Annotated in this window: 41 protein-coding genes and 2 pseudogenes (1 of these 43 running past the window's edge); 28 read left to right on the top strand and 15 right to left on the bottom strand. The window is 49.8% G+C overall.

What is annotated here, in order from left to right; all coding sequences use genetic code 11:
• From BITS_RS03520 to rsmG, 3 genes are all read right to left on the bottom strand, one after another.
• Window positions 1–937 carry the 5' portion of a ParB/RepB/Spo0J family partition protein gene (locus BITS_RS03520; protein WP_420795449.1) on the bottom strand. Its footprint begins 455 nt before the window's first position, so the window shows 937 of its 1,392 coding nt (coding positions 1–937); the start codon lies at window positions 935–937; its stop codon lies off the left edge, out of view.
• A 175-nt stretch (window positions 938–1,112) separates the two neighbouring features.
• Window positions 1,113–2,057, bottom strand: a complete 945-nt coding sequence (locus BITS_RS03515) for a ParA family protein (RefSeq protein ID WP_034534204.1) — start codon at window positions 2,055–2,057, stop codon at window positions 1,113–1,115.
• A 294-nt stretch (window positions 2,058–2,351) separates the two neighbouring features.
• Complete coding sequence (gene rsmG, locus BITS_RS03505) at window positions 2,352–3,014, bottom strand: 16S rRNA (guanine(527)-N(7))-methyltransferase RsmG (RefSeq protein ID WP_026642509.1); 663 nt, start codon at window positions 3,012–3,014, stop codon at window positions 2,352–2,354.
• A gap of 638 nt (window positions 3,015–3,652) precedes the next feature.
• Here rsmG and BITS_RS09215 point away from each other — a divergent pair.
• Window positions 3,653–3,913 carry a hypothetical protein gene (locus BITS_RS09215; protein WP_152571250.1) on the top strand — a complete coding sequence of 87 codons (261 nt, stop codon included), beginning with the start codon at window positions 3,653–3,655 and terminating at the stop codon, window positions 3,911–3,913.
• A gap of 833 nt (window positions 3,914–4,746) precedes the next feature.
• Here the strand turns inward: BITS_RS09215 and BITS_RS03500 are convergent.
• The 5 genes and pseudogenes from BITS_RS03500 to rpmH form a co-directional block, all read right to left on the bottom strand.
• Complete coding sequence (locus tag BITS_RS03500; RefSeq protein WP_026642508.1) at window positions 4,747–5,280, bottom strand: Jag family protein; 534 nt, start codon at window positions 5,278–5,280, stop codon at window positions 4,747–4,749.
• Window positions 5,281–5,460: 180 nt separating this feature from the next.
• The gene (yidC, locus tag BITS_RS03495; protein WP_026642507.1) at window positions 5,461–6,462 is read right to left on the bottom strand and encodes a membrane protein insertase YidC; all 1,002 of its coding nucleotides are present in this window, start codon (window positions 6,460–6,462) and stop codon (window positions 5,461–5,463) included.
• A complete protein-coding gene (gene yidD, locus BITS_RS08905; protein ID WP_081693574.1) occupies window positions 6,463–6,783 on the bottom strand; it encodes a membrane protein insertion efficiency factor YidD in 321 nt (106 codons plus the stop codon).
• A gap of 245 nt (window positions 6,784–7,028) precedes the next feature.
• Window positions 7,029–7,376, bottom strand: a pseudogene (gene rnpA, locus BITS_RS09480) (ribonuclease P protein component); the annotation flags it as partial.
• 17 nt (window positions 7,377–7,393) lie between these two features.
• Window positions 7,394–7,528, bottom strand: coding sequence for a 50S ribosomal protein L34 (rpmH, locus tag BITS_RS08895; RefSeq protein ID WP_081693572.1), 135 nt, complete (start codon window positions 7,526–7,528; stop codon window positions 7,394–7,396).
• Between the two features lie 344 nt (window positions 7,529–7,872).
• On the opposite strand from rpmH, the gene dnaA reads away from it, so the two are divergent.
• From dnaA to BITS_RS03445, 8 genes and pseudogenes are all read left to right on the top strand, one after another.
• Entirely contained in the window at window positions 7,873–9,678 is a 1,806-nt protein-coding gene (gene dnaA / locus BITS_RS03485; RefSeq protein ID WP_026642506.1) for a chromosomal replication initiator protein DnaA, read from the top strand.
• A 1,050-nt stretch (window positions 9,679–10,728) separates the two neighbouring features.
• Window positions 10,729–11,850 (top strand): DNA polymerase III subunit beta, encoded by a 1,122-nt coding sequence (gene dnaN / locus BITS_RS03475; RefSeq protein ID WP_026642504.1) that lies wholly within the window; start codon window positions 10,729–10,731, stop codon window positions 11,848–11,850.
• 183 nt (window positions 11,851–12,033) lie between these two features.
• Window positions 12,034–13,314, top strand: a pseudogene (gene recF, locus BITS_RS09325) (DNA replication/repair protein RecF); the annotation flags it as partial.
• Window positions 13,315–13,712: 398 nt separating this feature from the next.
• Window positions 13,713–14,192 carry a DciA family protein gene (locus BITS_RS03465; RefSeq protein ID WP_026642503.1) on the top strand — a complete coding sequence of 160 codons (480 nt, stop codon included), beginning with the start codon at window positions 13,713–13,715 and terminating at the stop codon, window positions 14,190–14,192.
• A gap of 137 nt (window positions 14,193–14,329) precedes the next feature.
• Window positions 14,330–16,420 (top strand): DNA topoisomerase (ATP-hydrolyzing) subunit B, encoded by a 2,091-nt coding sequence (gyrB, locus tag BITS_RS03460; protein ID WP_044259387.1) that lies wholly within the window; start codon window positions 14,330–14,332, stop codon window positions 16,418–16,420.
• Window positions 16,421–16,599: 179 nt separating this feature from the next.
• The gene (gene gyrA, locus BITS_RS03455; RefSeq protein ID WP_034534182.1) at window positions 16,600–19,311 is read left to right on the top strand and encodes a DNA gyrase subunit A; all 2,712 of its coding nucleotides are present in this window, start codon (window positions 16,600–16,602) and stop codon (window positions 19,309–19,311) included.
• 138 nt (window positions 19,312–19,449) lie between these two features.
• Complete coding sequence (locus tag BITS_RS03450) at window positions 19,450–19,968, top strand: DUF3566 domain-containing protein (RefSeq protein WP_152571257.1); 519 nt, start codon at window positions 19,450–19,452, stop codon at window positions 19,966–19,968.
• 195 nt (window positions 19,969–20,163) lie between these two features.
• The gene (locus tag BITS_RS03445; RefSeq protein ID WP_152571251.1) at window positions 20,164–21,429 is read left to right on the top strand and encodes a VanZ family protein; all 1,266 of its coding nucleotides are present in this window, start codon (window positions 20,164–20,166) and stop codon (window positions 21,427–21,429) included.
• A 107-nt stretch (window positions 21,430–21,536) separates the two neighbouring features.
• On the opposite strand, the gene BITS_RS09680 is transcribed toward BITS_RS03445, so the two are convergent.
• Window positions 21,537–21,794: an EamA family transporter gene (locus BITS_RS09680; protein WP_162177538.1), complete on the bottom strand. Its 258-nt coding sequence runs from the start codon at window positions 21,792–21,794 to the stop codon at window positions 21,537–21,539.
• Window positions 21,719–22,543 carry a DMT family transporter gene (locus BITS_RS03440; RefSeq protein WP_052366675.1) on the bottom strand — a complete coding sequence of 275 codons (825 nt, stop codon included), beginning with the start codon at window positions 22,541–22,543 and terminating at the stop codon, window positions 21,719–21,721. The genes BITS_RS09680 and BITS_RS03440 overlap by 76 nt, the downstream gene beginning before the upstream one ends.
• A gap of 334 nt (window positions 22,544–22,877) precedes the next feature.
• On the opposite strand from BITS_RS03440, the gene BITS_RS08695 reads away from it, so the two are divergent.
• From BITS_RS08695 to BITS_RS03420, 5 genes are all read left to right on the top strand, one after another.
• Window positions 22,878–23,297 carry a hypothetical protein gene (locus BITS_RS08695; RefSeq protein ID WP_051264376.1) on the top strand — a complete coding sequence of 140 codons (420 nt, stop codon included), beginning with the start codon at window positions 22,878–22,880 and terminating at the stop codon, window positions 23,295–23,297.
• Window positions 23,298–28,703: a MucBP domain-containing protein gene (locus BITS_RS03435; protein ID WP_051264375.1), complete on the top strand. Its 5,406-nt coding sequence runs from the start codon at window positions 23,298–23,300 to the stop codon at window positions 28,701–28,703.
• Window positions 28,704–29,314: 611 nt separating this feature from the next.
• Window positions 29,315–31,861, top strand: coding sequence for an MSCRAMM family protein (locus tag BITS_RS03430; protein WP_156097479.1), 2,547 nt, complete (start codon window positions 29,315–29,317; stop codon window positions 31,859–31,861).
• A gap of 86 nt (window positions 31,862–31,947) precedes the next feature.
• Window positions 31,948–33,522, top strand: coding sequence for a SpaH/EbpB family LPXTG-anchored major pilin (locus tag BITS_RS03425; protein WP_044259383.1), 1,575 nt, complete (start codon window positions 31,948–31,950; stop codon window positions 33,520–33,522).
• A 303-nt stretch (window positions 33,523–33,825) separates the two neighbouring features.
• Complete coding sequence (locus BITS_RS03420) at window positions 33,826–34,230, top strand: sortase (RefSeq protein WP_320851046.1); 405 nt, start codon at window positions 33,826–33,828, stop codon at window positions 34,228–34,230.
• A gap of 432 nt (window positions 34,231–34,662) precedes the next feature.
• Here BITS_RS03420 and gdhA read toward each other — a convergent pair whose 3' ends face one another.
• Window positions 34,663–36,009 carry an NADP-specific glutamate dehydrogenase gene (gdhA, locus tag BITS_RS03415; protein ID WP_026642493.1) on the bottom strand — a complete coding sequence of 449 codons (1,347 nt, stop codon included), beginning with the start codon at window positions 36,007–36,009 and terminating at the stop codon, window positions 34,663–34,665.
• A gap of 436 nt (window positions 36,010–36,445) precedes the next feature.
• On the opposite strand from gdhA, the gene BITS_RS03410 reads away from it, so the two are divergent.
• From BITS_RS03410 to BITS_RS03350, 13 genes are all read left to right on the top strand, one after another.
• Entirely contained in the window at window positions 36,446–37,900 is a 1,455-nt protein-coding gene (locus tag BITS_RS03410) for a GH1 family beta-glucosidase (protein WP_026642492.1), read from the top strand.
• Between the two features lie 285 nt (window positions 37,901–38,185).
• Window positions 38,186–39,190 (top strand): LacI family DNA-binding transcriptional regulator, encoded by a 1,005-nt coding sequence (locus BITS_RS03405; RefSeq protein WP_238556535.1) that lies wholly within the window; start codon window positions 38,186–38,188, stop codon window positions 39,188–39,190.
• A 381-nt stretch (window positions 39,191–39,571) separates the two neighbouring features.
• Entirely contained in the window at window positions 39,572–40,951 is a 1,380-nt protein-coding gene (locus BITS_RS03400) for a gluconate:proton symporter (RefSeq protein ID WP_238556534.1), read from the top strand.
• A gap of 282 nt (window positions 40,952–41,233) precedes the next feature.
• A complete protein-coding gene (locus BITS_RS03395; RefSeq protein ID WP_026642488.1) occupies window positions 41,234–41,980 on the top strand; it encodes a sugar phosphate isomerase/epimerase family protein in 747 nt (248 codons plus the stop codon).
• Between the two features lie 52 nt (window positions 41,981–42,032).
• A complete protein-coding gene (locus BITS_RS03390; protein ID WP_026642487.1) occupies window positions 42,033–43,004 on the top strand; it encodes a sugar kinase in 972 nt (323 codons plus the stop codon).
• A complete protein-coding gene (locus BITS_RS03385) occupies window positions 43,001–43,630 on the top strand; it encodes an orotidine 5'-phosphate decarboxylase / HUMPS family protein (protein ID WP_026642486.1) in 630 nt (209 codons plus the stop codon). Before BITS_RS03390 ends, BITS_RS03385 begins: the two co-directional genes overlap by 4 nt.
• 208 nt (window positions 43,631–43,838) lie before the next feature.
• On the top strand, window positions 43,839–44,393 hold the full coding sequence (gene hxlB, locus BITS_RS03380) for a 6-phospho-3-hexuloisomerase (protein ID WP_026642485.1): 555 nt from the start codon (window positions 43,839–43,841) through the stop codon (window positions 44,391–44,393).
• Window positions 44,394–44,730: 337 nt separating this feature from the next.
• A complete protein-coding gene (mscL, locus tag BITS_RS03375) occupies window positions 44,731–45,171 on the top strand; it encodes a large conductance mechanosensitive channel protein MscL (protein WP_026642484.1) in 441 nt (146 codons plus the stop codon).
• A 204-nt stretch (window positions 45,172–45,375) separates the two neighbouring features.
• Complete coding sequence (locus BITS_RS03370; protein ID WP_026642483.1) at window positions 45,376–46,095, top strand: LytR/AlgR family response regulator transcription factor; 720 nt, start codon at window positions 45,376–45,378, stop codon at window positions 46,093–46,095.
• A 30-nt stretch (window positions 46,096–46,125) separates the two neighbouring features.
• The gene (locus BITS_RS03365) at window positions 46,126–47,448 is read left to right on the top strand and encodes an ATP-binding protein (RefSeq protein ID WP_238556533.1); all 1,323 of its coding nucleotides are present in this window, start codon (window positions 46,126–46,128) and stop codon (window positions 47,446–47,448) included.
• Between the two features lie 246 nt (window positions 47,449–47,694).
• Window positions 47,695–50,940: a glycoside hydrolase family 3 protein gene (locus BITS_RS03360; protein ID WP_238556536.1), complete on the top strand. Its 3,246-nt coding sequence runs from the start codon at window positions 47,695–47,697 to the stop codon at window positions 50,938–50,940.
• A gap of 20 nt (window positions 50,941–50,960) precedes the next feature.
• Window positions 50,961–51,422: a hypothetical protein gene (locus BITS_RS03355; protein WP_026642480.1), complete on the top strand. Its 462-nt coding sequence runs from the start codon at window positions 50,961–50,963 to the stop codon at window positions 51,420–51,422.
• Between the two features lie 142 nt (window positions 51,423–51,564).
• A complete protein-coding gene (locus BITS_RS03350; RefSeq protein WP_026642479.1) occupies window positions 51,565–54,006 on the top strand; it encodes a glycoside hydrolase family 2 TIM barrel-domain containing protein in 2,442 nt (813 codons plus the stop codon).
• 248 nt (window positions 54,007–54,254) lie between these two features.
• Here BITS_RS03350 and BITS_RS03345 read toward each other — a convergent pair whose 3' ends face one another.
• The gene (locus BITS_RS03345) at window positions 54,255–54,833 is read right to left on the bottom strand and encodes an NADPH-dependent F420 reductase (RefSeq protein WP_026642478.1); all 579 of its coding nucleotides are present in this window, start codon (window positions 54,831–54,833) and stop codon (window positions 54,255–54,257) included.
• A gap of 133 nt (window positions 54,834–54,966) precedes the next feature.
• On the opposite strand from BITS_RS03345, the gene BITS_RS03340 reads away from it, so the two are divergent.
• Window positions 54,967–55,344 carry a winged helix-turn-helix transcriptional regulator gene (locus tag BITS_RS03340; RefSeq protein ID WP_044259390.1) on the top strand — a complete coding sequence of 126 codons (378 nt, stop codon included), beginning with the start codon at window positions 54,967–54,969 and terminating at the stop codon, window positions 55,342–55,344.
• A gap of 161 nt (window positions 55,345–55,505) precedes the next feature.
• Here BITS_RS03340 and BITS_RS03335 read toward each other — a convergent pair whose 3' ends face one another.
• From BITS_RS03335 to BITS_RS09475, 3 genes are all read right to left on the bottom strand, one after another.
• Window positions 55,506–55,727, bottom strand: coding sequence for a hypothetical protein (locus BITS_RS03335; protein WP_026642476.1), 222 nt, complete (start codon window positions 55,725–55,727; stop codon window positions 55,506–55,508).
• Window positions 55,728–56,143: 416 nt separating this feature from the next.
• On the bottom strand, window positions 56,144–57,151 hold the full coding sequence (locus BITS_RS03330) for a virulence RhuM family protein (RefSeq protein ID WP_026642475.1): 1,008 nt from the start codon (window positions 57,149–57,151) through the stop codon (window positions 56,144–56,146).
• Window positions 57,152–57,327: 176 nt separating this feature from the next.
• Window positions 57,328–57,671: hypothetical protein (locus tag BITS_RS09475; RefSeq protein ID WP_044259379.1), on the bottom strand; the 344-nt coding region annotated here is incomplete at its 5' end.

Below are 57,671 nucleotides of genomic sequence, written 5' to 3'. Positions count from 1 at the left end.
GCTGCGCTTGAGTGAGACCAAATTCATCGATCATTTGTTGATAAGCCGCGGCCTCTTCGAGAGGATTCAATGCAACTCGATGCAGATTTTCCAACAACGCATCGCGCAACATATCGTCATCAGCCGTTGTCTTGACAATTGCAGGAATGGTCTCCATACCCGCCAATTGCGCAGCACGCCAACGCCGCTCACCCATGATTAACTCATAGGGAGTATCCTCGTGAGCAGTCTTGGCTGAATCAGCTTTTTTATCGCTGGACTTAACTGAATCACCGCTCTTATCGGCAACTATATCGTCCGCAACACTGCCCTCATGGGTACCGCTCTCAATAACACTGGTATCTGCCAAAGAGGGAGCTGCCGGAGCAGAATAATTCGGTCTTTTCCTGACAACAATTGGCTGAAGTACGCCTACTTCTTGTATAGATGCAGATAGTTCTTTAAGCTCATCGGCATCAAATATCGTTCGAGGCTGATGCAGATTAGGCCCGATATCCTTAACGGATAGTTCAGCGAGATAACCACCTTGTACCGGCTTCAACTCAATTTCTTCGGATTGTTTGTCCTCAGAACTTGATCGAGAATCCTGCTGAGCCTTCGTCGCAGCCTTTTGTATATCTTTATCGGCTTGTTGCGTCTGAACCAGCTTCTTCGCGTTTGAAGCCTGCTCTCCCACATTTGAGGCTTGCTCCATCCGGCGCTGCGCTTCTCCCTGAGCATCCATACGGCCATCACCAAAGAAGAAGTCACTTGGATGTGCAATTGCTTCAAATCCTGGAACGGATACACGCTTCTTCTTATGAGACTTAGATGTTTCACGTGAAACTTTTATATCCAGTTCCTGCTGCGAAGACTCAATAGATGCCTTTTCGCTCTTTTCGTCGGCATTCTTGCTCTTTCGTGCGTTCCGAGAAGTATTCGAGGCAGCATTATTTATTGTTTGCTTTGCTTGATTACTTGCCGCATCTAAGCCAGAAGTCTTCTGTATTTTTGCAGGAGCTATTTTAGTCTCCTGTTCCTTGGCCTTGCCATCCGCTTCTGCTTGGGGATCACCTGGCAGCGCTGGGAATAGAGCTCCTAATCCCTTACCCAAACGAGATTTTGTTGCCATATCAGTGTTCTCCTTGCTTGGCCTCGAGTGCTGCAAGCACTGACGGCGATTTTTGAGCTATTTCTAACGCTGCTTCACGATACGCAATGGCTCCCATGCCACGTGGATCATATGCTATGACGCTTTTCCCGAAGCTAGGCGCTTCAGATATTTTCACTGTCCTAGGAACAGTCGTATCAAGCACAATATTAGGGTAATGTTTTTTCACTTCTTCAAACACTTCACGGCTCAAAATAGTTCGCTTATCAAACATCGTGACCAACATCGTGGAGACAATCAAACCAGGATTGTAATGCTCTTGGACCAAACCGATAGTATTAATCAGCTGTCCAAGTCCTTCCAATGCATAGTATTCCGCCTGAATCGGGATTAACATCTCTGTCACCGCACACATGGCATTGATAACAAGCAGTCCCAAACTTGGAGGACAATCAATAATGACATAGTCATAATGCACCGGGCTGCTCTCCAAGAAATCGTCAACTGCTTGCTTGAGCAATGTCGTACGATTCTCCATATTCGCAACCTCAAGTTCAGCACCACTGAGATCAATGGAAGCTGGTACTACGTCAAGATTCTCGAAATCGGGACATTGTTGTTTGATTTCAGCAATGCTATTTCTGCCTTCCAACACGTCATATACCGACACCTCGCCTGGCGAATGCGCAGCACCTAAGGCGGTCGAAGCATTGCCTTGAGGATCCATATCGATGACCAAAACCTGTGATCCACCCAATGCAAGCGCAGCTGCAATATTTACTGTTGTGGTTGTTTTTCCAACTCCGCCCTTTTGATTAGCCACTGCAATACGACGTGTCCGAGCTGGTTTCGGCATTACAACATTTTCAAGTGCTCGATAACGTGAAGAGGCTTCCGCCATCTCCGCGCCCAGAGAATTGCCACTCCCTCCGAAAATTCGCTTAATCGTTTCGGAAGCTGACTCCATAATCATTCGACCCCTTTGGACGATTGCGCCAGTCGCACACTACGATCTAGCTTCTCAATTTCGGCGGTGATTGTTCCAGTTTTATCATCGCACTGGACATGCAAATGAGTTATACACAAAAATGTGGATAACTGTGTATAACTCCTTTGCAAGTGGTGGATAATCCGTTTTGTTGTGATCTTGAAACGCTTATTTTTCAATGCTTCGAGAATATCCACTTTCAGAGGGAATAAGTTGTGGATAACTTTTCTGAACTTCCAAAATTGTGTATAACTCTCAAATTTATGCACCAGTCTAGCGACGTTCAACAGTGACCACAAAAGTGGATTGGAGACCTGGACCAACCTCCGCCTCTGACACCTTTGCACCATATCCGTGATACTGACGAATTTGCTTCGAGGCCTTTTCTATCTCATTGGGAGCAGACTTACCCTTCAATGCAACAAGCTTTCCTCTGGTTTTCAACAAAGGCAATGTCCATCCTGCAAGCTTTGTCATCGGCGCAACCGCTCTACAAGTCACAGCGGCAAATGGATGATGTCGGCGATGTTTGATCTGTTCTATCATTTCATCAGAGCGACCACGAAATATAGTGACGTTGTTAAGTCCCATCTCTTCTGAACACTCAGCTAACCATTCGGTTCGCCGTTCCATAGGTTCTATGAGAGTAAATTCGCAATTGGGAAGACATGCCGCAGCAACGATACCAGGAAAACCGCCACCACTACCCACGTCTGCAATGGTCTTGAACTGTTCTTTCTCAACTGCTTCTCGAATAAATGGGACAATAGCTGCTGAATTCAAAATATGGCGTTCCCAAATGATATCAACATCTCGAGGTCCTATTATTCCTCGAGGCTCACCTTCCTTAGCAAGTTTCACGTGAAACAATTCAAGCTGAGGAAGGGCATCACCTAGCACTTCTTCCAATACTGGCGATCCTTCAAGAGCGTCCATATCCTTAGTTCCTTTCTAGCCTTGTACAACCTTACACTGTGTTTGTACGACAGACGCGGGAAACAGTAAGAGCATTGAAATTTAGTTACATAGATGATTAAGTATGATCCGTTTTCTGAGTTGCAATTACAGATTTATGGAAAACGGAAATATAGGATCTCCAATTTACTCGATAAAGCGTCAGTTGATCAGCTCTTATATTTTACTAATCTCTTTCGCAAGCTTCTGGTTCACTGCCTATGAATGGATACCAATGTTATCTAGATGCATTCCGAATTAGTTGAAATCTTTAGGAAGAACCTCAACGCTACACCATGGTCAGGCAGGGTTCCATTGCATGAACTATATAACACTACCAATACTAAATCAGAAGTAATTCCATACTGCATTCTTTACATTCACCATCCAAATATGATGGTTCGTATTTACCTACAAATATTTGTTGATGATTCGTATGTAATTATGCTTAGTTTTTAAGGATTACTCATTAATTTTTCTTGAGCATCACTGTCAAATACGTTCTGCAGTCAATGCCAACATCTCCCCTGCTCGAGTCCATTCATCTTTGCATCTGAAAGATTATCCAAATCTCATAAATCAAGATGTCGAATAGAACCAATGTATTAAGATACAGATACATGAGCTACGCCGAAAAGGTGGACAAGCGCACCGTTGTTTCACGTGAAACAACGGTCGGCGAATCAATATCGATTTTATTAAACAGATATTCAGATATATATCGAGTTGGGTGTGTAGAAGGCAATTCTGAAAATGGAGAGGACATGCTCGCTCTAGCTCTGACACAAGCACAAGCACAAGCACGGGCACAAGAATTTATTCATTCTACCGTCGATACGTCAACCTTGTTTCACGTGAAACACTCTCTATTCATATACTGACTCAACTCTTTTGAACATATAAATCATTGACTTGACATGCCTATGGAAATTCTTAAAACGACGACATTCCAATTTGGAATATAGTCTCCACAATAATTGTGTCCAAACTTAGCCATATGAAATTATGTTGGTAAGCATTATTGCAAGGCATATTCGCGGTTTCATAACACATAGCCATCTCTGGTGCCGAAATACCTTGTCAACAAACTTCATGAAATTAAATCAATGAGATTGCACCATGTCATTTAGACTCGAAGAAAAGAAGTGGTACAAAATACAACTGAAAACAAAGACGTTCGATTATGACAGTCGAAAATCTTCACTATGACGTACTGAAATTCTGTCTACCAGTGACATATTACCTTGTTCCAAATCGCTGAATTTTGGAATCGGCAGGTTTGAGTAGATAACAATAAGACATGGTCAAAACACTCAAATCGAATCTGACTTTGACATCAACGTAGGTCACATAAATCAATCACAATTCATTAACTCGTTTTAACATCACATTGCATTTCAGGGCGACGGAAAATTGAGTTCAATTCCATGTTTCACGTGAAACAATCAGAAAACGTATTGGATCAAACCGCAGGGAATTCATGCACATATGTCTTCTCGTACACAAAACATGAAATGTCATATGTCAAAATCCATATGCCCTACCCTATTCACGGTCAAAGTTCCAAATATACAAAACTGGTGTGCTGCTCATTTGCAACACACCAGTCAAATCTGAGAACAAATAATCAGTTATTCACCAATTCCGATGAAACGAGAGAAAGAGGTCAAGGATACAAATCTCAAACGTCTCAACGTGTTGGCAAATCGCCACATTATTCTTCGACTTCATCCTCATCAACAACATCGTCATCAACATTGGCACGCATATAAACGCTCACGTAACGATTAGGCTCTTCTCCGTGAGAACGAGATTTCAATCCCTCTTCGCGTACCAGATCATGAACAACCTTACGTTCAAAGGAATTCATCGGCTCAAGATTAACGACTTCACCGGTTTCACGAGCCTCGTCAATTGCATCAAGTGCGAGGTTGCGTAAATGCATGCGCTTACGCTTAAGGAATCCGTCTACATCCACAATCAAATGGGAACGATCACCGGTCTTCTGCTGAACAGCGAGTCTTGTCAGCTGTTGTAAAGCATCAACAACTTCCCCATCGCGACCAATCAGATGCTTAATATCAGAATCATCATCTGCAACGATTTGTACCATTGGGCGATTATTTCGAACACCCATCTCAATATCGCCTTCATAATCCACGATATCGAGCAGACCTTCCAAATAATCGGCAGCGATATCAGCCTCCTCATTGAGCTGATCAATCGTCTTTTCGTCGACCTGGGACATGTCACACTCCTTGATATAAACACCGTCTTCTCGACGGCATTTATGTATTCAATGCATAAATAATTTCACTGCGTTCATTCTATGGCTGAATCCATACGATGAACAAGTTCGGTATTCATTTATAGTTGCAAGTGTGGCGAATGTTCCACGTGAAACATTCGCCACATTGAAAACAACGCACTATTTCTTACGACGTTTTCTTACAGGTTGCTTACGCTGATATCCCTGAGTCGAACGCTCTTCGGCTTCTTTCTTTGCCTGAATAAGCTGCTCTTCTTCAAGAGAGATCTGGCCTTCACGAGCACGACGCTTATTTTCATTTTCATGATCACGAACGGCTTTTTCCTCAGCAGCAGGGGAACCTGGCGTTGGGAAAGTACGAATCTGCCAAATAGAACGCGCCAAATTGGCAACGTTATTGGTCAACCAATACACCAGCACTGCAAATGGGAAGCTCACACCGGAGAAGATGTACATCACAGGAAAGATCCAAGTCATCGCCTGCTGCATCTTGTACTGAGAACCTTCCATAGATTCGCGAGGAAGGTTCTTGCGCATGTTGTTGAACTGCATGTACCACATAGCGGCACACATCAAAAGCACGAAAATGCCTATAACGATCTTTCCTGCAGTATCAGCAGAAACGAAGTTAGTGGTTACTCCGACTCCGAATACTTCAGTCTTGGCGAATTCCTGTGCCGTCGCTTGATCGAAAGCTCCCAAAGGATCTCGCTTACCTTGTGCAATATAAGGTATAGCGGAGAGCACATAGAACATGCACATAAAGACAGGACCCTGGATCAGCATAGGTAAACACGATCCCATAGGATTCGCATTATTATCCTGATACAGTTTCATCATTTCACGGCTTTGCGCCTCTTTGCTCGCCTGATCAGTCTTACCTTTATATTTGTTCTGAATACGCTTGATCTTAGGCTGAAGTGCCTGCATTTTTCTCATCGAAAGCATCTGTCGAATAAAAATCGGCAGAATACATGCATGTACGACCAGCACTAGGAAGATGATCGAAAGCACCCACGAAAAGCCAATGGAGTCCATGCCAATGAAAACCAAGAACTTATGAAACAGCACCATGACCTGAGTCATGAGCCATTCAACCGGCGTCAGGAGCTTGTAGAGCCAGCCCCAGAATCCTCTATCCAACAGAAATTCGTTACTCATTCACACAGTCTCCTCTGTACGGGGTTCTAACGGTGTCAATCGAGGCTCTTCATGAGCACGCGACCAAGAAAATCGGTAAAAAACTGAATATCGTTGAGGTACGTCATCGATCCCTCCACGACTCCAAGGCCTGCATCGCAGTAATCTCAATATCGCCAGCACTCCGCCGCGGAATGCTCCGTATCTATCTATTGCCTCAGCTGCATAACGAGAACAAGTAGGATAATATCTACACCGTGCAGGAGTCTTCGAAGAGATTTCGCGCTGGTACCAGCGGATAGCACGCAGGAAACCTCGAGCAACCAATGAATGCGAGTTCACGAGATCAAATCCTTGCTCGCATCGTATTCAGCATGAATCTCATTACCTGCGGAATAGCTTTCCGAATCACTCACCAACTCACTACTCGCATCGGAGCGTTGAGCAACACGTTCATTGAACATCTCATTCCGAATATCGTTTGAGACGATTGCAGTCGGCTTCTCTGCGAAATTTCCGGAATTATCAACAACGTGAGCAGCAGAATTCTCGTTCACATGAGACGAATTCACTGCTTGAAACTGCTGTTTTGCACTGATTTTGCTAAACAGCGACTCTACTTGGTGATCCAATGCCTGGAAATCTGCACTGGCTGCACTAGGTTTCGCTCGCATTACCACATCACAATATCGTGGCAACGCATCCTCATATTCTCGAGCGAGTACACGAAATCGACGCTTCACGGTATTCCTCACCACGGCATTACCCACTGCTTTGGATACTGCCAACCCGATCCGTCGCTGAGCCCCTCGCATACGAGTATCCGCTTGGGGATTGTCATGCACAACAAAATGTACGACAATATCCCGATCAGATACACGTCTACGACGTTTGAGCACAGCGACGAAATCGCGATGGCTCTTTAGCCGCTCCACGTCTATGGCGCCGTAAATCAGGCGGAAAGGGACTTGCGACCCTTGCCACGACGACGGTTGATGATCGCACGTCCAGAACGAGTACGCATGCGAACGCGGAACCCGTGCTTCATGTGACGACGACGGTTGTTAGGCTGGAATGTCCTCTTCATAGTTAACGCTCCCGTTTTTTGCCATGCGAAAGCACGGCTCCTCATGAGTCAAGCTATACCAAAGTACTCTTACCCATACCCGAAGTCAAAAAAACATTGAATATTTGACATATTTACACAACTCATATATACATGGTGAAGCCGTAAACGTTGATATTCTGCCTGTTATCGGCATTTTAGTTATCCACAAATTACATGCGTGTTATTCACATTTGAGCTATTTCAACACGCGAGCCCGTGGATAACTTCGCATTTTGGGAGTAAGAATGTTCTACCGTAGAAACATTGAGCATAAGAATGACTAGTTGAATGCATGCTGATAATGCGGGAGGAAAGGAGCCCCTATGGCAAGTGAGCCGAATGATCCCGGTACGCAAGCTGCCTTGGTCTGGGCCGATACCCTCCGCATACTCAGAAGCAATAACTCATTGACCGCGAGAGACAAAGGTTGGTTTGAGGGAGTTAGTCCCGAGGCTATTTTTGGCACCACCATTGTGCTCTGTGTGACCAACCCCTCTGCGCAGCAGGCTTTGCAAGGTCAATTGAGCTCATTTTTGGCCGCGGCTTTGAAGATGACAACTGGGCAAGATATGTTCCCAGCGTTCAAGATCATCCCGCCTGCGGAACCTATGGTTTCAGACGAGACTGTTTCACAACAATCTCCGGTCACAGATACTCGTATAGATACCAATTCCAATCCGAATGATCTTCAGACAGGTTCGGATTTCAACGCTTTTGATAGTGCCCCAACCTCGATGCCTCAAAATCGAGATGAAAGGGCAGGTTCTGGCTCAGCGGAACGCCCTATTTCCAGTGCTTATTCTCAGGAAGTACCCGAGATTCAGTCAAATCGAACTTCGGGATATCAATCCGCACCTGAAAATAGTGCGTATCAGCCGTATCCAAATCAGAATGTAAATTCTGTAAATTCTGCAGAGCAATATCACGATTCGTATAGCGACTACCCGTATTCGGATAATTCATATCCCTCCGCAACTCATGAAACCCAACCCGGTTCACAACGCAATGCGGCTCCGAATTCATCAGGATCTGCGGATCAGCAATTCTCAGCCAATACATATAAGGCAGCTCTGGATCCGAAAACTCATCTGAATACGAATGCGACCTTCGATACCTTCGTTCCTGGAGATTCAAATCGTTTTGCAAGAACTGTCGCATTGGCCGTGGCAGAGGGTTCTGGTCGTGATTTCAATCCTTTGTGTATTTATGGCGGCTCCGGATTGGGCAAAACGCATTTGCTCAATGCCATCGGCAACTATGCACTTGTCAGAGATCATAATCTCAAAGTCCGGTACGTCACCAGCGAGGAATTCACAAATGAATTCATTGAAGCTTTGCAGACGCCGAACAAGAGTCAGGGTCTGATCGCAGATTTCAATCGTCGTTACCGTGAAGTTGACGTTCTTCTTATCGACGATATCCAGTTCCTTGGCGGCAAGGAATCCACGCTCGAGCAGTTCTTCCATACGTTTAATGCTTTGTATCAAGCCAATAAGCGTATCGTGATTGCATCTGACGTTGCACCGAAAAACTTGAAGGGCTTTGAAGCAAGGCTTATTTCTCGATTCGAATCCGGATTGACCGTTGACGTCAAGCCGCCGGATCTTGAGACTCGCATCGCTATTTTGCGCATGATGGCTTCGATGAATCACAGCAATATCCCTAATGATGTGCTGGATTTGATTGCCGAACGGTTCACTGAAAATATTCGTGAACTCGAAGGTGCATTGAACCGCGTCACCGCTATTGCTTCGCTGAGCAATCAGCCGGTAAGCCGTGCGCAGGCAGAGCAGACTTTGCAAGATTTCTTCTCCACGGATGTTGAAATCAAGCCAACGGACATTATCGGTCAGGTAGCCAAGTATTTCCATCTCACTTTTGATGACCTGGTTGGCCGTTCCAGGACGAAAAACGTTGCCATGGCTCGCCAGGTTTCCATGTATCTGGCTCGTGAAATGACTAGTATGAGCCTGGTCGATATCGGTGAAGTTTTTGGCGGACGCGATCACACCACGGTTATGCATGCCTATACCCGCATTAGCAATGAGATGCAGGAAAAGCAGGAGATCTATAACTACGTGATGGAACTAACTGTGCAGTTGAAGCAAAATCCAAGGCGTCAGGATTAATTGCATTTCTGTAGCTGAATCGGGAAGAGATATAGGTTTATTATTGCCTTGCCGATATTGGTATTGCCCTCATCGGCTATCTCGAGCACAGTTCTGGAATATCTCGATTGGGCATTCCTTGCTTTAACCCCACCCTTTAATATTTCTGCATATCGCCATTGCTGAATGCCGCCCAATCCGCATTCCTATTTGCCAAATAGATCGTGAATTAGGTCGCAACTTCGCATAAACTCCTACATAACTGCGATCATGAAGATAACTGCGACCACAAAGCCAATTTAAGTAATGCTTTAAAGTAATCTATAAAAGTCATTCGTACAAATGCCATTTGTACTCAAAGGGTGATGGCAACGCTTGAATCAAGCCTAGAATTCAGGAATCAAACTGTCCGTGAGAATGAAACAAACACGCCATCGAAGAAACCCTACAAGAGACAAACGCTCAATCCAAGCTCTTTGGTGATCAATATTGAGCCATACCTTCTATCTGATGTGCTCATACCCAAAATTGTCCAAAACGCTTTCTGAAATGAATCCAGCTATCCGAGAAATTAGAGAAATCAGAGCCATCCGTCTCATGGCTTTCTGAAGACGAAAAACGCCCATTTTTCGTTTCTGAGCGCGATTCTCCTGAGCGACACTCCGATATCATCAATCAGTTTGAAGAAAAGTTATCCACAGTGTTATTCACAAATGTGGGTAAAGCCTGCGAATAACTCGTGGATGACACACAATCTCAATGTGGACAACACGTGTATGACTCTTCACTTTTTGTGGAAAACATTTTTTCGACAACTCGCATGTGTATAACTCAAGCACTTACCCACATACTATGAGATAGTTATCCACATAAACAAAACCGTCCTGAGCTCAACCGCCCCAAACTCTGAGCTCTGTTATCCACACTATCCACAGGCTTTATTATGACGACTACTTACTCTTTTAATAGATAACCATCGCCGTAATAACACCTTCGACCACAACACAAACGAAGCACCGCAAACGTCCGGCTACAATAAACCATCAGATAACCACGCGAAATGAGGACATGATGAAAGTCGAAATTAATTCAGCCGCGCTGGCCGACGCCGTAGCCTGGACCACGCGCATTATCGGTGCACGCCCAGCAAACCCGATTCTTGCAGGAGTTCAGCTTGAAGCCATCGACGGCCAATTGCAACTTTCCGCATTCAACTATGAAATTTCCGCTCGTCATCACATCGAAGCAGGCATCGATGAATCCGGCAGTGTCCTGGTACTCGGAAAGCTTCTGGCAGATATCACGAAGTCACTCCCTGCTGAAAAAACGTATCTTTCCACCGATGATTCAACGCTGACGATCAAGTCTGGGAAATCCACTTTCACTATGCAACTCATGCCTCAAAGTGAATACCCTGATTTGCCAGTAATCCCAGCAAAACTAGGTCAAGTTGATGCGCCGACTTTCATGCAAGCCGTATCCCAAGCGGGAGTAGCCGTTTCTCGTGAAGAAAATCGTCCGGTACTTACCGGTGTGCGCATTCAATTTGAAGGCGACAAGGTCATTATGACCTCAACGGATCGATTCCGTCTGTCCCGTTCATCATTCACTTGGACTCCTCAGGATCCAAATATCAACACAGTGACATTGGTCCGCGGTTCATTGTTGCGCGATGTGGCTCGTTCTTTGGATGAACACCAGAATGTTGTTTTGGATTTTGATGCAGATAAGCCATCACTTTTGGGCTTTGAAAATGCCGGTCGTGTTTCGACTTCCCAGCTCATCGACGGTGAATTCCCTGCGGTTGATCGTCTTTTTGCTGATGAATACCCTATTCAGGCAGTGATCGATCGCCAGGTTCTTATCGGCGCAATCAAGCGCATGGCCTTGGTGGCCGAACGCAATGCTGCAATTCGCATGCAATTCTCCGGCCAGGAACTCACGCTTTCCGCAGGTGCTTCTGACGAGGCGCAAGCCAAGGAAATCCTTGATATTGATATGGATGGCGAAGACATTACTGTCGCTTTCAACCCGGCATATCTTATCGAAGGATTGAGCGCGATCACCGAGCCATTCGTGCGCATGAAGATGACAACTGCAGTAAAGCCGGTTGAATTCAATGGACAGCAGGAATCTGATTCCGATGAATCCATGGACTACCGGTATTTGTTGGTCCCGATGCGTTTGAGCTAATAGCTCTGACAGCGTGAGTTCCTTGCAGCTCCATTGCAAGAAACAACCGCAACCATCGATTATCCAATAATCAAATACTCAAACAAATCGAATCCAAAACGAATCGAAATCGCAACAATAAAGCCGGTGACTTATCTGGCACCAGTCACCGGCATGAACCAGAACGACTGACAAGGAGGATGCGTGTACATCTCACGCCTCGCACTTGACCAATATCGTTCCTGGAACCATTGCATATTGGATTTTCAACCCGGCGTCAACATCTTGCAAGGCGCAAACGGATTGGGAAAAACCAATATTGTCGAAGCAATCGAAGTGCTTTCTACGGGTTCAAGTCATCGCACTTCCAGCTCACTGCCCCTGATCCGACGAGGAAACGGCAAAGCCACTATTCGTGCAAATGTGGTATTTCCTGCGGAAAATATTGAAATTTCGCCACTCGATGCAACTACGGATGACATGCGCGATGCTGATTTCCACGACCACAGCCAAAACCAAGAAGCTGCCGTCCGTCCAGCACAATCCGTTTCACAGAACGATTTTGGCGATTTTTCGCCATCGGATGCCTCTGACGGCAGCAGAATCGCCACTTTTGAAGCGACAATCGCTGCACGAGGCGCCAACAGAGCCCGAATAAATGGCGGAAATTCGCTGTATTTACGTGATATTGTCGGCCAAATTCCAAGCATTTCATTCACTCCAGAGGATCAACGACTTATTTCAGGTGATCCTGCAACCAGGAGAACCCTGTTGAACCAAGCAGGAGCCCTGCTTATTCCTGGTTATGCCGAACGATTGCAACAGTGTGCGCGTATTGCCAAACAACGAGCTACTTTGCTAAAACAGCTTGGCCAACGCGAAGACGATATCGACGCAACATTGAGCGGACTGGAGATTTGGACAGGACAGTTCACACAAATAGCAGTCCAGATAACGCGTGATCGTGCGAAATTGGTTGAAAAACTGTCATCACCATTCACTCGAATTCTTGATGAGCTTGCTGGTTCTACACAAAATGTCAAACTTTCCTATGTTCCATCCATGGATGAAGTATTGGCATATGAAGATCCAATACCACACATAAGCCAACATTTTCAACGGTTGTATGCTGGTGAAGTCTCACGAGGACAAAATCTTATCGGTCCACATCGTGATGATTTGGCCTTGCGCATCGATGACATTCCGGTCAAAGAGTTCGCGTCGAATGGCGAAATGTGGACCATGGCATTGGCATTGAAGATGGCATTGCATGAAGTGGTCACGCAAATGCAGGGTTTGAAACCGTTAGTGATTCTTGATGATGTGTTCGCTCAGTTGGATGAGCATAGAAGACAGCAGATTCTTGAATTTGCGCGTCATCAAGATCAAGTGATTATTACGGTCGCGGCTGCCAGTGATATCCCTGATATCTCCAACATCGCAGATATCGACAAGCAACGCATTATCGATGTGTCAGCATTGGTTGAGCAAGATAATGATGACATGTCTGCCTTGGTAAGACAATTACAGGCCGAGGTAAAAACCAGGCGCGAAAGTGCGCAGTCACAAGCACAGTCAAGAGCGCAAGCATCCACAACAAGTGCAGCTGATTTTGATGGTACTGGCGTAACGGTCGCGGAAAATCATTCTGGCGTACCAGACGGTGCCAGCGAACCAAGCAATAGCAATGGCAATAATAAGTCCCAGCCAGAACGGCTTAATGAGAACGAAAAGTCAAGTTCTTCACAATTGACTATTGGACGGAATGACGCAAAAGAACACCTAGAAAGCGACGATGTAAATAAAGCTGTTACATCAGCGATAGGACCTCAGACAATTCAAGTAACAACAACTGTTTCAGCGAAGCAGGAGGGTGAGCGATTATGAAGCCTCCTGTCGGCGTGGTGCTTCACCTCGATGAACGCAAGCTCCCCGCTCAAGTATTCGATCGCATCGCTGCGCGAAGCGGATTGCTCAGGGACCGCAGGAAGAAGGCGATCGAGGCGTGGAACAATTTCGGCAAACCGGGACGTGACCCTGACCGCCTGGGTGGTGTGATGTCGATTATCGCCAAAAATGGCGCATGGACTCCGCATATGAAGGTCGCTCAGCTGCGCAATCATTGGGATCAGGTGGTGGGTGACGTGATCGCTCAACATTCGTACGTGGATAGCCTGTATGATGGAGTTTTGACAATTCGTGCCAAATCTCAGGTATGGGCGACACAGCTGACTTATATGGCCCCGCAGCTGACGTCCACCATTCAGGAGCGGTTGCAGGGCTTGGATATTCGCGAGGTGCGCATTACGGGTCCTCATTCGCACTCATTCAGGCGAAGTGCGATGGGTCGCAGACTGCGATAATGATGATTTCTCTCTCTTAGCCGCAAAGTCGCCGTAGACTAGTAGACTTACCTACATTGTGGTTAAAAGCCTAGAAGGCCCCATTACGTGCGTTCTAGAGTGTATTGCCAGTGTGGCAGCCCTTGGTCAACGAGGGAATGCAGGAAGGAATCTTTGTGGCAGACGCTGAAGATGATTCGTTGAACGAGACAACGGCAAACAACGAGCTCGCAGACGCGCAACTGGATGATTCGTTGTCTCCAGAACATTATGACGCCAGTGACTTACGAGTGCTTGAAGGCCTGGAGGCGGTTCGTATCCGTCCAGGCATGTACATCGGTTCCACTGGTCCGCGTGGTTTGCATCATTTGGTCTACGAGATCGTCGATAACTCGGTGGATGAGGCTCTGGCAGGTTATGCTTCGCATATTGAAGTGACCATTTTGCCAGACAACGGTATTCGCGTGGTCGATGACGGTCGAGGAATCCCTGTCGATGAAGTGCCTGGAGAAGGCGTTTCCGGCGTGGAAACAGTGATGACCAAGCTTCATGCAGGCGGCAAGTTCGGTGGCGGCGGCTATGCCGTTTCCGGCGGTCTGCACGGTGTGGGCATTTCCGTGGTGAATGCTTTGTCAACGCGCGTCGATATCGAGGTTCGCCGTCAGGACTTCCATTGGACGCAGACATATATGAACCAGCATCCCACCGCACCATTGGAGCAGGGTGCTCCAATGACTGAGGATGAATCCACTGGTACTTCAGTGACCTTCTGGCCGGATGCCAAGATTTTCGAGACGACCACCTTCGATTTTGAGACTCTTCGTTCTCGATTCCAGCAGATGGCCTTCCTGAACAAGGGATTGAAGATCACGCTGACCGATCTTCGCCAGTCTGATGTTCAGGACGAGGTCGCAGGTGATGGAGATAACGTGCTGGAAGAACTCCAGCAAACCGTTACCTACCAATATGAACACGGCATCAAGGATTATGTGGCTTATTTGGTGAAGGCGCGCAAATCCGTTCCTGTGGTGGAAGAGGTCATCGATTTCGAGGCCGAAGATCTCAATATCGGCATATCCGCAGAAGTGGCTATGCAATGGACCACAGCATATTCGGAATCTGTGCACACCTTCGCCAACACGATTTCCACCACCGAAGGCGGGACTCACGAAGAGGGCTTCCGCGCTGCGTTGACCTCATTGGTGAACCGCTATGCACGTGAGAAGAACATCCTGAAAGACAAGGATGAAAACCTTTCCGGTGACGATGTGCGTGAAGGTCTGACTGCTGTGGTTTCCGTCAAGCTGACGACGCCGCAGTTCGAAGGACAGACCAAGACCAAGCTGGGCAATTCGGAGGCCAAGACCTTCGTGCAGCGAGTGATGACCGACAAACTGGGAGATTGGTTTGACGCCCATCCTAGTGAGGCGAAGAACATCATTCAGAAGGCCATCGAAGCCTCCCGCGCTCGTATCGCTGCCAAGAAGGCTCGTGAGAACACCCGTCGCAAGTCGATTTTCGAAACCGCGGGCATGCCCGATAAGCTCAAGGACTGCCAGTCCAGCAATCCTGAGGAATGCGAGCTGTTCATCGTGGAGGGTGATTCTGCAGGCGGCTCGGCAATCCAGGGACGCAACCCGATTACGCAGGCAATCCTGCCTCTACGCGGAAAGATCCTGAATACAGAGCGTGCATCCATCGATCGCATGATGAAGTCGGATACCATCGAATCCTTGATTACCGCAGTCGGTGGCGGATATGGAGAGGATTTCGACCTTTCGAAGGTCCGGTATCACAAGGTCATCATCATGGCTGATGCTGATGTCGACGGCGCGCATATCGCCACATTGAATCTGACGCTCTTCTTCCGCTATATGCGTCCTATGATCACAGCCGGATATGTGTATGTCGCAATGCCTCCGCTGTATCGCCTCAAGTGGACCAAGGGCGCCCATGACTTCGTCTACACCGATGCCGAGCGAGATCGCGTGTTGGCTGAAGGCAAGGCATCCGGTCGCCAGTTGCCTAAGGGTGAAGGCATCCAGCGATACAAGGGTCTGGGCGAGATGAGCTATCAGGAATTGTGGGAAACCACCATGGATCCTGAACATCGCATCCTCAAGCAGATTCATATCGAAGATGCGGCGCAGGCTGATGAGACATTCTCCATGCTTATGGGCGATGAAGTGGAACCGCGTCGTCTGTTCATCCAGCGCAATGCACATGATGCTCGATTCATTGACGCATAAAGCCGGATAGCAAGTACTTACGCATAAAACAAATCCTGCCATCAGCGCATTCATTGCTTATCGACGTTCACCAGTTGAAGTCGAAGCAATGAGTGCTCGTGCTGAGCGACGGGGACGGCAAAAGACTTCGGTGAAATGGTGTGGCGGCTTAGGCCGTTGAAATACACAAAGGACATACAGTGGCAGACGAACAGAATAATGAAAATGGTTCGGAAGAGCAGCCCATGGGTGGTGCCGGCTCTCTTGAACCATTAAGCCCGCAGGAAAGCGATAACGCTGATTACGGTCTGATGAAGGGCGAACGCATTCGCCGCATGGATTTGCAGCAGGAAATGCGCGAATCCTACCTAGCATATGCGCTTTCGGTTATCGTTGAGCGCGCATTGCCTGATGTGCGCGACGGCATGAAGCCTGTGCATCGCCGAGTGGTGTACGCGATGTACGACGGCGGATATCGACCGGATCGAGGCTATAACAAGTGCTCACGTGTTGTGGGCGATGTGATGGGTAAGTACCATCCGCATGGCGATTCCGCTATTTACGACACTTTGGTGCGTATGGCCCAGTCCTGGTCCATGCGTTATCTGCTCGTTGATGGTCAGGGCAACTTCGGCTCCCCCGGTGATGATCCCGCAGCAGCAATGCGTTATACCGAATGCCGTATGGCTCCTCTGGCCATGGAAATGGTGCGCGATATAGACAAGGATACCGTCGATTTCGTCCCCAATTACGATGGCAAGACCCAGGAGCCAACGGTATTGCCGGCACGATTCCCCAATCTGTTGGTCAACGGTTCCTCCGGCATCGCTGTCGGTATGGCCACCAATATCCCGCCTCATAATATGCGCGAGGTCGCCGATGGTGTGCACTGGGCTTTGGATCACCCCGATGCCACTCGTGAAGAGCTTCTCGAGGCGCTGATTCAGCGCATCAAGGGACCTGACTTCCCTACCGGCGCAACTATTCTTGGGCATAAGGGCATCGAGCAGGCGTATCGCACAGGCCGCGGTCTGATCACGATGCGTGCTGTGGTGAATACCGAGGAAATCAAGGGCCGAATGTGCCTCGTGGTCACCGAACTTCCTTATCAGGTCAACCCCGACCGTTTGGCCGCATCCATTCGTGAAGCCGTTCGTGACGGCAAGATCCAGGGCATCGCCGATATGCGCGATGAGACCTCAGGACGCACCGGCCAGCGATTGGTTTTGGTGCTCAAGCGCGACGCCGTTCCTAAGGTTGTGCTGAACAATCTGTATAAGCATTCTCAGCTGCAGCAGACTTTCGGCGCAAATATGCTTGCCTTGGTCGATGGAGTACCGCGCACTCTGAGCTTGGATGCTTTCATTCGTCATTGGGTCAATCACCAGCTCGACGTTATTGAGCGTCGTACCCGTTATCTCAAGCGTGAGGCCGAGGAACGCGATCATATTCTGCAGGGCTATCTCAAGGCCTTGGACATGATCGATGAAGTCATCGCATTGATTCGTGCATCCAGGGATGTGGAAACCGCACGCAATGGCTTGATGGAGCTGTTGGATGTCGATGAAGTTCAGGCGGATGCCATTCTCGCCATGCAGTTGCGTCGTTTGGCTGCTCTGGAACGTCAGAAGATTCTTGACGAGCATGAAGAGCTTATGCGTCGTATCGCTGATTACAACGACATTCTCTCCAGCCCTGAGCGTCAGCGTCGTATTGTTGGCGATGAATTGGATGAGATCGTCACCAGGTACGGCGATGACCGCCGCACCAAGATCTTGCCATTCTCCGGTGAAATGAATGTCGAGGATCTGATTGCTGAAGAAAACGTAGTGGTCACTGTCACCCATTCCGGTTTCATCAAGCGCACCAAGGCAGATGAATACCGTGCACAGCATCGCGGTGGCAAGGGCATCAAGGGTGCCAAGTTGCGTGAAGATGATGTGGTCGATCACTTCTTCCTGACCTCGACGCATAATTGGCTGCTCTTCTTCACCAATAAGGGACGTGTCTACAGGCTTAAGGCCTATGAATTGCCCGAGGGTTCACGTGATTCCAAGGGACAGCATGTGGCAAATCTGCTGCAATTCGCACCGGATGAGTCCATTCAGACAGTGCTGTCCATTCAGGATTACGAGGTGGCCAAGTACTTGGTGCTGGCAACCCGCAGCGGCAAGGTCAAGAAGACTGCATTGTCTGAATACGATTCGCCTCGCCAGGGCGGATTGATAGCAGTGCGCCTCATGGCTGATGAATCCACTGGCGAGCCTGTGGATGAGCTGATTGGCGCCGCTTTGTGCAATGCCGAAGACGATATCATCTTGGTTTCCAAGAAAGGCATGAGCCTCAAATTCCGTGCCGATGACGAACAGCTTCGTCCAATGGGTCGCCAGACAGCGGGCGTTCAAGGCATGAAGTTCCGCGACGGTGACGAATTGCTTGCCATGGATGTGGTGCAGGACGATGTCGACAAGGATCTGCTTGTAGTGACTGATGAGGGCTTTGCAAAGCGCACTGCCATCGTAGAATATCGTCTGCAGGGACGTAATGGTTTCGGTGTAAAGGCCGTGCAATTGGCCGAAGGACGCGGTTCCTTGGTAGGTGCAGTTATCGTCACTGAAGAGGATCAGATCCTGGCCATTATGAAGTCCGGCAAGGTGATTCGTTCCAATGTGGATGAAGTCAAGCGCACCGGTCGAAATACGCAGGGCGTCACTTTGGCCAAGCCAGACAAGGGCGATGAGATCATCTCCATTGCACGCAACGAAGACACTGAGGATGCGGATACTGAGCAGGATGCCGAGACTTCGGAAAACCAGTCAGAATCCTCTCAGCAGGACGCCGTCACAGTGGGTGCGAATGATGATTCAAACGAGACCGAATCGTCTCAGAACACTGGTAATCTCGAAGCCTAAGGGCAATGGCCGTGGAATGAACGGCACCAAGGAGCATCAATGAACGAGAATCTTGATCATACCGAAGGCGACGAGCTGGAGGATACCTCCATCGATATGAATTCTGTGGCCAACGACGATGACGAGAGTGACGACATCATGAATGCGTCGGCGACAGAAGGGCAATCGGATTCCGCTGGTGATGCGGGCCATGCACCGCGTGTGGCACGCTCTGCTACCGGTCATGCCATTCCGCAGGCTCAAACCGGCGTTGCTGGTGGCATTCGCGCGAATACCAATCGTCATCACACTCCCCGTGCACGCCGCATGAACCTTTCATTGACTCGCTTCGATGCGTGGTCCGTGGCCAAGGTTTCGTTCCTGCTCGGTGTCGCCGGTGGCATCATTCAGATCGTTGCCGCTGGTTTGGTTTGGGGTCTGTTGAATGCAGTCGGTGTCTTCGATCAGGTAACTCAGATCGTTTCTTCCACCGGTTTGGATGCAAGCGGTTTCAACCTCGCTGACGTGTTCTCGCTGAGCACTGTGCTGAGTGCCGTTACGATCTTCTCCATAATCGAAGTGGTGCTGATCACGGTGCTGATCACGATCGCCGCATTGCTGTACAACGTGGTGAGCTCGTTGGTGGGTGGCGTTCATGTCACTTTGGGCGACGACTGACAGATTTCAATCTCACGATTAATTAGTCCGCATGGTTGGCGATAGAGATGTCTCTTCGCTGACCATGCGGCTTTATATTCGGCTTCCACATATGCCAGGAGTATTGGAATCCAGAGTTTATAAAGTCTGATTTCGTGGCATGGTGCGAGTAGATCGCTTATTCCCCAGTTCTACCTCAATCGGTACAGTAACAATGTGGTTTCATATTTGGGGTATTTCAGCTGGTCATTCATGTTGGCTCTTATCGCATGGCCCATATTCTCAGCGATATTGACATTGCCTATTTTGGCGCTGATGTATCACCGATATCACCGCGTGCGCATGCTCGCAGCTCTGGGCGCCTATGTTTCTGTGCTGTACATGTTGGGCTTGGTCGCTTTCACCATGTATCCAATGCCGGATGATCCTCAGATGTATTGCGCCACACACCATTTGAGGCCGCAGATCAATGTGTTCCGATTCATCAGCGATCTGCAAATGGGTGGACTGTATGGACTGCTCCAATTATTGATGAATATTGCGCTATTTGTTCCCTTTGGGTTTATGGTGACCCGTTGGTGGCGCTGGCGTTGGTGGGCAGTAATTCCTGCCGGATTCCTAGTCTCGATGACGATTGAATTCACACAGCTCACCGGATTCTGGGGCATATATCCATGTGCATATCGTCAATTCGATGTGAATGACATGATGACCAATACCATTGGAACGATTATTGGATATGGCATTGCACAAGCATTCACTGCCCTTGTGCCGGTCCAAGAAGTGGATGAAGACCATATCAATACCCACCCTGGATTGGTTCATCGCGCGGTAAGCTATGCCATTGATTGGCTTTTGATGCTGCTGGCATCCTATCCACCGGCTCTTACCATTATTCTGCTTTTCTATCGCTGGGCTCGCCCTTTGCCGGATGGAAGCTTTGCATTTTTGGGATTGACCTGGCGGATCGGCGCACTGGACCACGTCATGCCGGTGTTCTTCGCAATGGCATTTGCAATTATGCAGGTATGGATTCCCATTACGCATCGAGGCCAGACCTTAGGTGGCATGTTCACCCATATGACTTTGGAAACAGTGCCTCGCACAGGTTGGCGAAGAACTGTGTTCTATGTGATACGAACGGCATTGCTCTTCGCCATGATCTTTGCCAATGAGATTCGGGTGCCAAGTCTGAGCTATATCGGCTTGATTTTGGTGGTGTTCTGGTTCGTTGTGCGCAAACGGATGCCATGGGATTTGGTTCCAGCGCAAGAAATCGGAGTGTCAACGGTTGAGGAACCGAGAGTTGAAGGATTGCCGGTTGAAGGGTCGATGAATCAAGAATTGACGGTTGAAAAGGCAACGAATGAAGATTTGCCAGCTAATACCAGCAGTGGCTCTATTGGGTCTGTTGCACACAATGCCGTAGAGGGCTCTTCACAAAAGAATTCGGTTCCGACCAATTACCCTGAAAACCAATGAATTGATGGCATAAATACGAACTATTCGTAACTCGGAATATCTATCCTATTCATTATTTGCGAGGACCACATATTCACGCGAATAATGCGTATGATGCAATCGGAACCTCATCCCTCAATAGGATGTTTGCGCTTTGGTAGGCGTATTTCGCTCAGGAGTATGGAAATGAATATCAGTGCAAATCCGATGACAACAGCAGTGGTGAGCTTCTCCCCCGTTGCAAACATAGAAAATACCACGCCAAACACGCTTTCCAGGCACAGTATAAGCGAACCCTGACTGGCAGGGACTACGGCAAAAGCCAGATTTTGAAATACCTGGCTATCAATGTGGAGACCACCACGAGATAGCCGATGGACAAACACAATATCGCTCGACTGAACCAGGAGGCCTGCGGAGTTGGGGAGAATAGCAATCCGCCAATAATAAACATCACATCTGATATGGCGAATTCATAAAAGGTCAGGGTCAGGGCATCGAATTTCTTTGCCAAAATGCCGGTAAGGGCAATATTGACGCCGAATAGCGCTCCCCCGCCGAAGGAAACCAAATCACCGAAGGTAAAGAGTGAGCCTGAGGTCGATCCGGACATGGAGACGAATGCCACTCCAATGAGACATAATCCGGCGGCAATCAGATTAATACGCGTGGGGCGACGATGCGCGAAAGCCCACATGAGAAAAGGGACCAGCACGCAATATGTCGCCGTGAGAAAGGCATTGCGGCCGGGAGCTGTCATGTGCAGGCCGGTCATTTGCACCATGAATGCTGCCCAATAGGTGACCGCGAGTATCAGGCCCGGAATGAAGATTATGGATAGTGGTGTTCTCAGGATGCGCTTCCAAGCAATTATGCCAATCACCACAGTGCCAAAGATGAGGCGAATTGCCATCATCCATTGCAAAGGGACGACTTCAAGGACCCTATGGGCATATGAATATCCGCATCCCCAACCTGCTGCTGTGATTAAGAGCATCAAACGGCCTGTCCATGTAGGAATGCGTGAGGGGTTGGTCGTGCCCACATTGTTATCATTGGCCGCTTTGTGTTGCGGTTCTATTGAAATGGCCGATCCGAGGCTTGTTCCTGTTGATGTGACATTCGCTACGTCCACGATATTCTCCTGCACGGTTAGAGAGTCTACGCTGAAGAAGGCCTGAGGAATATGGTGTCGTGTCGTAGTTGAGTGATGCTGTGCAGGAGGAAAATCCTGTGAAATTGCTGTTATCCATCGGAAGTAAATGCCAGTTGCAACACATTGAATTTCCGGCAATATAACGAGACGATTTCTCAATCGAAGGCGTTGAGGGGAAAGTTCCCGTAAAATTCATCCAAAAAGCTGCATGAATGTGATTCACAACACAGCGCACCCCTACTCTTTACTTGAATTTGGACAAACCCGACTGATATTATTAGAGGTGGATCCTAAGCACTGTAGTGGAGGAATCATGGGTAAAGGGAAGAATAAAAAATCGTTACTGCATGTGGCAGCAGCGGCAGTAGTGTCCTTGGCGATGCTACTTACCGTTCCTGCGGCCACGGCAGAGAATACGGATGTGACACCGACAGCAGAAGCAAGCACGGTGCTCACACCAGACTCAACGACGAATAGCGATGCGAGCGGGGATAGTGCATCTGGTTCAGAAGACGTAGCGACGAATGATACGCCTTCTGCTGATACCAGTGACGTCGCAAGCATTGCTGATCAGTCGTCTGCAAACGATACGTCTGCGGATACTACTGGCGTAGAAGGAGGCACTGCAGCTGCACCAGTTGCAAGTCTTGCAAATACGACTGGTGACACCAGTGATGGCACAGGCGATGCAAATGCTAACGCAGTTGACCCCTCGACTTTGACCGAGATTTGAGTGAACTCAGCTGGCAGTGATGACAACGATGGTTCCTCTGCGGACAATGCTTTTGCCACAATGGCGAGGGCTTTGGAAGTGCAGAAGGCCAATACCAATATCACCACAATCAATCTCTCCGGTGATTTTGCATCGTGGACTGCTGTGACCATTCCTTCCGGCGTAACGCTGAAGGTCGTTGCTGACACCACGATTGCAGGTACAACTGGAACTGCCATCACTCTGGCGTCCGGCTCCACGATGACCGCAGGCACCAATACCGTTACAATTTCCGGTGTAGCAACAGGCATTAACGTTGCCAAAGACGCTACTCTGACTGATGGTCACTATGTATTGAATGCCACGACCGACGGTATTGCCTTGAACGGTGCTATCAAGGGTTCCTCTGGACGCGATCTGTTGACGATTGAGTCAAATGGTACTCATGGCGCTGCTATCTTCAACGCAAATACCACGATTACCAATGCTACGGTCAATGTCAATGCAAGCGGTGCAAATGAGGCCTATAACCTTCCAGCGCTGACAAATGCTTCGCTGACTACGAAGAAGGTTTGGTATTCGCTCTACTCCGTGGTGCTGGACAATGCAGATTGGTACGCATATGCTGCACCTGGTTATAGGCAAGCGATGACGCTGTATAGCACGGTCAAACTCTCCAACGGCTCCTCCCTTACCGCAGATGGTTCAAGAATTTCTGTGGGTGAGGCGAATATTTCTGTGACTGGTGGCTCAAAGGTAGCCATTAAGAACAGCACTCTAGGCGGACTCAATATCAACTCCAACAAGACTGTTGCCAGCTTTGTTGACTCCACTCTTGAAACTACGGGAATGAAATACACTCCTTCCTTTGGTGCTCAAGCCGGCTTGCTTACCTTCAGCGGAAACTCTGTGGTCAACACTGACGCTAAAGACAAGACTGCAGATAATGGTGGTAATTATGTGGTCTTGGGCGGCTCCTATCTGCTGGCCTTCGATCCAACATATAATCCAGACACTACCGTTCCAACCAACGGCTCAGAGAATGGCAGTGAAAGGCTTTCGCTCTTCACTCTTGCCGATACCTCGGTGAACGTGCTCAACCCGATCAACAAGAACGGTCAGACGTATGAGTATCAGGTGGCGAATGCATCGGCTGATGGCCTCAAGCATGTGTTCACACCTGCAGCCAAGGTCACTTTCAAGCTGAATAACAGCAACGCTAAGTTTGCGGATGATACGACGGCTGACAAGGTCCAGTCCACGATTCGTGGTTATAAGTTGGATTTTGTTACGGGAACTTCAGACGTTGGTACGCCTGTCGATTCCACAGGTATTAAGTTCTTGGGTTGGTATTACAAGGATGATTCCGGCACCGAACATGCCTTTAGCTTCAGCGACACAGTATTTAATGCTGACACTGAAGTGTATGCGAAGTGGGATTCCAAGACTGTCATCTATCACAATGGTGCGGGCACTGACTATATCCAAAGCATCCCGGCATCGGAAGATAGCACGGCAGCACTCACGTACGAAGATGTCATCAAAGCAAACGAGGACTTCGCTCGTCCAGGAAAAGTTTTCAGCAAGTGGACAACCGCAGCAGATCCAACGAGTGATGAAATCAGCAGTGGCTCTACACTCACCTTCAATGAGGGTGTCACACAAATTGACGTGTATGCTCAGTACACAGACAATGTGTACATGGTTGGCTTCTCTGCCAATGGCGGTACCTTCGCTGATTCCAGCATCTTCAAGCAGAATCCTGATATCTTCACGATAACGACTGATCCCGTGCTTGGAGGCGAAATTGCCTATGTAACCGCTGGTGCTACATACAATCAGAAGCTCAGCGAAATTCTGGGCGATTTTGCTCGCGGGCAGATTACGCCAAAGGCTGCAGCTGCCACGAAGACGGGATCTGTGCTTGCAAATGATACGTACTGGTCTGATTCCCCTGTAGCAGGTGGAAACGGTATCAGGTTTGACGATTACTCTATATGGATTTTCAACTATCCGGGTGAAGATCCAAGCTTTACAGCAGATACCACCTATTATCTGTCTTGGAAAGATGATCCGTCTGTGACCACATTCCCCTATGAAGGAAACATTGATTCCGATATGTGGGGTTCTTCCGATCGTGGCCAGGATACCAGCACTTCGGCTCTGCGAGTCGATACCACTGATGGTGGAACCTTCTCCTTGACTGGAGCGGTTGATGTTTCAGCTATCAAGCAGCAGATGGATGCCATCCAGGGACAGTTCGGTGGTGCTGATCCGGAAGACATCAAGCTTACGGGCACCACTTCCACATTCACTGCAACAATGACTCTGCCGGATGGCGTGAATGCTCCATCTTCTTTGGATGCCTCTCAGGTAGTCGCAACAGGTTTGGGTGATTTGTTTGAAGTGAAGACCGCTGAGATCTCCGGAAAGACCATTACGGTCACACTTGGACTCAAGCAGGCGTACAGTAATTACTCCGAATTGAAGACAGCTGTGTTTGCAACTGGTTCTCAGCCGCAGGTGGCATTCCGTGCCGCAAGTGAGGTGACTAACCCGATTGAGGATTCCATCACTCTCACGGTTCCAGGCTTCAGCCTTGACTCGAATAAGGTGGATAATGGTGATGAGCTCACCGTTACCGGCACTGTCAAGGGAACCTTCAATTCCGTTGCAAGTACTGATGCCAAGGCGATTCGTTTCAATCTCACCTGGAATGGCAAGCAGATTGCTGGCGGCAAGGATTTCCGCGCCGCTGATGACAATGTCATCCAGCAGACCATTCTTGTGGTGAAGCCAATGGAATCTAACCTGCCTTCAGATATGCTTGTCTACGTACAGCCGACTGATGCGAACGAAGACCAGCAGAAGCAGTCCGGTATCGATACGACGGCAACTTCTCCTGCAGGTGTATATCAAGGTTCCAAGATCAACTTGACCGGAACTATTGATGCGGCCAGCGTCAAGAAGCAGATGGAATACATCGAGGCACAGTTCGGCAATCCAACTGACCAAGAAGGCATCAAGCTTACAGACCTTTCTTCGGAGTTCACTGCGAAGTTCACTGTGCCTGCAGGCTTGACTCTGCCGGCGGATTTGTCTGCAGATACAGTGATTCCAGAAGGATTCGCTGAGACCTTTGCAGTATCCGATGTTGAAGCATCTGCAGACGGCAAGACCGTTACAGTGACCTTCTCGCTGAAGGATGGTATTGAGAACTACGCACAGCTAAAGACGGCAGTCAATGCTCTGGATGACACCATGAAGCTCACGGTTCCCAATATCACGGTGGACGAAGACGTGAAGGACGGCCAGACACTCACTATTGCCGGCGAGGTCTCCGGGGACTTCAATGCCATTGCCACCAACGCTAACGGCACCGAAAAGGACTTCGCCTTTGTATGGAACGGATACCAGACAGATGCAGGCAAGGATAAGGGTGCGGCAGATGGAGTAATCCAACTGACGCTCGTTACCCCTAGCGCTGTTGAGCTGGATCTGCCCTCCGATATGTTGTCCGGTTCTGATACTGAGGCAACGGCAGCATACCCAGTGCTTGCTGGTTCAACCTTGCCATTGACCGGTGCTGTGCGTATTGACGGCATCAAGGATCAGATGAAGCTCATCGAGAATCAGTTCGGTAATCCTGATGGCAACACGATCTCTGTGGATGTCAAGCAATTTGGATTCACTGCATCGATGACCCTGCCTGATCAGATGTCCTTCCCTGAGGGACTTGACATCTCTAAGGTCACTTTCGATGGTGCTGCGGATACTTTTGAGGTAACCAAGGTCACTGTGGAAGGTCAGAAGGTTGTTATCGACTTTGGTTTGAAGAATCAGAGCAATATTAAGACCTATAAGCAGCTGAAGGATGCGGTGGATGCAGCGGGTGTCGAAAATGGCACTTGGTTGAAACTCACCATTCCTGATGTCAAGGTCGCAGATGATGATCCTGTGAACACGAACTTTACCAGTGTCGGCACTGTTTCCGGCTACTTCAAGGCAAATGCCACATCTCAGGCAGGAACCACGAAGGCCTTCTCCTTCATCTGGAATGGCACCCAGTGGGAAGACGGAAAGGATGCTGCAACATCTTCTGATGACAAGCGCATCACCTTCACTGCAGTGGCACCGGCACCACAAAGCATGCCTTTGGAGGGTGATCTCACCATCGGTGACAACACCACCAAGGACGAACCGGCACCTGTATATGCGGGCGATACGATTAGCCTCACAGGTAAGGTTCATGCAAAGCAAATCCAAGAACAGATGAAGGCAATTGAAAACCAGTTCAACAATCCTGATGGCACTTCTGTTGCCATCGATATTAAGAACTTTGGTTTCACAGCCCAGCTGACCCTGCCTGATGGCGTAAGCTATCCGGAAGGATTCGGTAAAGATGATGCAGTTTCCGCTGGATTCGGCGATGCTTTCAGCATTGAATCGGTAGAAGTTGATGGTCAGACAGCAATAGTTAAGTTTGTTCTGACTGATCCAGCTTCCATTATCGACTTTGCAAAGCTCCAAGCCGCGGTGAACGGGGCCAGTGAATGGATGGAAATCACCTTCAATGGTTTGAAGGTGGCTGACGATTTGGCTGCAGGTACTGTGGTAACAGCCACGGGCACAGTGACTGGTGAATTCAGTGCTGTCGCGACGAAGGCCACTGGTTCGAGGCAAGTATTCAACTTCGCTTGGAGTGCGGTGCAGTGGCCTAATGGCAAGGATTCTTTGAACACCAATGAGAACGACATTAAGTTGTCGCTCAAGGTAGTCGAGGAGCCCGCAGGCACCATCACCGTGCACTATGTTGACGAGGATGGTAATGCCATCGCTGATCCAACAACAATCAGTGGCAAGGCTGGAGAAGAATACAACGTCAACACCAAGGCCATTGATGGTTACACCTACTCAGGATTGCAGCAAGGTTCTGCACAACTGTCTGGCACCATTGTTGAAGGCAATACCGATGTGGTTTTGGTATACACCAAGAATGAAGTGCCGGTCGTTACTGGCACGGTGACTGTGCGCTACGTCGACAAGGACGGCAACGTAATTGCCGAACAGGTCGTGCTGACGGGCGATGCAGGTACCGAATATGCTGTGTTGACCAAGACCATTGACGGGTATACCTATGTGGGATTGGCTGATGGTTCCAGCCCATTGACCGGCACTTATGGCGAAGGCAATATCGATGTGACCTTGGTCTACAGCAAGAATGCTGAACCTGGCACTCCGACTGAGCCTGAAGAACCCGGCAAGCCAGGAAAGCCTGCTGAGCCGAGCAAGCCTGCCAAGACCACTAAGGTCAAGAAGTTGGCTCGCACAGGTTCTGCGGTTGCCGCAGTCGTGCTCGCTGCAGTCATTCTGGCCGGTGCAGGCGTCATCTTGGTGATGGTGCTCCGCCGCCGCAACCAGAAGTAATGCACTAGCACAACGCAAGTGACCATCAATATGGTTACTGCTTGAGGCTGAACAAGGCGCCCTCTCTACAAGGAGAGGGCGCCTTTGTTGTTAATATGCCAGAAGTCTCGTCACAAGGAAGGAGAATTGACAAAGCGCACACCTTGTATGAAATGCCTGATCTGCAGTGTTTCAAAATATGAAATGGATTATAAGAAAATATGGATTCGCAAAACATCCTATAGCGTTAGCTGATAAAATTCCTGACGAAGGGATAAAGCCGTAACGGCAATCCGCACTAGGAAGTGCACGAGGGGGGAGGTGTAGTGCCGATGTATCTACCCTCTTTCGTCATACCCAAAATGTTCCACAGGAAGACCAGGAAAGATCCAACCATAGTCTGTACGTTCCATCAACTGGTGGTGGAATTATGCCCCCCCCCTATTCGCTTCTTCGCTATCCAAGTTCGTTATGCGATTGGGTGCGGCCATTGTGGCTGCGACAATGGTGTTTGGGTCGGCAGCGTCGCCGTCCTACGCGCAGAATCTACAGCTGATGCGCAGCAAGAACAACATGTTTCAAAGGTCACTGATGATCTGAATTCAAATGACGCCAATCATGGTGAATCAGATGTGTCCACGTCATCAGCTCAAGAGGATAACCAAGTCGATAGTTCAGCTGCCGGTCAAGTTGGATCTGAAGCATCCTCCTCAGGTGCTGATATTCAAACGCAAAAAGATAATCAGTCAAATTCGTCTAGTGAAGAACAAGGCGAGACCCAACAATCGACAACCGATGCAGGAACTGATTCAGACAGTGATGCAGTAGATAACCAGCAGAATGAGAACTCTGCACAAGCTAATGGGTTCAGGGCTATGGCAGATGCGGCAGCTGCTCAAAGTGCAGCGCCGACAGACAACGAGTTTGGTCCCATAATGCTCACTAACACAGGTGAGTTGTACAGGGTGAAGCCAGGTACAGTTGGTAGCTACGGTGCAACCACGTTGGAACCATTACCTTATATCCCTAGTCCTAAGTCCGATGGAAGCAGATTCAATGCATTTGCTAATGGTGTGAATTTCAACGCATTCGGTGTGGCTCCGGATGGCAAGATGTATCTGGTGGAGCGTGCTCAGGGATCCAGTACGGGCAATAGTTCTGCGAAAGTCATCCTTCAGGTGTGGCGTTATGATCCTGCGCAAAGTAGTCGAGGATGGACTCGTTTCGGTAGCACATACACCGTTACCAACCAAGTGAAGAATTTAGAGATACAAGGTGGTGCCGTGAATCCGGCCACTGGTGAATTCTACTTCGGGGGCATCCAAAGCCGTGCAATATCGAAAACTGAGAGTCAAAGCGTTTACTATCTCTTTGCTGTAAACCCAACAACTGCTGCAATAACGCCTAAGGGATGGGGTGCTGTTGATTCTCAGGCCACGAAGAACCAGACATTCAGCATGCGTTTTGGAGATATGATTTTCTCCAATGAAGGTGACCTTGTCATTGGTGTCTCGTATTACCGCGCTCCCATAACAGGAAGAAGAACATACGCGAATATCCTCAACCTGATTACTGTGGCATCGGGTGATTTGCAGGGATCGTTTGGTGTAGACACTGAAATAAGCAATAGTGGTACAAATCGGCTGGATTTGAGTGAATCTCTCGTCAACGTTAACGCGAGCGGAATTACGGGTTTCAGCATTATGCCTTCGGGCGGTTTGATGATTACCACTCAAATTGATGCCAGGATTGGTTCCACCAGAACTACGGGTAGCGGGAATACTCGCGGCGCGCTATTTAAGGTAAGATGTGGCGACAGAGGCTGCCACTCTAATACAGATTATTCCAGATACGCCACCAGTGTAGTTGGACAATTCACGTATGGTAATGAGAAATTCATTAGCGACGAGATGCGCAGAATTTGGGACTGTCCGACGTCGGCTCGTCTTAATATGGGTCCTCCGGGTTACTACGTGTACAGGACATGGAATCTGGGCGTCAATGACATGGACGGAAGTGCCGAGGATTTCGCTGGAATTGTGCTACACAAGGACGTGGTGAAACGTAAGGAGGATGCTGACCAATTTACACTCAATGTGAGCGGAGCGGGCTACGATGAATCGACAACCACTTCTGGCACAGAGGAAGGAGTTCAGCCGGTCCAAGTCGGACCACTTCCGGCATCGATCGGAACCGCATTTACCGTCTCTGAAAGTATTACTACTTCCACGGATTTGCGTGATTACGAACCGCAACTGAACCGTGTCGCTGCCAACGGCATTGCCGTCAGTACAAGTACAGTTTCGGTCAGCGCAACCCAAGCCAGTGCCTCGGTGGCTATTCCTGGCACAGGTGGCCTGGCATCCAAAGTATTTTGCACCTTCGTAAACAATCCAGAACCTTCGCGTGGTTCCATTCATGTTGTGAAGCGTGATGCGAGCGATACGAATACCGTGCTTGCCGGAGCGGCATTCAAACTGTATCGAGATACGAATGGCAATAGCGTATATGACGGAACCGATACCGAGGTTGCTGATTCCGAACGTACCACCGACTCACAAGGCATAGCTGTGTGGGAGAACTTGGACTATGACACCTACTTCATACGAGAGGACGGATTCCCCCAAGGCTATTCTTCCGCAGATACGGTTGTGAAAGATGCTGTGCTTGACCAAGAGAATGTCGAAATAACTATCAATAACGAACGTATTCCCGGAACTGTGAGTTGGCAGAAGGTAGATGACACCTCCCCCGCCCAATTGCTCGGCGGATCACAGTGGACACTCACCGATCCCGATGGCGTGGAGTATGTGATTACCGATTGCGCCAGCCAGTCCGAGTGCGACACGACAGACGGTAGTTCAGAGATACGGGACACCGACCCCGAAGAAGGAAAGTTCCGCATAGAAAACCTTGACCGGGGTTCTTACAAGCTTGTCGAGACGAAAGCCCCTGCGGGCTACGTGCTCGGCGTGCAACCTTCACAGAGCTTCACTTTTGATGCAAAGCATCAGGAAATAGATCTTGGGTCGATTGCAAACACCAAGGTCATTCCACCGAGTTTGCCAAGAGCAGGAAGTTGGGGATCCGTCTGGTACCTATACTCCGGTTTTACTGTTCTGGCGATTGCGGCGGTAGTGGGCATTGGTTATAAGCGACGAAAGGCCACACGATGTTGATCTCGTTGAGGGCAATATCAGCACTGACTTCGGTCTGTGAAGGAGAAGGAATGGGCGTAGGCCTATTCATATAGAAAGGAAGAACAATGACACGGAATATGGTTCGCTGTATACACGCGATTCTTGCCTTCCTCATTGCCTGCGCCCTCGGCGTGGCCACCTTTGCGGTCGCACCGTTCGCTATGGGTGCGGATGGAAATATTGACTTCGATACGAGTCGCACTGGTTCCATTACCGTACATAAGTATGAGGAGGATTCCGCCACATGGGCAAATCAGAAGAATGACGGTACTGAGATAACCAATATTCCTGAGGGTGCAAACCCACTGTCTGGAGTGCAGTTCACTGTATACCAAGTAGACGGTTTGGATCTGTCAAAGCAAGAGAGTTGGACAGGTTTGGATTCGGCTACCGGCGACCTGACCACGGGGAAGGCCACCATTGACGGTACCGAATACACGCTTACTCAAAAGGATCAGCAGACTACCGACAGCAACGGCACTGCAGCCTTCACCAATCTGCCTGTTGGTTTGTATTATGTGGTCGAATCCAATATCGGAAATAACGAAATCACCGAGAAAGCTCAGCCATTCTTCGTCACCATTCCTTTTGCTCAGGCAAATAACACTTGGAACTATGACGTTCACGCTTATCCAAAGAATGTGCTCAACACACCTGGTGAAGAAGATTGCAGATACCAGCAACACCATAAGGTGGACGATATCATCACATGGGATTTGAAGCAGGAAGTGCCTACTTCAGAAAATGGCGTCACAAAGTTTGATGCAGTCGATCCATTAGACCCAGCACTTGCGCTGGCTCCAACTACTGCAAGTGACCTGAAGACCGCCGTGCAGGTTTTGGTAAACCCTACCAAGACAGATGGCGTGTATACGGGTGGTACCGCATTGGATGCCTCAGCATTCACCGTTGAGCAACTTGCTGCTACCACCGATGGCAAGACGCCAATCAGGGTATCTTTGGTTGCTGGATCCGACGGCAAGATTACATCCGTGGCAGCAAGTGACGTGGTGGTTATCAAGATTCGTACGAAGATAGTATCTGCGCCAGACGGCGGCGAGATTACCAACGGCTTCTTCCCAATTGTCAATGAATATGATCCGTTCAGTGAGAATCCAACCAACCCTGGTAATCCGCCAGCGGAAACCGAAGATACTCCAAAGTTCGGTGACTATGCCTTCAAGAAGGTCGATGACACCACCGATGCAAGCGCACTGGCAGGTGCTGTGTTCGAGCTTCAGGATACGGATGGCAATCCGGTATTGGATGGCGAAGGAAACACAATTACTGCTACTTCTGATGCGAACGGTATTGTGCACTTCGCCGATATCTTCCTTGGAAAGAGTGCAAAAGGTGATACCGCTTTGACCAAGCAATTCCAAATCAAGAAAACCACCGCTCCTGCAGGCTTCAAGCTTCTCGAAAATGCGGTGACCGTAACGTTCAAGCAGGCCAAGATTGATATCACCGATACTGCAAATATGGGTGCCAATATCGTGAACAGCAAGTCAAATATGCCTAATCTGCCACTTACCGGCGCTGCAGGCAAGGTGCTGATGATGCTGGTCGGTGTGGCGATCCTCGCTCTCGCAATCGCATTGCTGATGGTTCAGCGTGCACGTCAGTCATCCAAGGGCTGATGAGGATTTGAGACAGGTTTCACAGTGGGATGTCTGAAGGGTGAAGTAGCCCCGACGGACTGATCCACATGCGAACACAGGCGAGGGGCGTTATCGGGGTTCTCCGGATAACGCCCCTTCGCACATGTATGAACTCATGAAAATGGGGTATCACTCGAATGGATAAGGTCATTCAGTTGTACTGTTCTAGGCGCGGGGATGACGATACGGACAGCACTGTGCTCGATGTGAATAGCGTTCTGCCCACTTCCATGGTGTTCAAGGAGTAATAATGGCACACCAACAGAGAACATCACCTTTATCTTGGAGACTTTTGGTGAGGTGCTCACCTATCGGGTCGTTACCACTGAAGTCGTGGAACCCGAAGATACGCAAACCATACGAGCAGTGGAAGGCAAGGATTTGGCCACATTGGTCACGTGCACCCCTTTGGGAATTAATTCTCATCGTATCTTGGTTACTGGGGAACGCATTATTCCTACTCCGGCTGGTGATTTAGATAAGGCAGGGAAACATTCGGATTTGCCGAAATTCCCTTGGTGGGCAGTGTTATATGGAACTGTCTTGCTTGGCACCGGTGGAATGACTGTACGCTATACCTTGCGGATGAAACGTGCCGTAAGCCTGAGGGATGCTTTGAAGCGAGAGAAGACTCGATCGAGTTCTATGGATGCGGATGTTAAGAATATGACATCAGCCGAGAGATGAGGCGGCTTTCTGATGAGTAGATCGCTGCCGCAGCAGCTGAATTCGGTCACAGTGAAGCTGAATCCGTTTCGTTCTTTGTTGTTTCTTTGGTCCTTATTTGTATTCCTTAGCTTTAAGGAGCGGATGAAGAAGCATCACAGAGTTGGATGAAGAACGGGGGAGTGAGAAAGTAGGGCTGCACGCGAATCGTGTCTCTGTTTATATGCCTTGGGCCTGCCGGAGCAAGGCACATGTCCTCGTTGCAGTATTATGCCTGCGGCATACTTTGATGCAATCCACTTTGAACTCCATTTTGAACATAGCCAGTTCATAAAGTGGGTCATATAGTTGATGGCCTGTGACCTCCAGCAGATGCGGGAAATCACAGGCCATCTCGAAATCGTGTGAATAGTGCTGATTCAATGTGAGGATCAGCCCATCACAGTGTGAGCTTTACAGAATGCCCTGAGCCACCATTGCATTGGCGACCTTGACGAAGCCGGCTGCATTAGCGCCCAGCATCAGATCACCCTCATGGCCATATTCCTTGGCTGCAGCCAGAGAGTTGGCAACGATGCTTTCCATAATGCTCTTGAGCTTGGCATCGGTCTCTTCGAAGGTCCAGCTCAGGCGATAGGAGTTCTGGCTCATTTCGAGACCGGAAACAGCCACACCACCTGCATTGGCAGCTTTTGCAGGACCATACAGCACATTGGCGTCTTGATACACGGCGATCGCTTCAGGAGTGGAAGGCATATTGGCGCCTTCGCATACCACGGTGCAGCCATTGGCCACCAAGGTCTTGGCGGATTCTTCATCAATCTCGTTCTGCGTTGCACATGGCAGTGCGATATCACACTTCACGGTCCATACGCCCTTGCAATCCTCATGGTATTCAGCACCAGGAACGCGATCTGCATATTCCTTGATGCGCCCACGATTGTTGAGCTTGATATCCTTGACAACATCCAACTGGATGCCATTCGGATCATAAACATAGCCATTGGAATCAGATGCGGTAACGACCTTTGCACCCAGTTCCTGAGCTTTTTCGGTGGCGAAGACGGCAACATTACCGGAACCGGAGATGGCGACGGTCTTGCCCTTGAAGGAGTCGTTACGCAGGACGCGCAGGGCCTCGGCAGTGTAATAGCACAGGCCATAACCGGTGGCTTCGGTACGAGCCAAAGAACCACCGAACTCAAGGCCTTTGCCGGTGAGCACGCCGGAATACTCGTCGCGGATGCGCTTGTACTGGCCAAAGAGATAGCCAATTTCACGGCCGCCGACGTTGATATCGCCAGCAGGAACGTCGGTGAACTGACCGATATGACGCTGCAACTCAGTCATGAATGCCTGGCAGAAGCGCATGACTTCAGCATCCGACCTGCCCTTGGGGTTGAAGTCAGAACCGCCCTTGCCGCCGCCCATTGGCAAAGTGGTCAGGGAGTTCTTCAAAATCTGCTCGAAGCCGAGGAACTTTACCACGGATTCGGTAACGGTGGGGTGGAAACGCAGACCACCCTTGTATGGGCCGATTGCAGAGTTGAACTGGATACGATACCCACGGTTTACCTGCACGGCTCCGGAATCATCAACCCAGGCGACGCGGAATTTGACCACACGTTCAGGTTCGACAAGGCGCTCGAGGACGCCGTTGGCTTCATATTCGGGATGCTTGGCAACAACCGGTTCAAGGCTTTCAAATACTTCCTTGACCGCCTGGAGGAATTCAGGCTGGTTGCCGTCACGCTGTTCCACTTGGGCATAGACGCGCTTCACATATTCGTTGGTGAACATGGGTCTCCCTTGGATTGATTTCTAGTTGACGGCTCAATTCTATGGTGAGGCATACCGATCGTCCATATTTTTGTCCGAATAGTGACCCTGTTGCAGAAGCCTGAAATATGGCTGAAAACAAGCTAATATCTTCGATGATGTCGGCCTTGCGATACGGCTGCGGATAACGATTACTGCATTCTCGCCATAAGAATTTGCCTCAATATTGGTGACAGGACCATATCTAGCAATGCAATTTGGCCTCCTTGATACAACACCCGGCCTGAGACATTATGAAGGTGTCAATATGGCATCTGACCCAAAGGTATGCCGAGGCAATTCGTTAACTACCAAGTGTTCCATTAATCGTCCATATCCGATACACTGGATGCAGCATAACAGATGCGTATGCCCAACGCAGGGAGAGCATCACCAATAATCCAACAAAGGAAGCACAATGAAGCGATACGAGTTTCTTAACCGGTTCATATGGGGGGCTGCCACAGCTTCATATCAAGTCGAAGGCGCAATACATGAGGATGGGCGAACGCCTTCGATTTGGGATACGTTCTGCGAACGTCCTGGTGTGATTTCTGACGGTTCTTCCGGAGCCGAAGCATGTGATCAGTACCATCGCTATGCCGAAGATATTGAATTGATGAAGAAGTTGGGCATCGATGCATACCGACTTTCCGTCGCATGGCCTCGTATATTCCCTGAACTCGGTGGTAAGGTCAACCAGAAGGGTGTTGATTACTATCTGCGTCTTCTCGATGCTCTTCGTGATGCCGATATCAAGCCAGTTGTGACGATGTATCACTGGGATCTTCCGCAATATTTGGAGGATCGAGGAGGTTGGACGAATCGCGATACGTCTAAGCGATATGCAGACTATGCCGAGACCCTTGCGAAGGCATTCGGCGACCGTGTAGACATTTGGACAACCTTTAATGAGCCGTGGTGCTCTGCATATTTGGGATATGGCAACGGCATTCACGCCCCGGGTATCGCCGATTACGGCAAGGCTTTGGACGCCGTCCATCATCTGAATCTGGCTCATGGTCTGGGCGCACAGGCAGTGCATGGCGTGCTTGGCGATCAAGCCAATATCTCCGTGACGCTGAATTTGGCTGTGCATATTGCTCAGTCAGATAGCGAAGCCGATATTGCGGCGAAGCGTCGTGCGGATTTGATTTCCAATGAGGTGTTCCTTGGGCCGATGCTTGAGGGACGCTACGATCCGGAGATTTTCGAGGTCACTGCACAGGATAGCGACTGGTCTTGCATTCAAGAGAGTGATTTGGAGATTATTCATCAGCCATTGCATTCGTTGGGTTTGAATTATTATGCGACCACGCATGTGCAGGGCTTGGAAACACCTAAGCAGCATACAGCAGCGGTGTGGGGAGAGAACCCTGTGCCAGCACAGGAAATTGTGGATGTGCTGCCTCCTGAGGGCGAATTGACTGCGATGGGTTGGAACCAGGAGCCCGAAGGCCTGACCAACACCCTAGTTGAGCTGAGCAAGCGATTCCCCGATCTGCCGCTTATGGTGACAGAAAATGGCTCTGCCTGGGATGATGATGTCAGTGAGGGCGAAGCGGTGTCGATTGAAGGTGCCAATGCCGAAAGTGATATTGAGACTCACGGCAAGATAGTGCATGATCCCAAGCGCGTTGCATACCTCAATGCCCATGTCGGCGCTGTGGCCAAGGCTTTGCAGCAGGGCGCCAATGTGATCGGATACTTCGCATGGTCTTTGCTGGACAATTTCGAGTGGTCATTCGGATACACCAAACGATTCGGCATTATCCGCGTCGATTACGATACGCAAGTGCGTATCTGGAAGGATTCCGGTCTGCGATATCGCGAAATCGTGCACGACAATGCTATTGAGCTTGATGAGGCCTAATCTCGGCTATTGAGATAGCTTCAGCAATCGTGCGAATTCGCCGATGAATGGGTGGGTGGTCGTCGATTCGACAGCCCACCCATTGCGTTTACGTTCATGGTATTGCGTAGGAAGTCTGATTCAACCGTCTTCGAATAAGGCCTCCGATATATAGGAATGACATATTCAGTATGATTCACCGTGCATGTGTACCGGTGAACATTGCTTGTGATACGCTGATTGCACAGACGGATGGTGCCTTGCGATGGCAGGGTGAAGCAGTGGGGTCATATGAGCAGGAGTAGGATGAATCGGCAGCCGAGCATGGGTGATGTGGCTCAGGCTGTGGGGGTTTCCAAAACTACGATTTCGCGGTATTTGCATGGCGAATTCGGCTATATGTCGCCTGATACGAAATCTCGAATTGAAGCTGTTATTAAAAAGTTGGGGTATCGTCCCAATCGCATGGCTCAGGGCTTGAAAGCAACCGTAAGTCATATGATCGGCGTGAGTGTGGCCGATATCGGCAATCCCTTCACCTCCCTGTTATTGAAGGGCATTCAGCTGGAATGCAGGTCCAGGGATATTCAACTGCTGGTCAGTGATGCAAATAATCAGCCTGCTGTGGAGCGGGCCAATATCGAGTCGCTGGTCGATGCCCAAGTGGACGGGCTCATTGTGAATACCACAGGGCGTAATGATGAGTGGCTGGGGCGAGTATCACAGTCGACAGAATCAGCCATGGTGATGTTGGATCGCATTGTGCAGCCGATTATTTGTGACTGCGTCGCCACGGATAATCATGGGGCGTCGTTTGCCATGTTGGATCATCTGGTCGAACAGGGCTTTGATTATGTGATTTTCGTATCGTGCCCCAGCGAGGGAATATCGACGCGAATTATGAGACGCGAGGCCGTGGAGCAATACTTCCTTGATCGTGCCGTGGATGGCGAAGTGCTGGTGTATCGCCAAGGCGAGGCGGATTTGGCGGAACGATTAGGCACTATCATTGCCGAACACAACGATCGACGCGTGTGCTTGTTCGCCAATAATGACGAGACGATGCAAGATGTTCTGGAGGCGTTGAACTCCGAACAGCGGCGTGCTCTTGGGTTGTGTGCATTCGCCAATGAGCGCTGGGCGAAATATAGCGGTGACGGCATCACTTGCCTGGATCAGTCGCCTGTTGAGATGGGTCGTATTGCCGCCAAGAAGCTCATTGCTCGCGCATACGATGGCTTCCAAGGGGAATACACGTTGGAGGAGATTCCGGCGCAATTGCGTGTCTATGCTTCGACTACGCGTCATTAATTCATGGCAATAATCATTGGAGTGCAGGCTGTCTTGACAGTCGTTGCGTAGATGATTGCCCGAACAACCCTGTGCGGAAGCGGTCGGCTGGAGCTCATGCGAGGTCGATGGCTTCCGTGAACTGTGGTTTGGGGTCGCCGCCATTGAAAACCTGTATGAGTGTGGACAAAGACCCGCTAATCCTCTTGATCGCCTGTAACCAGAGCGATCAAGGCTTATTGTCGCGATTATCCAATCCGGTCTCTGACATGCGACACGCCATAGTTAACCGTTACACATATAACCGTGTATGCTTTCTGTTAACCGATACACGTAACCGATAAACTAAATCGATAAACAGGTTGCGTTGCGAGTAGTAAACCTTATAGGCCAACAATCGGCATGAGGTATGCTGCAGATGCGGCATGGCTTATGCACAAGCTCAAGGAGGAGTGGATGATCGGGACATGGATCATGGGCATTCTGCTCATTGTTACCTTTGTCGGATTCATTGCCTACGCCATGCGCGGCGGCAATCTCACCGTCGGATTCTTCGTGTTGTCCGTGCTGTGGACGGGTGTGTATTACATCGGTGTGCTCACCGGCGATAACGAGCCCTTCAATTTCATCAAGGACACGTTCTCTCAGCCAGCACTGAATTATGGTGGTACTGCTGTACAGATCATCTTCGGTGCTTGGTTCGGTCGGGTGCTTGTTGATACGGGCATCGCCGCATCGATTTCCAACCGAACTGCCCAAGTGGGGGAGAAGCGCCCTGTTCTGGCGACCATCCTGGTTGCGCTCGTCACATGCCTTATCTTCACCAGCGCATACGGCGTCGGTTCGGCAATCGCCGTTGGCGTTATCCTCTTTCCCATCATGGCGCGCATCGGTGTGCCCAAGAAGATTGCGGTAAGCGTCTTCACGCTCTCAATCGGCGCCGCAATGTGGGTGAATTCCGTGCTCTTCGTGCAATTCGCGACCTTCTTCGAGGGTTACCAATCCCCTGACGGTCAGACGGTTGAATGGGGCAATCACTATTTGTCATTCGGCATAGTTGCCATGATCATTCAAATGATTGCCGTAATCCTCTTCATCCTGCTCAATGCCAAGAAGATCCGCAACGGTGAACCGTATGAAGTGGGCGATCCCAATGAGCGCGTCGAAACCAAAGAAGTTCCTGTATGGACGTATATTATGCCAATTGTTCCCGTGGCATTGAGCATATTTCTCAAGTGGGAGGCAGTGCCTTCACTGCTGATCGCAACTATTCTTACCTTCCTGTTCACAGGCAATATGAAGTCGTTGAAGGGCTTCGTCGAGAAGATGAATGGCACCGCAAAGGTCGCGATCGGAGATATCGGCGGATTGCTTATCATGCTGTTCTGCCTGACCATGTTCCAAGCCGCCGCCATTCGAGTGCTTTCGGGCTTCACCCCGATCTTGGGACAGTTCATCCCGAATAACGAGTTGGTACTGGCCCTGGCCGTGTTGATTCTTGCGCCGCTGGCCCTGTTCCGTGGACCTCTGGAGCTCTTCGGTGCAGGCGCTGCAACCGTGACCATTCTGCTTGGTCTGGGCGTATTCAACGGCTGGTTCCTCTATGCACTGTTGGTGATCCCCTCGACCCTTGGTGTTTCGGCCTGCTTCACCCAATCGTGGAATATGTGGTCGGTCGAATATCTCCAGCTGGATGCCAAGACCTTCCTCAAGACCGGTGTTCCGGTGTATTGGATTGCATCATTCTTCATCATGGGCGCAGCTTCATTGCTGCTCTTCTAAGCGTGGCGTCATGAAGTCGATGCGAAAGGTGCGGGCAATGCACAAGTGCTTGAGTGCGTCCTTTCCTCGTGCGCCATTTGTATCGACTTCACGGCGTCCGATATTTCTGAGCGGAATGGACAGAGGCTAGATAAAAAGGCAACTCAGCGGTTTGATGCCGAGTATCTTGCCCTGATTGCCATAAACCAATACCTGGTGCGGCCATCCACTCGATACCTTAACGCAACGGTATTCAATCACTATCCACTGCACAATCACTAACACAATCACTAAGGAGACATCATGACCACCATCGGTATCAACACCCTCGTCTATATGAGCGCATTGAAAGAAGGGACCGCACAGTCCGCTCTCCTTCCAACCATTGCAAAGCTCGGCATAACACTGGCTGAAGTTCGTCGCGAATTCATCTCCGATGATGCTGAATACGACGCAATCGCTCAATCGGCCAAGGACAACGGATTGGATTTGTTCTATTCCGTGCCCGAATCCATAACCATTGACGGTGACGTCAACCCGGGATTCGTCGGTTTCTTGGATGAAGCACAGCGCATGAGCGTCAAGAATGTGAAGTTCAACCAAGGAGACATCAAGGATGTGGATGCTGCTGTTATCGCTCGCATCGATAAAGAAGCCGATGCACATGGCGTGACGCTGAGCATTGAAAATGACCAGACCCCTGAAAACGGAACCTTGGCGTGCACGACTGCATCCCTGAAGCACATCAAGGAAGTCGGCGGCAATATCGGATATACCTTCGACTTGGGCAACTGGTTCTGGCGCGGTGAGGATGCCGATGCTGCATTCGAGCAGTTGAAGAACGAGATCACCGTATTCCACCTCAAGAATGTCAACGGTGCAGCGGAGCGCGACCAGCTCAGCACCACGATGTTGCAGGATGGAGTCATTAACTGGAAGGCCATGCTTCCTCAGCTGTCCGCAGATATCCCGGTATTCCTCGAATTCCCCATAGAAGAACAAGACGTTGCGGGACAGGTAGCAGCGGTGCGTGAAGTCGTTGAAGACTGAGGCTTATTCGCAAACCGCATTCAATCATTAATACTTAAGAAAGAGGCACATCATGTCAGAAGTCATGACCATCGGAGAGCCGATGGTGAATCTCATCGCAGACTCTCCCGAAACCTTTATGGAAGCCCGTACATTGCCACGCCAGATGGCCGGAGCGGAATTCAATGTGGCTATTGGTGTTCAGCGTCAGGGACATTCGGTCAGCTATGTCACCACATTGGGTAACGATTGGCAAGGCGATCTCATCGTGGATTACATGAACGGCATCGGTTTCGATACCACCGGTATTCGCCGTATGGACGGTGCCGCAACCGGATATCAGCTTAAAGTTCGTTCCAGCGATGGCGAGCCCAAGGTCATCTATTTCCGCGCCGGTTCAGCGGCTTCGCAAACCACGCCTGACATCGTGGATGACTTGTCTTTTGATGGATTGAAAGTGCTGCACGTCACCGGAATCTTCTCGGCGCTCACCGATAAGACCTATGAGACTGTCGAACGTCTGATTGACACAGCCAAGCAGCATGGAGCGCTGGTCACCTTTGATCCCAATCCTCGCCCAACGCTGTGGGATAGCGAGCAAAGCATGATTGAAGCCACCAATAAGCTCGCTGCCAAGGCGGATGTATTCATGCCTGGATTGAGCGAAGGCCGTCTGTTCTCCGGACTGGAAGATCCTCGTGCCATTGCCGATTACTACATGGATATGGGAGTTTCCAAGGTCATTATCAAACTCGGTGCCGAAGGGTCGGTGCTCTTCGAACGCGATGCTGACGGCAACCGTTTGGAAACCGTGGTGCCCAGCTTCGTGGTGGAAGTAGTGGATACCGTTGGCGCAGGTGATGGCTTCGCTGCCGGTGTGATCACCGGTTTGCTTGAGGGTCTGGATGACGAGCGTCTGCTCGAGAGGGCCAATGCCGTCGGAGCTATTCAGGTCACGAGCGTTTCCGATTCCGAGGGACTACCAACCACGCAGGAATTGGCGGACTTCATTGCCAGCACTCCTCGTCAGGAGGTTTCGCTGTGAAGTTGCAGGTTGCCATCGACCGAGTCGACATCCCTCGTGCAGAAGCCATAATTGATGCTGTTGGAGCAGATGCTGATGTTATCGAAATCGGCACTTCGCTGGTCAAGGAATTCGGTATGAAAGCGCTGACAGGTCTTACTGAGCGAGTAAAGGCGCAGGAAAACACGGCTATTTTGGGAGATATCAAAACCTGCGACGAAGGAAAATACGAATTCGACCTTGGTTATGATTGCGGTTTCGATTACCTCACGGTAATGGGATCGTCTTCAATGGGCACCTTGCAGGCTTGCTATGACTCAGCGCAAAACCAAAACGGTGTTATGATGATCGACCTGTTGGAATGCGATGAGGAGCGTATCGCCAATATCGCAGATTTTGAAGATGCCGTGTATTGCCTGCACACCTCAGTGGATTCCGGTGCAACGGTGGATCCGGTGGATCAGGTGGCCGCATTTCAACAGCGTTTCCCTCAGATCAAGCACATCGCGATTGCAGGCGGCATCAAGCGGGAGCAGTTGAGGGGTCTGGCTGAGCAAGGCGTGGAGATTGCCATAATGGGTTCGGCAATCACCAAGGCGGATGATATTGCTGCTGCATGCAAGGCCAGCAAGCAGGCATTTGCATGATCTGGAGGGCCTGATGTGGTGTTGTGGTGAATCTGATGCTTGATTTCGGATTCGCCACAACGCAGACGATTGTTTGGATGTTTTCGTCAATCGCCATATTGGGGTGATTTCGTCTTAGGAGAGTTTGGCTCGGTTCAATGCGTTATGCACAGGCGACCGTGAACCGTTGAGTTTTATGAACTTTTGAATTTCAAGGAAAGGACAAAATATGAGTGAATACAATGAACCGGTGCTCGGCACCATCGTTGAGGAAATACAAGGTGTTATCGCCAAAATGGATGAGGGCGATATCGATCACGCCCTGCCATTGATCACCAAGAATACGCGAGTATATGCAGCAGGTGAGGGACGTTCTGGATTCCAGGCACGCAGCTTCGCCATGCGCATGATGCATATTGGCTACACGAGCTACATGATGGGCGAAACCATTTGCCCATCCATGCACGAAGGCGATGTGCTACTGGCCATCTCCGGTTCCGGAAGCACCCGTCGCACAGTCGAGGATGCCGAGGCGGCAAAGAAGCTCGGGGTCAAGGTGATTGCCGTGACCTCCAAACCGGAGTCTGCGCTCGCACAGGCTGCGGATGCGATAATCGTGGTGCCGGGCCGTGTGAAGGGTGAGGCCGGTGGCTCCATTCAGTTGCTGAGCTCGCTGTTCGACCAGTCTGTGCATATTGCCCTTGATGCTTTGTGCCTGAAGATTTCGCGTCGAGACAAGGTGTCCGATGCACAGGCCAACGCCAACCACGCCAACGTCGAATAATTCGAGCTGGTTGTTTTCCTTCCAAGATGCCGCTCGTGTCAAATTGATGCGGGCGGCATTGTTTTGTGCGGTGCAATAGTTTGAGCTGGCGTCGGCATGGATGCAAAGGCTGCTCGTCGGTTTTTCCCGCTCGTTAACTCTGGTTCAGCAATAATTACTGCCTCTTCATTTCGGTAATGTTGTTGCCTCGTGTGCTAAATCTCACATGGTCAAAAGGCGGCAATTCCAGTGTTTTACTGCCGAAATGGGATATCCTTGAACTGGTGCGTTGTGTTCATGCGCACGGTTGGTAAGACTTTCAATATCAATTTCGAATATCAATATTCAAGGAGAACAGATGATAGACGGATTCAAGAAATTCATAGCCCGCGGCAATATGATTGACATGGCCGTTGGCGTGGTTATGGGCTCTGCTGTCACCGCTGTGGTCAATTCCATTGTGGAGAACCTCATCAACCCGCTGATTGCCATGATTTTCGGCGAGCCAGACCTGTCCGGCGTGCTCGCATTCACTTTCAACGGTGCCACCATTTCCATCGGTGCAATTCTCGGCGCTCTGCTGAACTTCATCATCATTGCTGCCGCCGTGTACTTCTGCGTGCTGGTTCCGATTAACAAGTTCCGTGATATGACCGAAGCCCTGATGGCCAAGACCAAGGCTGAAGAAGAAGCCGAGAAGGTTGACGAAGAGCCGGAACTCAGCGCCGAAGATCGCACCGTTCTGCTCTTGCAGGAGATTCGCGACTCCTTGGCTGCAAACAAGGCAGAAACCAAGTAATAATCGCCATAAGATGATGTAATCGCTGCAATGCCGGCTCCTGACGACTTATGGAGTCGGCATTATGCATTGCGCCAGACGCCGGCATGAGTTGTGAAACCCATGTCGGCGCTTTGTATGTTGCTGGCAAATATTGGACACTGTCCGCACTCACACGCTATCGTGTCGGATACGAGCGCTGACCAATGGTGAGGAGCAGATGTAATGTTTAGCATCGCTATTGTCGAGGATGACGAACAGGATGCCGCACGCCTTCGAGCATATATACAGCGCTATATGCAGGAGGAAGGCAATGGCGCGGAATGTAGTGTCGCCACTTTCCATGAGCCGACTCGATTCCTGGAAGAATACCGTGCAACTTGGGATATCGTGTTCATGGATATTGAAATGCCCAATATGAACGGCATGGATGCTGCGCGTCGCCTTCGGGCTATGGATGCTCAGGTCACGTTGATTTTCGTGACTAATATGGCGCAATTTGCCACCAAGGGCTATGAGGTTGACGCCATGGATTATGTGATTAAACCATTGTCATATCCTGATTTCAGCAGAAAACTCAGCAGGGCCATCGCCATCCGCACTGAGCGGTCATCGGCCGTATTGCTGATGCAGCGAGGCGGTGCCCAAAGGGTGTTGTTGCGCGATATCGCTTATATTGAAGTCCGTGGGCACAGCCTGATGTATCACACCAGCAAAGGGGTTATCACCGGTTCCGGAGCATTGCAAGAAGTGCAGGAGAAACTCGCCGAACGCGGATTCCTGAGATGCAGCAAGGCTTTTGTGGTCAACGTCCGGCATATCCAGGCTGTTCGGGGCTCCCAGCTCGTGATGTCTGGTGGAGTTCTGCTCAATATCGGGCGCACCTATAAGAAGACGTTTATGAGAGATTTGGCTACAGTGCTGGGCGAAGGACTGGTTCTGTAATCGCGGCAAGAAGGCATAAGGCAGGTACGAGTGGGCATCGACCAAGGATTAGGAATGCTGGTGCTGTTCTTCGATAGCACAGGAATGGTTGTTGAGCTTGGTATAGCAGCATTGATGTTTATGTGGTGGCTGCCCAGACGCAAGGCGTGGGTACTGAAGAGTGCCCTTTGCTTTTCAGACATGCTGGTGGTGACGTATGCATGGTCGCAGTGGGGGTTGCAGTCGCTATGGGCGATAACGGCTCAAAATATCTTGGTGTATGCCCTGGTTGTGGCTTGGATGCTGTGGTGTTGGAATATCAATCTGCGACAGGCGTTGTTCTATGTTGTCATGAGCGGGGCGTTGCAGCATCTTGTGTATCGTGGGGCACGCATTAGTTCCGTATGGTTGTCTGTGTCAGGTTGGGTTGCTGTGCATGATGTCGATGTGATGTATGCGGTCCTGCAAATTCCGCTGTACATTGTCGGATACGTGATTTTTGCAAGGCCATTGGTGAAGCAGGCCGTGATGTTGAAAGGGCATTCGATTTTCGCCATGTTGGTGGGAATGATGCTCTGTGTGAGTGTGTTCACGAATATGTTCAACCTGTCGGTAACGCCGATGCATGATTACCAGGCATACACGGTTTTCAGCCTGTTCGATTTTGTGACTTGTGTGTTTATGCTTGCACTGGGCATTGAATTGGTGGGTAAGCAGCAGGCTATGGCAGACAGTGCCATACTCCAGCAACTATTGCGTCAACAGAAACAGCAGTTGGAAAGCTCAAAAGAGACGATTGATGTCATCAATGTGAAAACGCATGATCTCAAGAAGCAAATCTCGTCGTTAGGTGCGGCGATTTCTGATGAACAACGAGCAGAACTTACGGATTTGGTTGAGATATATGACTCCAGCGTGAGAACCGGAAACGAAACAATAGATGTGTTGTTGGCGCAAAAAGCACTGTTATGCGAGCAGCGGGGAATTCAATTTGACCGCATGGTAGATGGTTCGTTACTTGGGTTCATGTCTCCTGCGGACATCTATTCTTTGCTTGGCAACGCATTGGACAACGCCTTAGAAGCCATTGGCCGGATGCCTCAGAACAGTTTGCGGTATCTGACGGTTCGCATACAGGAGAGCAAAGGCATGGCGATTATCCGCGTAGTGAATCCCTATGCCGGTGAATTGAAAATGCTTGATGGGTTGCCAGCCACGACCAAAGAGGATGTTATTAATCATGGGTTTGGAATGCGTTCCATTAAACTTATCGCTGATCAGTATGGCGGATATATTTCTGTGGCAACGGAACATAACGTGTTCAAATTGACGGTCATCATTCCTGTGCCCCAACAGCAGTCGCAGGCAAGATAGGAACAGCGATCATACGACGCAAGGTTTCAGTCATGCAATCCGCAGTCGGCAGCCGTCTTGTTGATTGAATATCCACTTTCGGCTGTTGTTTCACTCCGGTCAGAGCGCAATGGAGCCATGGCATTGGCGGGATAACGAAGGTCGATCGGCATGCGGCATTTCTTATGAGGTACAGGCAAAGAAGCACTGTGCTGAGTGCGGCAATCATTTCAGAAACCCCTATCCAATGTCGTTCACAGCGTGAAAATGACCATTCAGGAACCTCATCTTGGCGAAACCGATTCTATTTCCCACACTGGTAATGAAGCACTCGCTGTCGAGTTGCTCATGAAGTGTGTCAAGGAGGATGAGATGACCAAGCATGTGAGCCTATGGCGCGGCATAACCGCAGTCGGGGCTTTCCTTCTCGCCATTGCCATAATGGCTGGAGCGATTATGGAGACCTATCGAACGTCTTTGGATGCATTCGTAGGGACACGTAGTCAACGCACGGTGACCGATGCGTCGGCGGACGGAGGTGATAGCTGGACGTATCAGTCAGAATTCAAAACGGCGCAGGATGCCTATGAAGGCTTCAAAAACATGGCGATAGAAGAGTCGCAGGAGACTTCTGTTTTGCTGAAAAATGAGGATAACGCCCTCCCCATTTCCAAATCCGCCAAGATAACCATGTTCGGCGTGCGCAGCTATGCACCCGTATATGGCAGCTCCGGTGGCTCGGTCACCGATGGCAATTCCACGGTTCAAATAACGCAGGTGTTCCAGGACAGCGGGTTTACGTTGAATCCTGAAACGCTCAAGGCGTATGAATCGTATTTTTCAGACAAAGAATGGACTACGCCTAAATTCGGAGGTGGCATTCTGCCTGAATATGCCGATATTACGGCATATGACGATCCCAAAGAGCTGAGTCTTGACGAGCTCAAGTCATTGAATCCGGAATTTGCAAGCCAATATGCGAACTATGACGATGCTGCAATCGTCGTTGTGGGACGCCCTGCAGGAGAAAATGGCGATGGTTATTATCCAGGGGTACAAGGATTGGCCGATGGAGTGCATACCGTAACCGGCAATATCCTGTCGCTAAGTGACGAGGAGATGGCGCTGGTGAATGAGGCAAAGGCCAATTTCAATAAGGTTATTGTGTTGGTCAACTCGACGAATCCAATGGAAATCGCCAATTTGCAGGATGATCCGGATATCGACGCCATCATGTGGATTGGATATCCAGGTGCATACGGTTTCTATGGTGTGGCCGATGTATTGAACGGAACGGTATCGCCTTCGGCCCATTTGGGTGATGTCATGGCCAAGAATTCGGCTTTGGCTCCGGCCATGCGTAATTACGGCAATATTGCGTGGAGCAATGCATCCGATTTTGCTGAGGATGCTGCTGTGAATTCCTATCTCATCGAATCTGAGGGTATTTATACCGGATACCGATATTACGAAACTCGGTATGCGGATATCATCATGGGCAATGGCGGAGAACAGGCTGCCGCAGGCACGTATACCAATGCTGATGGAACCGTTTCGGATTCTGATGGTACGTGGAATTACGCCAATGAGGTGGTATATCCATTCGGTTACGGACTGAGCTACACAACTTTCCAACAGAATATCGACTCGGTGAGTGTGCAAGGCGATAAGAAGAGCGCCACAGTTGTTGTGACCACGACGAATACCGGTGAAGTAGCCGGTAAATCAGTGGTGCAGCTCTATGCTTCGGTGCCTTACACGGATTATGACAAAGCCAACGGAGTCGAAAAATCCGCCGTTCAGCTCATGGACTTTGAGAAAACGGATATGTTGGATCCAGGCGCGTCTCAAACCATCACCATGACGGTCGACTTGGCGAATTTGGCGAGCTATGACAGCGCAGGGGCCAAGACCTACATCGTGGATCCGGGCGATTATTACTTCGCAATCGGAACAGATGCGCATGATGCCTTGAATAACGTTCTTGCGGCGCAAGGATACGGTGTGAACGATGGCATGACGCAGGAAGGAAATTCCGCGAACACTTACAAGTGGACGTGGGATGGCGATGTGGATGCCGATACGTTCTCAGTATCGGATAATGGCACCGCCATCACCAACCAGCTGTCCGATGGCGATTATGCCATGGATTACAACGCTTTCGAGCCGGACACTGTCACTTACCTGACAAGGTCGGATTGGAATGGCACATTCCCGAAAACATATGAGGGTCTTCAGGCGGAAGGCCGCGTGGCCACGTTGCTGAACAACGATTTCATTGCGTTGAATACCGATGACGACGTCTCTGATATTTCCGTGGGTGATGAGTCCAGCAATTTGACGCTCAATGATATGAAGGGTGCTGACTTCAATGATGAACGGTGGTCAGAGTTGGTCAGCAAGGTTTCTGTTTCTGAGTTCATGCATTTTGCGGAGACGGCATTCCATGCCATAGGAGCCATTGATTCCGTGGGCCTTCAGGAGATGACCACTGATGATGGACCTGGCGGTTCGGATTCACACTATCTGAATGAAGGGCAATATCAAGGCACTCCTTATGCGGATGCAGACCAGTATGCCGATAAGAGCGCACGCGTCGCGCCATCTCCGGTGAATCTTGCATATAGCTGGAATAAGAATCTTGCCTACCGCAACGGTGAGGTGATTCTTGGCGAAAGCAGCTTGGTATTCAACTTGCCGATCATCATTGGCCCTGGCATGAATCTGCATCGCCACGCATACAACTCGCGCGGTGTGGAGTACTATTCCGAAGATCCAATTTTGTCGGGATACATCGGCTCGGCAGTGGTGCAGGGCGCGCAGTCCAAGGGCACCTTGGTGAACGTGAAACATATTGCATTCAACGATCAGGAGATCAACCGTTCAGGTATTGCGGTGTTCATGAATGAGCAAAAAGCTCGTGAATTGGAATTGCGCAATCTGCAGCAGGCAATGGAAGCCAAGGGGCGTTCGGCAACCTTCTCTGATGAGGATGCCGGTGATAAGGTCTACCAGCAAGGTGCGTTGGGCGTGATGACCTCATATAACCGCATCGGTGCAGTTGCATCTAGTGCCAATGCGGCGGTCATGACCAATATCCTTCGCGACGAATGGGGTTTCACCGGCTATGCGGTTACTGACTTCACCTCAGTATCTCCCCATGCTGCTCCAAAGGAATCGATTCTGGCTGGAACCTCGGCATTCTGCGGTTTCGGCAATCAAGGTGTGAGCTATTGGACGGCTGATGCGTTGGGTAGCGATAGGAATGTGCTCTCGGCCATTCAGCGCAATTTGCACTACTCATTGTGGGCGATCGCCAATTCCAATGCTTTGAATGGTGTGAACTCATCAACGCATACGGAATCCGTGATGACGTGGTGGAGAGCTGCATATATGGGAGCAATCGCCGTGGCGGGTGTGCTGACCGTGGCTGGCGTGCTTGGGTATGTGCTGGTCTCGGTACGCAAGGCTCGGTCTGTGAAGACTGATTCCCCAGCCCCGACCGCATGCTAATACGCAGGAAAGGAATTGATATGGTAACGACATTACGATTGCATATTCCCGAATTTGTCGCTGCTCTTGCTGCGGCTGTCGGAACGATACTCTACGTGGTGACCTCGGCCACCGGATATCTGGCAGGACAAGGTGTGAGCGTTATTGCGGTATCCAGTGGAATCATCGGAATCCTGGTTGTCATGATGACCGTATTCCTCGATACGAGACTGCAGCAATGGGCATTGGATGCGATGCTTATCGCTTCCGAGATCCTGTTCATTGTGGGCTTCGCCTACTTCGTTATGCAGCGAGTTCGTTTGGCTGCGGATATTTACTTTATCCCAGTGAATTATCCTCAGGCTGAACAGGTCGCATTGAATATCTCGCTCATCGGTGTGGCATGTTATTTCGTCGCCATTGTGGCCTTGATAGTCAGAGCTTTTTCTCGTCATCAAGAAAGGCATGTGGCCTTAGAAGTCGAGATGGCAGCATCCGCATAGCAAAGATATAAACATGCACGGCTGTGGAGGAAAGTGAGGGCTTTGCCGCCTTTCCTCAGGTTTCCGGCAAGCCCGCTCTTGCATATATGTAAGCGCTTCCTCCACACCGTTCACGAACACTGGTACAACTAGGAAATTCACTATGTACGCAATCAATTTCAATCATGATTGGGCTTATCGCCATCTTGATAGCGATGAGGGTTTCACGCCGGTAACCATTCCTCACGATGCCATGCTCGGGGAGAAGCGGCATGCTTTGGCTTTCAACGGTCCCAATGGGGGGTGGTTCGAAGGGCGAGACTACGAATATGTCAAGCATTTCATTCCGGACAATGCCTTGTTGGGGAAGTCGATGATATTGGAATTTGAAGGGGTGTATCACAATGCTGAGGTTTGGCTCAACGGAAAGCAATTGGGCTTCCGCCCATATGGATATACCAATTTTTATGTAGATATCACAAATTCGATTGAGTGGGGCGAATCGAATGAACTTCGTGTTATTGCGAGGAATGCCGATCAGCCCAATAGCAGGTGGTATTCGGGGGCGGGAATATATCGTCCGATAAGCCTATGGGCTGGCCCAAAAGAGCATATTGTGCCGGATGGCATAGGGGTACGGACGCTTGAGGAACATGGTGAAGGAGGCAGCGCCCGACTTGAATTCACGGTAACGACGACGGCCCCCGGGAAAGTGGTTGTCGATATTCCCTCGCTAGGTATTCAGCAGAGCTTCATTCAGGAATCAAAGACCGGCTTTTTCGTTGTTGAGGTGCCATCTGCGACACTGTGGTCTCCGGCCAATCCTGTGCTTCATTCCTGTGATGTGCGATTCATATCGGATACAGGTGATGAGGATACTGCGTCGGTCAATTTTGGCATTCGCTCGTTGACTTGGGGAGATGACGGTCTGCTTATCAACGGTGAGCGTGTGATTCTTCAGGGTGCATGTCTGCATCACGATAATGGCATTTTGGGTGCTTGCGCATACGCTGATGCCGAGGAACGCAAAGTCCTGCTCATGCGCAATAACGGCTACAATGCCATTCGTTCCGCGCATAATCCTTGTTCCAAGGCCATGCTGGATGCCTGTGACCGGTTGGGCATGTTGATGATGGATGAATATATCGATCATTGGTATATTCACAAAACCCAGCATGATTACGTTGAACATTTCGATCAATGGTGGCGCGAAGATTTGAAGGATATGGTGAACAAAGACCGTAACCATCCAAGTGTCATCATGTATTCGACGGGAAACGAGGTTAGTGAGACCGCGCAAGATCGGGGAATAGCGCTTGCACAGGAGATGACTCATTGGTTGCATGAGCTTGATCCCAGCAGACCAGTGACCTGCGGCGTGAATATCTTCTTCAATTTCCTCAGCTCGATTGGTCTTGGCCAGTACTCGGATAAAAAAGCGGCTCGAGAACTTGAGCAGGCTCAGCAACGCAAAGATGCCGGCGAAGTTCCAGAGAAGCATCGTGCGGTTGGAAGCGAATTCTACAACAATATGGCCGGTTTGCTGGGTGCTGACTTCATGAAAACCGGTGCGACGCTTCCGTTCTGCGATTGGGTTACCAAGGATGCTTTTGCCGCCATGGATGTTGCGGGATATAACTATGGAATAAAGCGATATCGCCGGGATCTGAAGGCGTATCCCCATCGCCTGATAGTCGGAAGCGAGACATTCTGCAGTGATGCGTATAAGTTCCGCGAACTTGCCAAAAGGAATCCGCGTCTGATAGGCGATTTTGTGTGGGCAGGCATGGATTATATGGGCGAAGTCGGTGTCGGAGCCTGGGAATATGAGGACTATGCCGACCTGAATATCGGCTTTGGATGGTTGACTGCGGGATCAGGACGTTTGGATCTCACCGGTAAGCCTTTAGGAGAGGCATATTACACTCGAGTGGCACTGGAGCGGGATGCTGGACCATTCATTGCGGTTCGTCCCGTAAACCGCACTGGCGACAAGCATTCCTCAAGTGCATGGAAGATGAGTAATGCCATCGATTCATGGAGTTGGGAAGGCTGCGAAGGCAAGAAAGCGCAGGTCGAAGTGTATGCCCGTGCCGCATCCGTTGCTCTGGTTGTCAATGGGCGTGAGGTCGGACATAAGCGCATGAAACATGATTGTGTGGCTCGTTTCTCGTGCACTTATGAGACTGGAGTAATCGAGGCGATCGCCTATGACTCCAAAGGCAAGGAAATCGGGCGTACCAATTTGGTGAGTGCCAAGAAAGAAACTCGGTTGTTGGCCGAATTGGAATATGCAAAAGATGGAAGGGTGATGCCTGGCCGGATCGTGTTTGTCCGTGTGCGATACGCCGATGACGAGGGTGTGACGAAACCTTTGAAGAGAGGTATTGTGCACATGAATGTTGATTCCGGCAAACTGCTTGGCTTCGGTTGTGCGGCACCGTACAACAAGGGGGGTTTCCTGAGCGGTGAAACCGATACTTACTACGGGGAAGCTCTGGCTGCAATTCAAATTGATGATAATGCGGCGGGCTCCTTCGTGAAGGTCGAAGTGACGGATGGGGGATTGTCTGATGTTTTGGAGATTCCTGTGTTCGGTGATTGATCAGGGAGTGTTGGGTTCCGCTCCAGATATGGTGGCGATATCGTTCAGTTATTCGGCGTCGGCACTGTTTGCGATTGATTAACGCGGTGTTCGTTCACTCAGGGGAGGAAGGGTGTATTCCCTATGGAATTACCCTTCCTTGCTGTACGGCTCTTACCAATAGGTTGGCCGAATTAGGTGGCGAAGGCGCTGTTCAGAGCCGATTGATTGGTCGGTTCTGAACAGCGCCTTATGAAATGGATTTAGACTCAGCGGGTGATGGTGTAGCCGCCGGTGAAGCTGATCTGCTCGCGCACAGCCAAGGCGAGCTGCAGGAAGCCGAAAGCTTCGAGTTCACGGGCGCGCTTCAGGGAACCGGCGTCAATGGCGTCCAGACCTGCGGCCTTGACCACATCCATAAGAGACTTCTTGGCATCGTCGTCATCTCCGGCAACCTGAACCACGGTGGTGGCTTCGCCGACCTTGCCGGAAGCCAAGGTGGCGGCGAAGTTGGTGTTGAAGGCCTTGAGCACCTTGGCCTGTGGAAGCTTGGCCTGAAGTTCTGCTGCTGCAGAACCGTCAGCAGGGGTGACCAACGAATCGAAGGTGGAGAAGTCCAACGGGTTAGTGATGTCCACAACGGTCTTGCCGGCAAGCTGGTCACCATAAGTGTCGGCAATGGTGGCAAGCGCTGGATATGGAACGGCGAGCACAACGATGTCGCCTTCAATGGTGGTGCCTGCCGGGGTGGAAGCGTCCAAGACCTGAGACTCAATACCAGCCTTCTTGAAGACGCTGGCGATTGCGGAACCCATATTTCCCTTACCGAAGATTGTTGCGTTGGTCATATTGTTCTCCTTTGGTTGTGGCGTACGGTCCGCACGTCACTTCGTTATGTTGCTTACATTTTGTAAGTGATGCCTTTACGCTATCACTAACATTTGGTTAGCGTCAAATCGAAAAATGCGTTATGCTGTATCCATGACTCAGAAGGATATGTGTGACGGATACGAAAATCCGCAGAATTACAACGTTTTTGCGGCGCAGTGTCCGTCCAGAAAATTGTTGACGGACGCGACACGCCGATGGAGCATCCTGGTCCTTGCGGCTTTGCTAGGCCAATCTCGGCGCTTTGGTCAGCTCCGCAGCGATGTGGAAGGCATCAGCGACCGTATGTTGTCGCAAACTCTTGGGCTTCTTGTTGAGGATGGTTTGGTGGCTCGTGATGACAGCGGCGATGCTCCCATCTATTCCCTCACGGAACCGGGGAAGACCGTGGCCCAGCCCACCGCTCAGCTGTTTACGGCAATCTACCAAGCATTGGACCAAATGCCTGAGGGAGATACCTTGAGTGCGTGAGCATCGCGGGGAATTGCCTGCGTCGGGTAGTTGCATTGTGCAACGAACCCATATATGCAGCGCACCCCGACTCGGACGCGGATACTATGTACCTCGCGGTCTCGAATCGGGGTGCGATGTTTATGACGGACGCGTACGCTTGCCCATCATGGAAGAGGAACTTACTCGTCCTTGCGCAGCTCTTCCTTGGCGTCGTTCTTAACTTCGGTTGCTGCCTTCTCAGCTTCAGCCTTCTTGACCTCGGCGTCTGCCTTGATCTCGTCGATCTTGTCGCCAGCCTTGTCGGCCAGGTCTGAGGCCTTGTCCTTGAGATCGGAAGCTACGTCGGCGATCTTCTCGCCAGCGCTCTGAGCTGCATCCTTGATGTTGTCAATAATATCCATGGGGACTCCTTACTGGTTAGCCGCTTATGCGGTGATGTTCACATGGTCCAGGCGCTGTTGGATTCTCAAAAGACTTGGAATTCTCAGACAACGTCCACTTCCTAACCTAAGGGCAATTGCTGTTGCTCGTGAGGAATATGTCAAAGGCGAAACCGCATGAAAGATGCGATAATGGAGGTTTGGGGATGCATTGGTAATTGCTGAGAGTTGCTGTTTGCTGAGCGCTGGTGGTTGCTAACCGGTAACCGCTGTTTAGACATGCGATTGCCATGTTGCGTCCATGCAATGTTGCGAGCATAGCGAGGCGCTGTTTGCAAGTGGTGACCGACTCCTCTGCAGGTCCATGTGCATATATTATTTGAACTGGTGCCTTCTGGGGTCGGTCGTCGGTTTCGCTATGCATTACGCGTTATGCGTCACGAGTTACGCTTTGATGTACCAATTGTTTTGGCAAATTTATCAAAATCGCTTTCTCGCGCCGCGTCCCATTTGCGAAACTCGTCTAATGCTTTTCTTTTCATTTGTTCATGTCTTCGAGTTCCTTTGCCTTCTAATACCGGCAGTCCGGAAAGAGAAATGTACTGGTCAATTAGGGCAATGCACTCTTTCATGCTCGTCAGCGTGTGATTCAATACGCGAGTTTCCACGAGATCCAGCAAACCTGTAGTCAATGTATTCAATGATTTGATCTCGTGCTCTTGTAAATAGTTCTTTGCAACAACAACATCGCTGGAATGAGGATGCCCCTGGGGTGAGCCTTTCCAAGTGGTTAAACCCATGTTGGGTTTTGAGGCATCAACACGATCCATCACGATTTCTGCAGCCGTCTGTTGAGTAATTGCGTAATGCATCTTATTTTGGCAGTTTGCAAAGAAGTCCTTTGCTATCTGAGATTTTGCATCATAATCCCAACTGACCTCACTGAATAGATCTGTGATTTTTTGCCAGAAACGGCGTTCGCTGGTCCGTATATCTCGTATGCGGTCGAGCAGTTCATCGAAATAATCATCGCCAAAGGGTTTGCCGTTCTTGAGCAAATCGTCATTGAGTACAAATCCTTTGACGATATATTCACGTAGTACGCCTGTCGTCCATTGGCGGAATTTGGTGGCTTGTTTGCTGTTGACGCGATATCCTACTGCGATAATCGCATCCAAATTATAGAACGATACTTCCCTGGAAACCTGTCGGGAGCCTTCTTGTCGAACTATCCGGAATTTCCGGATAGTTGCCTCGCGTTGCAACTCCTCGGTTTTGAAGATATTTCCCAAGTGCTCGTTCACAGTTCGCACGTCTACGCCAAATAGTTCTGCCATTTTTTGCTGGGTCAACCAAAATGTCTCATTTAGGTAGGTGACCTCAACAGGGACATTACGACCATCTTCCTGATACAGGATGATGTTTCCTTCTTGTGGGGTTGTCATCGTGACCCTTTCCAATTTCAGTCAATGTGATTTGCGCTGTGCAATATTGATCCAGCGTTACACTCGTTTGTTTGTATCTGGTGCTTCCCATGCAGATGCATCCAGTAACGTCGGTCAGAAGTCTGTTTCCGATTCAAGTGTCGTTTCTTCAATATTAGTTTGGTGCGATATGAGATTCACGAAATGTAGACGATGTGGATAACTGTTTTATCGTTCGATGTTCTGGGAGTGTTGAGAGACTGCTCGATGAATTTTGGGGTTATTGGCCAGAATGTGTGTCTGAAATCGCCTCTCATGCCTTGTGCTGCAAGGTCTGAGAGGTGTTTGAATGTGGCGGTGGGGACTTTCGAGGTCGGCCAGAATGTGTGTCCGGAACGGGACGTGGCGCGTTGCGGGGCAAGGCCTGGGAGCCGTTTGAATGTGGTTGTCTGAATGGTATGAGAACCCACTTTGCCCGAATGCCACGGAACGATGAAGAAGAACGGGAAGACCTCCGCAGGCAGGACGGCGCTGGCGGTGC

This window comes from Bifidobacterium tsurumiense (genome assembly GCF_000741765.1).
GTDB classification, from domain to species: Bacteria; Actinomycetota; Actinomycetes; order Actinomycetales; family Bifidobacteriaceae; genus Bifidobacterium; species Bifidobacterium tsurumiense.
This window is presented reverse-complemented; position numbering and strand designations above follow the sequence as displayed.

What these genes read in the sequence shown, in the direction of transcription:
- BITS_RS03515 (WP_034534204.1), bottom strand. Translation starts at nt 2,057, where the DNA reads ATGGAGTCAGCTTCCGAAACGATTAAGCGAATTTTCGGAGGGAGTGGC.
- rsmG (WP_026642509.1), bottom strand. Translation starts at nt 3,014, where the DNA reads ATGGACGCTCTTGAAGGATCGCCAGTATTGGAAGAAGTGCTAGGTGAT.
- BITS_RS09215 (WP_152571250.1), top strand. Translation starts at nt 3,653, where the DNA reads ATGAGCTACGCCGAAAAGGTGGACAAGCGCACCGTTGTTTCACGTGAA.
- BITS_RS03500 (WP_026642508.1), bottom strand. Translation starts at nt 5,280, where the DNA reads ATGTCCCAGGTCGACGAAAAGACGATTGATCAGCTCAATGAGGAGGCT.
- yidC (WP_026642507.1), bottom strand. Translation starts at nt 6,462, where the DNA reads ATGAGTAACGAATTTCTGTTGGATAGAGGATTCTGGGGCTGGCTCTAC.
- rpmH (WP_081693572.1), bottom strand. Translation starts at nt 7,528, where the DNA reads ATGAAGAGGACATTCCAGCCTAACAACCGTCGTCGTCACATGAAGCAC.
- dnaA (WP_026642506.1), top strand. Translation starts at nt 7,873, where the DNA reads ATGGCAAGTGAGCCGAATGATCCCGGTACGCAAGCTGCCTTGGTCTGG.
- dnaN (WP_026642504.1), top strand. Translation starts at nt 10,729, where the DNA reads ATGAAAGTCGAAATTAATTCAGCCGCGCTGGCCGACGCCGTAGCCTGG.
- BITS_RS03465 (WP_026642503.1), top strand. Translation starts at nt 13,713, where the DNA reads ATGAAGCCTCCTGTCGGCGTGGTGCTTCACCTCGATGAACGCAAGCTC.
- gyrB (WP_044259387.1), top strand. Translation starts at nt 14,330, where the DNA reads ATGCAGGAAGGAATCTTTGTGGCAGACGCTGAAGATGATTCGTTGAAC.
- BITS_RS03450 (WP_152571257.1), top strand. Translation starts at nt 19,450, where the DNA reads ATGAATGCGTCGGCGACAGAAGGGCAATCGGATTCCGCTGGTGATGCG.
- BITS_RS08695 (WP_051264376.1), top strand. Translation starts at nt 22,878, where the DNA reads ATGGGTAAAGGGAAGAATAAAAAATCGTTACTGCATGTGGCAGCAGCG.
- BITS_RS03425 (WP_044259383.1), top strand. Translation starts at nt 31,948, where the DNA reads ATGACACGGAATATGGTTCGCTGTATACACGCGATTCTTGCCTTCCTC.
- gdhA (WP_026642493.1), bottom strand. Translation starts at nt 36,009, where the DNA reads ATGTTCACCAACGAATATGTGAAGCGCGTCTATGCCCAAGTGGAACAG.
- BITS_RS03410 (WP_026642492.1), top strand. Translation starts at nt 36,446, where the DNA reads ATGAAGCGATACGAGTTTCTTAACCGGTTCATATGGGGGGCTGCCACA.
- BITS_RS03405 (WP_238556535.1), top strand. Translation starts at nt 38,186, where the DNA reads ATGAATCGGCAGCCGAGCATGGGTGATGTGGCTCAGGCTGTGGGGGTT.
- BITS_RS03400 (WP_238556534.1), top strand. Translation starts at nt 39,572, where the DNA reads ATGAGGTATGCTGCAGATGCGGCATGGCTTATGCACAAGCTCAAGGAG.
- BITS_RS03395 (WP_026642488.1), top strand. Translation starts at nt 41,234, where the DNA reads ATGACCACCATCGGTATCAACACCCTCGTCTATATGAGCGCATTGAAA.
- BITS_RS03390 (WP_026642487.1), top strand. Translation starts at nt 42,033, where the DNA reads ATGTCAGAAGTCATGACCATCGGAGAGCCGATGGTGAATCTCATCGCA.
- hxlB (WP_026642485.1), top strand. Translation starts at nt 43,839, where the DNA reads ATGAGTGAATACAATGAACCGGTGCTCGGCACCATCGTTGAGGAAATA.
- mscL (WP_026642484.1), top strand. Translation starts at nt 44,731, where the DNA reads ATGATAGACGGATTCAAGAAATTCATAGCCCGCGGCAATATGATTGAC.
- BITS_RS03370 (WP_026642483.1), top strand. Translation starts at nt 45,376, where the DNA reads ATGTTTAGCATCGCTATTGTCGAGGATGACGAACAGGATGCCGCACGC.
- BITS_RS03360 (WP_238556536.1), top strand. Translation starts at nt 47,695, where the DNA reads ATGACCATTCAGGAACCTCATCTTGGCGAAACCGATTCTATTTCCCAC.
- BITS_RS03355 (WP_026642480.1), top strand. Translation starts at nt 50,961, where the DNA reads ATGGTAACGACATTACGATTGCATATTCCCGAATTTGTCGCTGCTCTT.
- BITS_RS03350 (WP_026642479.1), top strand. Translation starts at nt 51,565, where the DNA reads ATGTACGCAATCAATTTCAATCATGATTGGGCTTATCGCCATCTTGAT.
- BITS_RS03345 (WP_026642478.1), bottom strand. Translation starts at nt 54,833, where the DNA reads ATGACCAACGCAACAATCTTCGGTAAGGGAAATATGGGTTCCGCAATC.
- BITS_RS03340 (WP_044259390.1), top strand. Translation starts at nt 54,967, where the DNA reads ATGACTCAGAAGGATATGTGTGACGGATACGAAAATCCGCAGAATTAC.
- BITS_RS03335 (WP_026642476.1), bottom strand. Translation starts at nt 55,727, where the DNA reads ATGGATATTATTGACAACATCAAGGATGCAGCTCAGAGCGCTGGCGAG.
- BITS_RS03330 (WP_026642475.1), bottom strand. Translation starts at nt 57,151, where the DNA reads ATGACAACCCCACAAGAAGGAAACATCATCCTGTATCAGGAAGATGGT.